Below are 54,582 nucleotides of genomic sequence, written 5' to 3'. Positions count from 1 at the left end.
GTCCTTGCCACCCTGCAGGGTGATCGGGCATAAGCCGCTGAGTATCAGTGGACGTTGATTTTTTTCCGGCAGCCTTCGACAGTCGGCGCAGCTGGGCTATAACTAATCTGCTTTTCGCAAGTCATGAGGTAGAACATGAGCGACGATGATCTGGAAAACGACGACCTCGAAGTAGGTGACGAAGACGAAACCGAAGAAGGTCTTGAAGCGGCCGCCGACGATGTGGCGGAAGACGACGGCAGTGATGTTCCTGCTCCGACCGCCAAAGGCAAGGCCAAGGCCGCCGTCTCGGTAGACGAGCTGCCGAGTGTCGAAGCCAAGAACAAGGAGCGTGATGCACTGGCGCGTGCCATGGAAGAGTTCCTGGCCCGTGGCGGCAAAGTGCAGGAAGTCGAGGCCAATGTGGTCGCCGATCCGCCCAAGAAGCCTGATAACAAGTACGGCAGCCGGCCTATCTGAGCCTTGTTACTTGCTTGCTGAAAAAGCCCGCCGTCGCTGCGGGCTTTTTCATGGGCGCGTGCCGGGTAAATGGCGCCGCGTGGCGGCGATCGCGAGCAAGCTCGCTCCTACAGAACGAGCCGCATCAGCTGCCGCTGTGCCAGCGACCCAGCAGTGCTGGCAGTTCTTTGAGGCTGCGAATCTCGGCATCAGGGGCGCGCTCGGCTTCCCAGGCCTTGCCCGCAGGATTGAACCAGATGGCCCGCAGGCCCGCCTGCTGGGCGCCGGCAATGTCGTCGCCCGGGTGATCGCCGATGTGCACGGCGGTTTCGGCCGTTGCGCCACCGCGCTGCAGGGCTTCATGGAACAGCCGGGCGTCCGGCTTGGCGACCCCGATGTCTTCGGCGCACAGGGCGAACTTGAAGTAGTCCGCCAGGCCCAGGCGACGTACGTCGGCATTGCCGTTGGTGACGACCCCTAGGGCGAAATGATTGGCCAGGGCCTCCAGGGTCGGCTGAACCTCGGGGAAGATGTCCAGCTGATGCCTGGCATGCAGGAACACTTCGAAGCTCTGGTCGGCCAGCTGGCTGGCTTGGCTGTGCTCATACCCGGCCTCTTCCAGGGCATGGAACAGCACCCGGCGGCGCAGGGCGCTGATCCGGTACTTGAGCGTCGGCTCGTCCTGCAGCACCCGTTCGCGAATGGCCCACAGATGCTCCACCGGCACGCCGCCGAGATTCGGTGCGTGCTCGGTCAACCACTGGCGCAGGGTGGCTTCGGCGCTGACGATCACCGGCGCGGTATCCCACAGGGTGTCGTCGAGGTCGAAGGTGATCAGCTTGATGGTCATTACTCACCGCCTTTGTTGCGTTTGGCCCGTGGATGGGCGCTGTCGTAGACCGCTGCCAGGTGCTGGAAGTCCAGGTGGGTATAGATCTGTGTGGTCTTGATGTCCGAATGCCCCAGCAACTCTTGCACGGCTCGCAGGTCCTGGGAGGACTCCAGCAAATGGCTGGCAAAGGAATGGCGCAGCATGTGCGGGTGCAGGTTCTGTCCCAGTTCCCGCTCGCCGGCGGCCTTGACCCGCAACTGAATGGCTCGTGGCCCCAGGCGGCGCCCCTTCTGGCTGACGAACAGGGCCCCGTCCGGCGGGTTGCTCAGGGCTCGCAGCGGCAGCCACAGCGTCAGGGCTTCCCGGGCCTTCTTGCCCACCGGCAGCACACGGGTCTTGCTGCCTTTGCCCAGCACCTGCACCAGGCCGTCGGCCAGATCCAGCTGTTCGAGGTTCAGGCTGGTCAGCTCGGAGAGACGCAAGCCGCAGGAGTAGAACAGTTCCAGGATCGCCTGGTCGCGATGGGCCAGGAAGTCGTCTTCTACCGCGCCGTCGAGCAGTTGCAGGGCGCGGTCGGTATCCAGGGTCTTGGGCAGGCGACGTTCGCCCTTTGGCGGTGCCAGGCCGTTGGCCGGGTCGTGATCGCACAGCCCTTCGCGGTTCAGGTAGTGATAGAGCCCGCGCACGGCGGACAGAAGGCGTGCCAGGCTGCGTGATGACTGACCTTGCTGGTGCAGGCGGGCAATCATGCTGCGCAAGCCCTGGATATCCAGGTCGGTCCAGCTGCGCACCTGCTGCTTTTCACAGAATCCCAACACCTTGTCGAGATCGCGCCGGTAGGCCAGCAGGGTATGGGGCGACACCTGGCGCTCACTGCGCAGGTGTGCGCAGTAGGCATCCAGTTGCTGCTGCATGGTCAGCGTACCGAGCGCAGCGAGTGGGTGAAGCGCGGCAGCACGCGGCCGGTGACTTCAGCAATGTAATTGAGGAACAGGGTGCCTACCGAGCTCTTGTAGTGCTGCGGGTCACGGCTGGCGATGGCCAGTACACCGTGCATGCCCTGGTGCGCCAGGGCGACTACCGCAGTGGAGCCGATCTGCTTGCGCTGTTCTTCGCCGAAGAGAAAGTCCAGTTCGTGCTCGCGCAGGCTGCCACTGACACTCTTGCCTTCTGAAAGCAGGCCACCGATGGCGCCCTGGGCTTCGGCGGCGGAGACCCAGCGGCCTACCGGCATGGGGCTGTCGCTGAACAGAATCAGGCTGACGAAGGGCACCTGGAAATCCTGGCGCAGGCTGTCTTCGACACTCATCACCACCTCTTCCAGGCTGGTGGCGTCCATCAGGGCCAGGATCAGGCGTCGGGTCTTGTCGAACAGCCGGTCGTTGTCCCGGGCCACGTCCATCAATTGCGACAGGCGATGGCGCATCTCGATGTTGCGCTCGCGCAGGATCTTCATCTGCCGCTCCACCAGCGATACGGTGTCGCCGCGCTGGTGCGGAATGCGCAAGGCCGGGAGCAACTCGTCGTGCTCGACGAAGAAGTCCGGATGGGCCTCCAGGTACGCGGCGACGGCGGCTGCGTCCAGGTCGGCAGAAGGCGTTGGGTCGGGCTTTGCGGCGGGAGCCTGCGGCTGATCAGTCATGGATTTCGCTCACTTAAAGACGCACCTGTCCTTCGTATACGCGCACTGCCGGACCGGTCATCATCACCGGTTGGCCAGGGCCTGCCCATTCAATGGACAGGCGCCCGCCCGGCAGGTCGATCAATAGGGGCGAATCCATCCACCCCTGGCTGATCGCGGCCACTGCGGCTGCGCAGGCGCCGGTACCGCAGGCCTGGGTTTCCCCAGCGCCACGTTCCCAGACCCGCAATTGCGCGCGTTGACGGTCCAGCACCTGGAGAAAGCCGACATTGACCCGCGCCGGGAAGCGCGGGTGATGCTCGATCTTCGGCCCCAGTTCGTGTACCGGCGCGCTGTTGATGTCATCCACCCGCAACACGGCGTGAGGGTTGCCCATGGACACGGCGGCCAGCTCGACCTGCAGGCCATCGACGTCCAGCGTATAGCTGTCGGCCTGGGCCGGGGCCTGGAACGGAATGTCCGCCGGCACCAGGCGCGGAGCCCCCATGTTGACGCTGATCTGTCCGTCGTTGCGTACATCCAGTTCGATGACGCCGCTCTTGGTCTCGACGCGGATCTGACGCTTGGTGGTCAGGCGCTTGTCCAGTACGAAACGGGCGAAGCAGCGGGCGCCGTTGCCGCACTGTTCCACTTCGGAGCCGTCGGAGTTGAAGATCCGGTAACGGAAGTCCACGTCCGGGTTGCTCGGGGCCTCGACGATCAGCAGTTGATCGAAGCCGATTCCGGTATGGCGATCACCCCATTGTTTGGCGTGCTTGGGCAGAATATGCGCGTGCTGGCTGACCAGGTCGAGAACCATGAAGTCATTGCCCAGGCCATGCATCTTGGTAAAACGCAGCAGCATGGTCTTACTCCGGCAGCAGGCTTTCGCCAGCGAATAACTCGGCTACCGTCTCGCGGCGACGCACTTCAACAGCCTGGTCACCATCGACCAGTACTTCAGCGGCACGGCCGCGGGTGTTGTAGTTCGAGCTCATGACGAAACCATAGGCACCAGCGGAATGCACCGCCAGCAGATCGCCCTCGGCCAGGGCCAGGTTGCGTTCCTTGGCGAGGAAGTCGCCGGTTTCGCAGATCGGTCCGACGATGTCATAGGTGCGGGGTTCGGCATCCCGCGGCTGGACGGCACTGACATCCATCCAGGCCTGGTACAGCGCTGGGCGGATCAGGTCGTTCATGGCGCCGTCGACGATGGCGAAATCCTTGTGTTCGGTGTGCTTGAGGTACTCGACACGGGTCAGCAGTACACCGGCGTTGGCCACGATGAAGCGGCCCGGTTCGAACACCAGGGCCAGGTCGCGGCCATCCAAGCGTTCACGCACGGCCTTGATGTAGTCGGCGGCCAGTGGCGGCTCTTCGTCGCGATAACGCACGCCCAGACCGCCACCCAGATCGATGTGGCGCAGGTAGATGCCGCATTCTCCAAGACGATCCACCAGATCCAGCAGGCGGTCGAGGGCGTCGATGAAAGGCGCCAGGGTGGTCAGTTGCGAGCCGATATGGCAGTCGACCCCGACGATATCCAGGTTTGGCAGCTGCGCGGCGCGGATGTACACGTCCTCGGCAGTCGCAATGTCGATGCCGAACTTGTTTTCCTTGAGCCCGGTGGAGATATACGGGTGAGTGCCGGCATCGACGTCGGGATTGACTCGCAGCGAGATTGGCGCGCGAACACCCAGTTCGGCGGCCACCAGCTGCAGGCGCTCAAGCTCTTCTGCGGACTCGACGTTGAAGCAATGGACGCCCACTTCCAGGGCTCGGCGCATGTCGTCACGGGTCTTGCCGACACCGGAAAAGACAATCTTGTCGGCTTGGCCGCCAGCCGCCAGGACGCGCTCCAGCTCGCCCCGGGAGACGATGTCGAAGCCTGCGCCCAAGCGCGCCAGGACATTCAGCACACCCAGGTTGGAGTTGGCTTTTACCGCGAAGCAGACCAGGTGCGGCATGCCGGCAAGCGCCTCGGCATAGGCCAGGTACTGGGCCTCGATGTGCGCTCGGGAGTAGACGTAGGTCGGCGTGCCGAAACGCTCGGCAATGGCGGACAGGGCTACGCCTTCCGCGAACAGCTCACCGTCGCGGTAGTTGAAAGCGTCCATGGTGAGCCCTTAGTAGGTGTCGTGCTTGTGCGACTTCGACTGCGATTTCGCCTGTTCTTCTGGGGATTTGCTGTCATCGGGCAGATACAGCGGGCCTTTCTGGCCGCAGGCGGTAACAAGGCAGGCAACCGCGACGAGCGCAGCAAGGGAAGAGATCAGGCGCTTCATGGCGAAATCCTTGAGAATGCGTAAATTGCGCCCGAGTATACCGGCCACCTGGCAGCTTGCCTATGCAGCGTAACTCCCGTCCAGCGGGCCTTTGCCAGGGGCTGCTCAGAGGCTTTGGTTGGCTTCCGACACAATGGGCGTCGCATTTATCCGCCTGTTCGGTATCCTTTGCATTCGCCGGGGAGCGTCCGTATCTTGCGGCGCTTGAGCGTGAGTAGACACTTTTTGAGGTTCCTGCAATGAGTTTGACCGAAGCCCGTTTTCACGACCTGGTGGACGCCACCCAGCAGACGCTGGAGGATATTTTCGATGAGAGCGACCTGGACATTGACCTGGAAAGCTCCGCCGGAGTGCTCACCGTCAAGTTCGACAACGGCAGCCAGGTGATCTTCAGCCGCCAGGAACCTTTGCGCCAGCTGTGGCTGGCCGCCCGCTCCGGTGGTTTCCACTTCGACTACGACGAGGAAAGCGAGCGCTGGATGTGCGACAAGAGTGAAGAGCAGTTGGGGGAGATGCTGGAGCGCATCGTTCTCGAACAGGCGGATATCAAACTCGATTTCGAAGGGCTCTGAGGTCGTGACTCAGCCTGCCGCAGCCCGACCGCCCAAGCCGCTCTACAGTAATGTCAGCCCGGCGGTCAGTTCGCCGTGCATCAGTCTGTGCCGTCTCGATGAGGAGAAGGTCTGCCGCGGCTGTTTCCGCCATGTGGAGGATATTCGCGAGTGGCGTTCGGCCGATGACGAGCGGCGGCGAGTGATCTGCGCACAAGCGCTGCAGCGCAAACAGAGCGGTACAGCCGGGGGACTTTAGGTTCGTACTGGTACGGTTTGTTTATTCAGTGTGCTGTGATAGTGTCCGACTTCGCCTCGCTACATCGAGGCCGGTGAGAACCCCGTCTTATTTGGCGGGGTTTTGCTTTTTTGTGCAGAAAAAATAGGAGTCAGCCAGGATCATGAGTACTGCACCATCCATCATCCTTACCCGCCTTGACGTGCAACGTCTGGAGCGCCTGATCGACAGCCTGGACGACTCGCTGCCAGGCGTCATTGCACTGCAAACCGAGTTGGATCGTGCCGAAACGCTGGTGGGTCACGATGAAGTACCGGCCGGTGTCGTAACCATGAACTCGCGTGTGCATTGCCGTGAGGAAAGCAGTGGCAAGGACTATCACCTGACCCTGGTTTATCCACAGGACGCCAACGCCGACGAAGGCAAGATTTCGATCCTTGCACCCGTGGGCAGCGCCTTGCTGGGCTTGCAGGTGGGTCAATACATCGACTGGCCGGCGCCGGGTGGCAAGACCCTGAAGCTGACTCTGCTGGAAGTGGAATACCAGCCGGAAGCCGCGGGCGACTACCACCTCTGATTTGCGGCTAGACCTGCTCGAGCGCGTCGTTCAGTGCGCGCTCCAGGCTGGCCTTGTAGCGCAGATACACAATGCTCGAACTTTGCATATCACCGAGCAGGCCGGACAGGTCCAGGTCGGTGATGTAGCAGCGATAGCGTTCCGGTTCACGGCGCTGTCCGACGATTTCCTGGGCCACCGCGCTGAATAGCTGGTTGCCATATTCCAGTTCGGAAAACTCCCGTTGATTGCAGTACAGCGAGACTTGCACCTGGCCAGGTGCAGCCTTGCCGATGATCGCCTGCACGTCATAAAAGGCCTTGTCCACAGGGGTCGCAGGTGCTGGTCGCGGCTCTACCCGGCGCGCCCGACCGGTGCCTGAGGGCAGTATCTGCAAGTAGAGTGTGTCCAAAGGTTTCTCGCCCTGGCTACTGTCCATCGACTGTAGCGCTTCACGGCGGTAGAGGATCGACTGCAGGAAGCGCTGCAGCGGCACCAGCAGGCTTTGTTCGTCGTGGTACGCCAGGGTCTGCTGCCACAGGGCGTTGTGCTCATCGAGGATATAGAGTTCGGCGTGCTGCTCGATGATCCGGTAGAACACCTGAATGCAGTCTGGCTGGCCCATGGGCAGGATCAGCGCCAGGTCGTGATCTTCCAGGGCCATGGGGTCGAGGTGCAGGGGGCTATAGCGGGCTTGCTCCTGGCCCAGGTATTCAAGCAGTGCGGCGGGTGTCGCCATGGCCCGATGCCGAACCTGGCCGGGTACCAGTTCGAGGACGTGAAAGTGCTGCTGGACCTGGATCAAGTAGCGGTAGTTGAGCTGACTGAGCAGGAGGTGGTGCGCGGTTTCGAACAGCTCCTCCACCCGCCGAGCGATGAACTGTGCGCGGTTGTGGCAGAAGCAGCGGACCCGCAACCGTGGTTGTGAGTCGGACGGCAGGTTATTGAGGTAGTCCCGCAGGCATTCGAGCAAGGCATGTTCAGCGTCATAGCGCCCGACCATGACCTCGTTCCAGCTATTGAGGGTGACCTGATCCAGGGTCAGCACCAGGTTTTCCCGCACCCCGGCGTAGCTCAGGGAGTCGGTGCGCTCGGTGGTCATGAGAATGTTCAGGTCGCGGTGATGCTTGAGTGGGTCGACTCCGACGTTCACCAGGATCAGCACTTCGCCGGGTACGCTGGCATGCAGCAGCTGTTCTTCGTCGACGGTGGCCAATGGCAGGGCCACCGTCTGTTGCAGGCTGCCGAGCAAGTTGAACAGCTCGAACTCGCTCAGGTCGCTGCTGCCAGGGTGCAGGGCCAGGCGCGTGCTGCTATCGATCACCCCATTGCGATGGCACCAGGTCAGCAGCTCAAGCAATTCACGACTGCGCTTGATAGGCGCGAAGTGCTCCCACTCCAGGGCGGTCAGATTGCCGTTGTACAGGCCCCAATAAGTCTGCCCTGGTTCTTTCTTGTTCGGCGATTGCACCAGGGTCAGGGTGTCTTCCGCGAGGTCCGGGGCGATACCGGGATTGATGAACTCGATTTTTCCCGCCTTGCGTTCGAATGCTGCGTACAGGCGTCGGCCCAGCACGTTCAAGTCGCGCTTATTGATCAGGCTGGCGGCCTGTTCGGTGCGGGCGAACTGGGTCAGGAAGCGGTAGCTGTAGTTGAGCTCGTTGACCAGCGCCCGGCGCTCGCTGCTGACCTGGCGCACTTTCCATTGGCTGCGACTGTCCAGCAGGGCCAGCTGGCGCTGATCCCAGCCCCATTCGCTGGCCAGGCGCTCAAGCAGTGCCCGCTGCCAGCTCGGACTGCGAGCGCCATTGCCGCTGGAAAGCTTGCGGTTGACCTTGAGGTACAGGCTGCGCCGTACCAGTTCCAGACGCTCGGGCTCGCCACGGGCCTTGAGGTATTCCTCGATGCGTCGGTAAACCACGATATAGGGGTCGAGCTCGTCCAGGTCCAGGCGGTTGGCGAACACCGCCTGCTTGAAGCGCAGGCTCAGGCACTGGACCCTGGGATGCTCACTGGCGTAGACCTCGATCAGCAGCAGCTTGAGTACTGATTTGTAGGGGGACTCGATGCCCTTGAACAACTGCCAGAGTCCGGCTCCGATGAACTCGCCGGGCGGAATGCGTGCCATATGGCCCAGGTCCAGGTTCTCTTCGGCGGGTACGAAGCGCTTGGAGAGCAGGGTGTGGATGTAGCGCTCGTAGCGGGACTCCTCGTACACCGGCACCAGCCACCACAACGGCGTGCGTCCGGCCAACCAGATGGCGGTGCGGTAGAACTCGTCGAGCAGCAGGTAGTGCTGGGTGGTGCCGCAATCATCCGAACTCAACTGTGTATCCCGCTCGCCGCGGACAAAACGGCTGGGGTCGATCAGGAAAAAGTGCGCCTCGGCGCCCTGGCCCGCGGCCCAGGCTTCCAGCAACTGGCATTTCTTCTGCAGTTCGGCCAGCTCGGTTTCGCTCAGGTCCGGCGCATGGCACACCCAGACATCCATGTCGCTCTGGTCCGCCTGGGCCAGGGTGCCCAGGCTGCCCATGAGAAACAGGCCGTGGATAGGTCGAGGTGGATTGCCATGACGAGGCTTGTAGGAAAAGGAGCGGGTCAGGCGCTGGGCTTCAGCCAGGGCTTGCGGGTCGGGCTCGTAGTTGGACAACCCCGCCGGGGTAGCGCCGGAAACGTAGCCGGGCAGCAGTGGATGATTGACGTGAAAGAACAGTGGCAGCAGGTTGAGGACCAGCTGCTGGCGTGCCGACAACCCTTCCATTGCCCGAGCCATGCGTCCGGCATTGAGGGTGAGAAAACGCGCGCGCAGTTGACTGAGAACCTTGCGATCGATTCCTTCATCCAGATCGGGACGGATTTCATGGGTATGGGGCATTTCAAGCTGAGCTCGAACGTGGCGGTTTGAGGACGGCAGCAGTTTATCGTCAGACAAGACCGAGCCTTAAGCTGATTTTGTTTTTTGACGCCAGATTTCTAGCGTATTGGCGGGAGGGTGCCTACGGAATCCGACAGACGGGAACCCCGCAGGCCGAGGAACGGTGTTCAGGCGGTTTCTTTGACGCTCAGGATGGTCAGCAGGCCTTGGGCATGTTCAGCAGCATCCCGGCCAAGGCTGGTCAGGTAGCCCCCATCGGGCTGGGTAATCAGTTCTTTGTCAAACAGGCGTTGGGCGGCGGCGATGGCAGAAGGGGCGGCAGTCTGATGGATTTTCAGGCCTTCCTGGGAGTTGTCCAGGTTGAAGAGTGCAAGGATTTCCAGTTCGGCAACCAACTCAGGGGTATACGACATAAGGACTCCAGACTTTCTAGGAATGAGAGGTCAGCGTTCTTAAGGTGACCGCAGAACGGCGGCGTGTCCAGCATTCGCTGAGGACTTTTGTACCTGGGGGCAGCGGTCTTTGGCCGCAGGGTGCCTGCAGTGTAGTCAGGTCGGGAGTGGCGTGCCGGAGCGTTGCTGCGGGCAGCGCTCCGGTGGTAGCGGCTTACTGCTTCTCTGGAGGCAATTCCGGCAGGGCGCGCAGCGCGGCTTCGTACCATTGGGTATCGAAGGCGCGGTCTTCCTCGAGGATCGCATCGATCTCGACAGCCAGGACGTGGGCCATCAGGTTGAGGATTTCTTCCCGCTCGTAACCCACCAGAGTCAGCTTATTGAAGGTGGCCTTGGCTGCTGGCGGATTGTCGCTTTCGATCTGGTTCTCGATCGCTTCGATCAGGGTGTTTTCGGCGAACTCTTCTTCGTCGTTGTCGATATCGGTTGGCTCGCTCATGGCAGGCTCCTCAAGGAAAGGTCGCCAGTTTACTCGTATTCAGAGGCTGGATGCTGCTGGTCAGAAGTGGATTAACCTTCTATAAAAAGTCCTGCCGACCCCCTGCACGGCCTGGAGGCTATGGGATGTTCAAGCTTTATGGCTTCGCCATCAGCAACTACTACAACATGGTCAAACTGGCCCTGCTGGAAAAGGGCCTGCCCTTCGAGGAGGTATTGTTCTACGCCGGCCAGAGCCCCGAGGCGCTGGCCATCAGTCCCCGGGGCAAGGTTCCGGTGCTGGAAGTGGAGCAGGGCTTTATCAGTGAAACCAGCGTGATTCTCGATTACCTGGAGCAGGTCCATCCCGAGCCGGCGCTGCTCCCGGGAGATGCCTTCGAGAGGGCACAGGTGCTGGCACTGGCCAAGGAGATCGAACTCTATATCGAGCTGCCGGCCCGAGCCTGTTTCCCCGAAGTGTTCTTCGGTGCAACGCTGCCCGAGGCCATCAAGGAAAAGGCTGGAGTCGAATTGCTGCAGGGGTTTGCCGCATTGCGCCGGCATGCTCGGTTCGCGCCTTATGTGGCGGGTACCAGCCTGAGCGTGGCGGACCTGTATTTCCAGTACAGCGTGAACCTGGCCCTGGTAGTCGGGGACAAGCTGTTCGGGATCGATTTTCTGGCCGATATGCCAGAGGCCAGGGCCCTGTTGGAGCGCCTGGAACAGACGCCCAACGCCAGGCGGATTGCCGCTGACAAGGCTGCGCTCATTACCGCCAGGCGATCGGGTCGCTAGCGCCGGGCAGCCAGCTTGCAAGGACCGGCAGAGGGTTGCCGGCCCCTGCGGGCAGGGTGCTTAGCGGCTGGCCAGCAACGCCTGACCGCGAGCCACAGCAGCCCGGACCTGAGCTGGAGCGGTGCCGCCGATGTGGTTACGGGCATTTACCGAACCTTCCAGGGTCAGCACGGCAAACACATCCTGCTCGATCTGGTCGCTGAATTTGCGCAGTTCTTCCAGGCTCATTTCTGCCAGGTCCTTGCCAGTCTCCACACCGTACTTCACGGCATGGCCGACGATTTCGTGGCAGTCACGGAACGGCAGGCCACGGCGCACCAGATAGTCCGCCAGGTCGGTAGCGGTGGAGAAGCCACGCAGGGCCGCTTCACGCATGATGGCGTGCTTGGGCTTGATGGCCGGGATCATGTCAGCGAAGGCTCGCAGTGAGTCGCGCAGAGTGTCGGCAGCGTCGAACAGCGGTTCCTTGTCTTCCTGGTTGTCTTTGTTGTACGCCAGGGGCTGGCCCTTCATCAGGGTCAGCAGGCCCATCAGTGCGCCAAACACTCGGCCGCTCTTGCCCCGCACCAGCTCTGGTACGTCGGGGTTTTTCTTTTGCGGCATGATCGAGCTACCGGTGCAGAAGCGGTCCGGCAGATCGATGAACTGGAACTGCGCGCTGGTCCACAGCACCAGCTCTTCGGAGAAGCGCGACAGGTGCATCATTGCCACGCTGGCGGCGGCGCAGAATTCGATGGCGAAGTCACGGTCGGAGACGCTGTCCAGGGAGTTGCCGCCCACAGCTTCGAAGCCCAGCAGCTGGCAGGTCAGCTCGCGGTCGATGGGGTATGTGGTGCCGGCCAGCGCAGCGCTGCCCAGGGGCATGCGGTTGGTGCGCTTGCGGCAGTCCACCAGGCGCTCGTAGTCGCGGCTGAGCATTTCGAACCAGGCCAGCATGTGGTGCCCGAAGGTCACGGGCTGGGCGGTCTGCAGGTGAGTGAAGCCCGGCATGATGCTTTCGGCTTCGCGCTCGGCCAGTTCCAGCAGGCCTTTTTGCAGGCGGGTGATCTCGGCCAGGATCAGGTCGATTTCGTCCCGCAGCCACAGGCGGATGTCGGTGGCCACCTGATCATTGCGGCTGCGTCCGGTGTGCAGCTTCTTGCCGGTGATGCCGATGCGGTCGGTCAGGCGCGCTTCGATGTTCATGTGCACGTCTTCAAGGTCCACGCGCCAGTCGAAGCTGCCGGCCTCGATCTCGCCCTGGATGGTCTTCAGGCCGTCGATGATGCTGTCACGCTCGGCGTCAGTGAGCACGCCAACCTTGGCCAGCATGGTGGCATGAGCGATGGAGCCCATGATGTCGTGGCGATACAGGCGCTGGTCGAAAGTGACAGAGGCGGTGAAGCGGGCGACGAAGGCGTCGACGGGTTCACTGAAGCGGCCGCCCCAGGACTGATTGGTCTTGTCAGTGCTCATGAATTCGCTCGTGATCTGCTGAAGGAAGATGGCGTAAAAAACAGGCGCCGATAATAACAGGGTTGCCTGGGCTGTCGCTGGCACTGGTCGGCAGCTTTTTTCTCCGGGCCTGTGCTGCGTGGCTTGTCGCCGGTCCCGAGGGCGCAGAGACTGAGGTCGGCACAATCCGGAGTGGATCCGGACAGGGGGGCTTGAGTGCGGAAGGTGATATCGATCAAACGATATTTATCGATTGAGCAATATCGTCTTGGCAACCGTCTACAGTTGGACAGGAGGACCGGCACAATTGCGTAACACCCCTCGCGTGTTCGCAGTGAGTCTGTCCATCGAGTTCACTCCGCGCAGGTCCATGCAACTCGCCCACGAAACGAGGCGGGTGCGGCCAGGGTGGACACCGACCACAGTAACGAGGGGGGCTTTGTGTTGAATACCAGCATTCCCTGCAACGCCGTCGCGCATCCACCGACCTTGGGCGGTATCGGGCAGGTCCGGGTAAATATTGGTGCCCGACTTGCGGCACTTTTTGGCCTTCGCACTAGTCTTATCGTGGATCGCCGTGACGGACGTCACTCCACCTGTCTACGCTATCCTTGTGCGAGACTCACGCAGGAATCCAGCGCAATATGAATGTCCTGATCGTTGATGACGAACCCCTAGCCCGCGAGCGCCTGAGCCGGATGGTCAGTGAGCTTGAGGGATACAGTGTCCTGGAGCCCAGCGCCACCAATGGCGAAGAGGCACTGAGCCTGATCGACAGCCTGAAGCCGGATATCGTCTTGCTCGATGTCCGCATGCCGGGTCTGGACGGTCTGCAGGTCGCCGGAAAATTGTGCGAACGCGAGACGCCTCCGGCGCTGGTGTTTTGCGCGGCCCCGGACGAATTCGCCTTAGAGGCCTTCGATGCCAGCGGGGTCGGGCACCTGGTCAAGCCCGTGCGCCCAGAACTGCTGCTGGAGGCGCTGAAAAAGGCCGAGAAGCCCAATCGTGTGCAGTTGGCGGCCCTGACCCGGCCGGCGGCGGAAAGCGGCAATGGCCCGCGTAGTCACATCAGCGCCCGCACCCGTAAGGGTATCGAGCTGATTCCTCTGGCTCAGGTGGTTTATTTCATTGCTGACCACAAGTATGTGACCTTGCGCCACGAAAGCGGCGAGGTGCTTCTGGATGAGCCATTGAAGGCATTGGAAGACGAATTTGGTGAGCGCTTTGTGCGTATTCACCGCAATGCGCTGGTGGCCCGAGAGCGGATCGAACGACTGCAGCGTACGCCCCTGGGACATTTCCAGCTGTACCTCAAGGGGCTCAATGGTGATGCCCTGATCGTTAGCCGACGCCATGTGGCGGGTGTGCGCAAGATGATGCAGCAGCTCTAGACCGCGACTCAAGGCCCACAAAAAGGCAAGCCTGGCGTCGGGAGGGCGCTGCGTTTCTGATACAAGTCAAAGCTGCTTTGGCTGAGCTGTTATTATCTGCCGTATCTATTCAGTACGGATTGATCCATGTCCTCTCGCGAAATCCGCATCGCTACCCGCAAAAGTGCACTGGCCTTGTGGCAGGCCGAATACGTCAAAGCCCGTCTGCAAGAGGCCCATCCGGGCCTCGTCGTGACCCTGGTGCCCATGGTCAGTCGCGGTGACAAACTGCTGGACTCGCCCCTGTCGAAAATCGGCGGCAAGGGCCTGTTCGTCAAAGAGCTGGAAACCGCACTGCTGGAAAACCAGGCCGACATCGCTGTGCATTCGATGAAAGATGTGCCCATGGACTTTCCCGAAGGCCTGGGGTTGTTCTGCATCTGCGAGCGTGAAGATCCACGTGACGCCTTTGTATCCAATACTTACGCCAGCCTTGAGCAATTGCCGGAAGGCAGCGTGGTGGGTACCTCCAGCCTGCGCCGCCAGGCTCAACTGCTGACCCGTCGGCCTGATCTGCAGATTCGTTTTCTGCGGGGCAACGTCAATACTCGGCTGGCCAAGTTGGATGCCGGTGAGTACGACGCCATTATCCTGGCCGCCGCCGGCCTGATCCGTCTGGGCTTCGAAGACCGCATCAGTTCGTCCATCAGTGTCGATGAGAGTCTGCCCGCCGGTGGCCAAGGCGCAGTCGGCATCGAGTGCCGTAGTGCCGATACTGAAATTCACGCGTTGCTGGCGCCTCTGCATCATGCCGACACAGCCAGCCGGGTGACTGCCGAGCGAGCGCTGAACAAGCATTTGAACGGTGGTTGCCAGGTTCCGATTGCCTGCTACGCGGTGCTCGAAGGCGATCAGATCTGGCTGCGTGGCCTGGTCGGCGAGCCTAGCGGTGGCCTGTTGTTGAGCGCGCAAGCGCGTGGCCCGCGAGCGTCGGCCGCTGAACTGGGGGTGAAGGTGGCAGACGACCTGCTGGCCCAGGGCGCCGATGACATCCTGCGCGCGGTCTACGGCGAGGCGGGCGAAGAGTGATCGGGTGGCGCCTGCTGCTGACTCGGCCGAGGGAAGATAGCGCTGCGTTGGCAGCGACCCTGGCCGAGGTCGGTGTCTTCAGCAGCAGCCTGCCGCTACTGGAGATTCAAGCCTTGCCTGTCAGCGATTCGCAGCGGGCGATCCTGCTGGAACTGGATCGTTACTGTGCGCTGATCGTGGTCAGCAAGCCTGCCGCGCACCTTGGCCTTGGCTTGCTGCGAGCCTATTGGCCTCAGCCTCCCGCTCAAAGCTGGTTCAGTGTCGGTGCCGGTACCGGGCAGATCCTTGCGGATGCCGGTCTGCAAGTTTTCTACCCTCAAACAGGTGATGACAGCGAAGCCTTGCTTGAACTTCCCCAATTGCGCGAGGCTATCCGGCGGCCTGAGCCACGGGTGCTGATCGTCCGTGGAGAGGGCGGTCGCGAGCTGCTCTCTGAGCGCTTGCGTGACCTAGGTGCTAGTGTCGATTATCTGGAACTCTACCGCCGGTGCCTGCCGCATTACGCCAAGGATGCGCTGCTTGAGCGGATTCAGGGGGAACGCTTGAACGGCCTGGTGGTCAGCAGTGGACAGGGTTTCAGCCACTTGCAGCAGTTGGCTGGCCCAGCCTGGTCGCAGTTGGCGAAGATGCCGTTGTTTGTTCCAAGCCCCCGGGTCGCCGAAATGGCACGTGCCGCCGGGGCGGAAAAAGTTGTGGATTGTCGCGGCGCCAGTGCCGCGGCTTTGCTAACGGCGTTACGGGAGCAACCCGTGCCCGTTCTCTAAACGCAAAGGATGGATACGTGAGCGAAACAGCCTTGCCTAAAGATGAAGTGCGGCCGGTGCCTGAAGCACCTGCCGAGCCCACGACCCCAACCGTTGAGCGTCGTGGCAACGGGTTGGCGATACTGGCCCTGCTGCTGGGGGCGGCGGGTGTCGCCGCTGGCGGCTGGGGGATCTGGCAGGTGCGCAGCCTGCAAGCCAACAACCAGCAGCAACTGAGCCAGCTGCAGGCCCTGGGGGATCAGGCGCAGAGTTTCAAACTCAGTGAACAGCGCCTGAGTGCACGCCTGGAACAACTGCCGGCAGCCGATGAGCTGGAGGACCGGCGGCGGCTGGTGGCCCAGTTGCAAGGTGATCAGCAGCGCTTGAGTCAGCGCTTGGAAACTGTGCTCGGCGCCAGCCGCAAGGACTGGCGCCTGGCCGAGGCCGAGCATCTGCTGCGTCTGGCCAGTCTGCGTCTGTCTGCACTGCAAGACATCAGCAGTGCTCAGGCACTGGTCCAGGGCGCAGACGATATCCTGCGGGAGCAGAACGACCCGGGCTCTTTCGCTGCACGCGAGCAATTGGCCAAAAGCCTGGCGGCTCTGCGCAGTACCGAGCAACCAGATCGCACCGGCCTGTTCCTGCAACTGGGAGCCCTGCGTGATCAGGTCCTTGAGCTCAGCGCCGTGGCTCCGGAGTACAAGGACCGCGGCGAGTCACTGCTGGGGCTGACCGCCGACGGTGACGGCGCGAGCCGCTGGGCGCAGTGGTGGGATCAGATCTCCCGCTATTTCCGCATCGATTTCAATGCCGACAAGAACATCCGTCCGTTGCTGGCCGGCCAGGGGCTGACTCAGGTACGCCTGGCCCTGAGCCTGACGTTGGAGCAGGCACAGTGGGCTGCCTTGAATGGTCAGGCGGCGGTCTATACCCAGGCACTGACCGAGGCACGTGATGTACTGACCAGCAACTTCAATCAGGACAATCCGCAAAGCAAGATCATGCTTGAGCGCTTGTCCGAATTGAGCAAGCAGCCCGTGACCGTTGTCACCCCGGATCTGGCCAAGACCCTGAGCACGGTCCAGGCCTATCTCGAGCGGCGCAATCTGAACGCTGAAGATTCAGTCAAGCCTCTGGCCAAACCTGCGGCGAACACCGTCCAGGAGGCGAGCCCATGAAGCGCGTCTATGTGATCGTTCTACTGCTCATTGCAGCCATTGGCCTGTTGGGGTTGGCCATTGCCGAGCATCCCGGGTACGTGCTGATCGCCTACAGCAACTTCCGCTATGAATCGAGCCTGTGGGCAACCCTGGCCCTGGTGGCGCTGATCTGGTTGGTGATCTGGGGCATCAAGCTGCTGATCGAATTGGTGATGGTCTCTGGTGGTGTGGTCAATCCCTGGTCGCGGCGCAATCGGAGTCGCCGGGTACAAATCGCCATCGAGCAGGGCCAGATGGACCTTGCCGAAGGTCGTTGGGCCAGCGCGCAAAAACACCTGCACCGTGCTGCAGAGGCCGAACGTCAACCACTGTTGTATTACCTCGGTGCGGCCCGCGCCGCCAACGAGCAAGGCCACTATGAGGAGTGCGACCAGTTGTTGGAGCGGGCACTGACTCGCCAGCCCCAGGCCGAGTTGGCGGTGGCCTTGAGTCATGCCCAGTTGCAGACCGACCGCGGTGATACCGAAGGTGCCCTGAGCACCCTGCAAGCGATGCATGAGCGCCATCCCCATAGCGTTCAGGTCCTGCGCCAGTTGCAGCGCCTGCATCAACAGCGTGGTGACTGGTCGGCGCTGATCCGTTTGCTGCCCGAGTTGCGCAAGGACAAGGCCCTGCCGGCCAGCGAGTTGCAGGAGCTGGAGCGTCGCGCCTGGGGTGAGAACCTGACCTTGGCGGCACGGCGCGAAGAGGATCAGGTGGCAGCCCTGCAGTCTCTCAATCGAGCCTGGCAGCAACTGACTTCGGCCCAACGCCAGGAGCCACAGCTGGTGCTGGCCTACGCCGAACAACTGCGTCAGCTGGGGGCGGGAGCCGAGGCTGAAGAGGCCCTGCGCACAGCCCTCAAGCGCAAATATGAAAGCCACCTGGCTCGGCTTTACGGATTGGTGCGCGGCAGCGATCCATCGCGCCAGTTGCAGACTGCCGAGCACTGGTTGAAGGAGCATGCGGACGACCCGAGTTTGCTGCTGACCCTGGGCCGTCTGTGTCTGCAGAACAGTCTGTGGGGCAAGGCCCGGGACTACCTGGAAAGCAGCCTGCGACTGCAGCGCAATCCTGAAGCCTGTGCCGAGCTGGCTCGTTTGCTGGCGCAACTGGGTGATACCGAGCGCAGCAACCAGCTGTTCCAGGAAGGCCTGGGAATGCTCGACGAGCGCCTGCTGGCGTCACCGTTGCCGGTTCCGGTACGGATCTGAAGCGTCTTCAGGGCCGGTTGCCGGTTGCAGGCAACCGGCCTGTTTTTATTTGGGGTTGGCGGCTCATTCACGGTTGATTGTCGATCCGCTGCGGCATAGCGCTTCTTGAAAGGAGCGAGCGCTTTCTCTACCGTGGCTGCCTGTTTCTCTCCGTTACGGATATCTCATGTCGCTGGCCGGCTCTCGCTTGCTGTTCTCCCTGGTGTTCCTGGTGGGGGCTTTTGCCTCGTGGGCGGCGTTCAACCTGCAATCCGGTGGTGGCCTGGAATCCTGCACCTTGTGGGGCGTGCAACGCTTGCTGCTGATGATGTTCGCTGGCGTCAATCTACTGGCTGTGGTGCAGGGGCCGGGGCGCATGGGACGAGCTGTCTACTGGGCGCTCAACCTGATACTGGGCCTGTTCGGGGTGATCACTGCCGGGCGTCATGTGTTGCTGCAGAACATTCCTTCCGAGCAACTCCTGGCCTGCCTGCCGGACATGCCGTTCATGTTGCGCAACCTGTCCTGGTGGCAGGCACTGCAATTGACCTTCGTGGGGACATCGGACTGCGCGGAGGTCACCTGGACCCTGCTCGACATGAGTCTGCCGGAGTGGAGCCTGCTGTTTTTCGTGATCATGCTGATCTTCAGCGGCTACCGTCTGCTGCGCCTGTTTCGAGCCACTCGCAAGGCTGCAGCGTTGCCCTGAGTCATGGTTTGGTGGGAGGGCGCGGATTAAACGCTTGTATGAACTTTATCTCCTGCGTACCTTGATGCTGTTGTCGAGCGGGCATAATCTGGCCCGCACGCGTCACTGGAATTATGTTGCTCGATGCTGTTGCGCCTGACCGGATCCAGAGTCTCCAGAAGGGGGGCGGCGGGCAAGCGGCATGACCCATAAGGGAAGAGAGATCACCATGCTCGAAAGTTGTCAGAATGCTCAGGAACGCTGGGGTGGAGTGCATCTGCTGATCGACCGCTGGTTGCAGGAGCGTCACGAACTGGTTCGAGCCTATGATGCGTTGGGTGCCGAGCCCGAAGCCCTGAGCGAGAGCAAGAAATCGCTGCAGGAATTCTGCGGGATTCTGGTGGACTACGTTTCCGCCGGTCATTTTGAAATCTACGAGCAGCTCACCAGCGAGGCCAAGGCCTTTGGCGACAAGCGCGGGCTTGAGCTGGCCGATACCCTCTATCCGCGTATTGATGTGATCACTGAAAAGCTCCTGGCGTTCAACGACCTGTGTGATGCGGGTCAGTGTGTGGCGCAGAAGTTCAAGGAGCTGGGCGGCCTGTTGCACGAACGCTTCGAACTGGAAGATTGCCTGATCGAAGTGCTGCATAACGCCCACAAGCAGGACGCGGTGGCCCAGGCCTGAAAACAGGGCGGAGCAATACAGGAACGGCACGCCTTGGCGTGCCGTTTTTCGTTCCTGTGCCTTAGTCAGCAACGCCCAGCAATTCGATCTCGAATACCAGGGGGGTGTAAGGCGCGATCAGGTCGCCTGCGCCTTCGGTGCCGTAGGCCTGATTCGAAGGAATCACCAGTCGCCATTTGGCGCCGGTGGGCATCTGCGACAAGGCGCTGCGCCAGCCTTCGATCACGCTGTCCAGGCGAAACCACTGCGGTTGCTGGGTCTGGTCGAACACGGTGCCATCGGGCAGGCGTCCGGTGTAGCGCACCTGGACTGAACCGTTGGGGCTGGCCTTGTTGCCACTGCCAGGTGCCAGCTCGGTCAGGAGAATGCCATCGGCCAGTTGGCGCACGCCGGGCTTGGCCTTTTCCTGGTCGAGAAAACGTCGTTCGTTTTCCAGGGCCGCTTCAGTTTTCGACTTGCTCGACTGCTCGCTGATCCGTGCATCGTGCTGAGCCAGGATCTGTTCGATGCGTTCGGTTTTTAGGGCCAGTGGCTTGCCTTGATAAGCGGCTTTCAAACCCTCGACCAATGCCTGGATCTGCAGATCGGGCACTTCGTCACGCAGTCGTTCACCGAGGCTTGCGCCCAGGCTGTAGGCAAGGTCGTGAGCGTCATTGGGCGGCGCTTCGGCAGCAGCCTGAGCCAGTGGCAAGAACAGGCTCAGGGATAAAAACAGGTAACGCGACATGGGCACTCTCCGGCCTGAGTAGCGGTGGATTATGCCAGCGACAAAGCACGGGTTGGTGAGCAACTTCGATGACGGCGAAGAACATTTTCAATCCGCTGCAACGCCGGGCTTTCGATACTGTCAACATGCCCTAGCGGCGGTAGCAGCAGAGGTCTAGTATGAGCCGCAACTCACGTCAGCCAGGAGGTAAACCATGTCGGCCAATAAGAAGCCTGTAAATACTCCGTTGCATTTGCTCCAACAGCTGTCGGGCAGCCTGCTCGAACATTTGGAAAACGCTTGTTCCCAAGCCTTGGCTGATGCTGAAAAACTGCTCGCCAAGCTGGAAAAACAACGGGGTAAAGCGCAGGAAAAACTGCACAAATCGCGCACCAAATTGCAGGACGCTGCGGCGGCCGGCAAGGCCAAGGCACAAGCCAAGGCCAAGACCGCGGTGAAAGAACTCGAAGACTTGCTGGACGCATTGAAAGAGCGCCAGGCACAAACCCGCAGCTACATTCTGCAACTCAAGCGTGATGCCCAGGAAAGCCTGAAACTGGCTCAAGGCGTTGGCCGTGTGAAGGAAGCAGTAGCCAAGGCATTGAGCACTCGTGATGCCAAGCCGGTAGCTGTCGCGGCGAAGAAACCAGCGGCCAAGCCTGCAGCTAAAGCACCAGCCAAATCTGCCGCCAAACCAGTGGCGAAAAAAGCGGCTGCCAGCGCAGCTAAACCCGCGGCGAGCAAACCCGCAGCGGCTAAGCCTGCCGCCAAGCCTGCGCCTGCCAAACCTGTTGCCGCCAAGACCGCTGCCGCCAAGCCAGCAGCCAAAGCCGCCGCAGCCAAGCCAGTGGCCAAACCTGCCGCCAAATCTGTAGCAGCCAAACCTGCCGCTAAACCAGCAGCCAAGCCTGCGGCCAAACCCGCAGCGGCTAAAACAGCTGCCGCTAAACCTGTCGCAGCCAAACCCGCAGCCAAACCTGCCGCCGCAAAAGCGCCGGCCAAACCTGCTGCCAAACCCGCCAGCAAACCTGCAGTAGCTGCCAAGCCAGCAGCATCGTCGGCTGCTAAACCAGCAGCCAAGCCGGCCGCCAAGCCTGCGGCCAAACCGGCTGCGAAAAAGCCGGCGGCCAAGCCTGCAGCAGCCAAACCTGCTGTGGCCAAACCCGCCACCCCGGCAGCCAAGCCAGCGGCTCCAGCACCGGCTGCGGCCAAGCCAGCTGCACCCGCGCCAGCAGCCTCGCCAGCAGCGGCTGCGAGCACAGCTCCTGCCGCTCCCGCTCCGGTAACTGCCGGTACTCCTTCCAGCGCTTCTTAAGCGCCGGTCGCCGCGACGCGCAGCACCTGCAGCGCGTCGCGGTTGCGTTCGGCGGCTCCGGCCGCCAATCCTTCAAGCCAGTCTTCCAGGCTCTTCGCTTGAACCTCCGGCCATTCCCGTACCCGTTCCTGCAAACGCAACAGCAATTGCCGTTCGGCTTCCAGTTCCAGGGTCTTGACCTGTTCGCGCAAGGCACTCAACTCAAGGTCTTCGCGGGCCGCATCGCGCCAGCCAATGCGCAAGTCGCGCAAAGGTTGAACCACGTCCCGGTGCCAAGGCGCCGCGAGCTCTTTCAACTGCTCCAGGCGCTGGCTATCGCAGCGGACGCCTCGCTGGCCAAGCCAGGCTCCACAGAGCAGTAGGCAGACATTGGCACCTTCGTCCTGTAGTTGCAGGCAGGCTTCCTGCACGCCGGGAAGGGCATAAATGGTCAGGGAAAAATTCCACAGGTCAGAGGACATAGTGCTACTCGCGCCAGTTGCGAGCGAAGCTGGTAGACTCCGCCGCCATTATGATTCGACTTCAGAACCTGACTTTACAGCGTGGCCCGCAACGTCTGCTAGAAGACGCCGAGCTGACCCTGCACGCCGGCCAGAAAGCCGGCCTGATCGGTGCCAACGGTGCCGGCAAATCCAGCCTGTTCGCCTTGCTGCGCGGCGAGCTGCATCCGGATTCGGGTGACTGCTTCCTGCCCGCCGATTGGCGCATTGCCCACATGCGTCAGGAGGTCGACACCCTCGAGCGCCTGGCCGTGGACTATGTGCTCGACGGCGACCTGCGTCTGCGCCAGGTGCAGCGTGAACTGGCCGCCGCCGAAGCGGCCCATGACGGTGGCGCGCAAGCGCGCCTGCACGCCGAGCTGGACAGCGCCGACGGCTACACCGCTGACGCGAGGGCGCGCAAGCTGCTGGCCGGACTGGGCTTCACCAACGAACAGATGGACCGCCAGGTCGGCGACTTCTCCGGGGGCTGGCGGATGCGCCTGAACCTGGCCCAGGCGCTGATGTGCCCGTCGGACCTCTTGTTGCTCGACGAACCCACCAACCACTTGGATCTCGATGCCATCATCTGGCTCGAAGACTGGCTCAAGGGTTATCCCGGCACCTTGCTGTTGATCTCCCACGATCGGGATTTCCTCGATGCCGTGGTGGATCACGTGGCTCACGTCGACCAGCGCAAGATCACCCTCTATCGCGGTGGCTACAGCGCCTTCGAGCGGGCCCGTGCCGAGCGCCTGGCCCAGCAACAGCAGGCCTACGAGAAGCAGCAGGCGCAACGGGCGCACATGGAAAGCTACATTGCCCGCTTCAAGGCCCAGGCCACCAAGGCTCGCCAGGCCCAGAGCCGGATCAAGGCCCTGGAACGGATGGAAGAGCTGTCGGCGGCCCACGTCGACTCGCCCTTCGACTTCACCTTCCGCGAGTCGACGAAGATTTCCAGCCCGCTGATCGATCTCTCCGATGCGCGCCTAGGGTATGGCGAGCGCACGATCCTGGAGAAGGTCAAGCTGCAACTGACGCCGGGCGCACGGATCGGCCTGCTGGGCCCTAACGGCGCCGGCAAGTCGACCCTGATCAAGAACCTCTCCGGTGAGCTGCAGCCGCTGTCCGGGCGCCTGACCCGGGGCGAGAACACCGTGGTGGGCTACTTTGCCCAGCATCAATTGGACTCCCTGGATTCCAAGGCCAGCCCCTTGCTGCACCTGCAGCGGCTGGCGCCCACCGAGCGCGAGCAGACCCTGCGCGACTTCCTCGGCGGTTTCGACTTCCGCGGCGCGCGGATCGACGAGCCGGTGCTGAATTTCTCCGGCGGTGAAAAGGCTCGCTTGGCCCTGGCCCTGATCGCCTGGGAGCGGCCGAACCTGTTGCTGCTCGACGAACCCACCAACCACCTGGACCTGGAGATGCGCCTGGCCCTGACCATGGCCCTGCAAGAGTTCAGCGGCGCGGTATTGGTGGTCTCCCACGATCGCCATCTGCTCAAGAGCACCACGGACAACTTCTTCCTGGTGGCCGACGGCAAGGTCGAGGAGTTCGACGGCGACCTGGATGACTACACCCGTTGGCTGGTGGACTACCGCCAGCGCAATGCCCCGGTCAGCAACACGCCGGTCAACCCGGACAAGACCGACAAGAAAGCCCAGCGCCAGGCCGCGGCTGCTTTGCGTCAGCAGTTGGCACCGCACAAGCGCGAGGCCGACAAGTTGGAAGCCGAACTGGGCAAGGTCCATGAGCGCCTGGCCAAGATCGAGACCAGCCTGGGCGACAGCGGTCTTTACGAAGCGGCGCGCAAGGACGAGCTGCGGGACCTGTTGGCTGAGCAAGCCAAGCTCAAGACTCGCGAGTCCGAACTGGAAGAGGCCTGGATGGAAGCCCTGGAGTTGCTGGAAAGCATGCAGGCAGAACTCGAGGCACTGTCCTGATGGAAGCGTTGCAACTGCCATTGCCGGCGCAGTGGGTCGCTCCGTTGTGGGTGGGCGTGCAGATCCTGCTGATTCTCCTGGCGGGCTATCTGGCCCAGCGTTTTGTCGCCCGTTGCCTGACCCGTCTGGGCGAGCGTTACCCGTTCCCGCCGCAGTTGCTGATGCCCCTGCGGGGCGGTCTGCGCTGGCTGATCATGGGCAGCGCGGTGATCTTCGTCCTGGAGCGCCTGGGGGTTTCCGCCACGGTGTTGTGGACCGCCCTGTCCGGCTTTGTTGCCGTGGCGGCGGTGGCCTTCTTCGCCATGTGGAGTGTGCTCTCCAACCTGCTGTGCGCGATCCTGATCTTCACCGTTGGCCCCTTCCGCCTGGGTGACGTGGTGGAGTTGGTGGACACCGTCGACAAGCCTGGCGTCAAGGGCCGGGTCGTGGCGATCAACCTGCTGTACACCACCCTGATCGAGTCCGAAGAAGCCGGCACCGGCAGCGCCATGGTCCAGGTGCCCAACAGCCTGTTCTTCCAGCGCTCGGTGCGTCGCTGGCGCGGCAGCGATGTGCTGCCGGTAGGAACTGGCGAAAAGTAATCCCTTCCTCTGTAGCCGCTGCCGCAGCCTGCGGCAGCGACTACAGGGCCGTGCATCACCTTTGGGCGAAAAAAATATAGTCAGCCGCGGGTCGGAGGATTAGCTTAGGCAGTCACGACCAATCCGATCCGAGGTGTGCGATGGTGCTTGAAACATGGCTGGCGTTCTTTGCCGCCAGTTGGGTAATCAGTCTTTCTCCGGGAGCCGGCGCTATTGCGTCGATGTCCTGTGGCTTGCAATACGGTTTCTGGCGCGGTTACTGGAACGCCCTGGGCCTGCAACTGGGCCTGGCCTTGCAGATTGCCATTGTCGCCGCCGGTGTTGGCGCCATCCTTGCCGCATCTGCCACCGCCTTCTATGCAATCAAGTGGTTCGGTGTGGCCTACCTGGTGTACCTGGCGGTCAAGCAATGGCGCGCGCTGCCCAGCGATCTCAGCGATGACGCGGCCATCCGTCCCCTTGGCAAGCCTCTGGCCCTGGTGTTTCGCGGCTTCCTGGTGAACATCAGCAACCCCAAGGCCTTGGTGTTCATGCTGGCAGTACTGCCGCAGTTCATCGACCCCCATGCGCCGCTGGTCCAGCAGTACCTGATTCTCGGCGCCACCATGATCGTGGTCGACCTGATCGTCATGGCCGGCTACACCGGGCTTGCGTCCAGGGTCCTGCGCTTGTTGCGTACCCCGGTCCAGCAGCGGCGGTTGAACCGTACCTTCGCCGGTTTGTTCCTCGGCGCGGCGGGCTTCCTGGCGACCATTCGCAAAGCCGCGGCCTAGGTTTTCCAGAGACAAAAAAAGGCGACCCCACGGGTCGCCTTTTTCGTTTGCGTACGGCTTAGCGCAGGATTACCGGCGCTGTGTCCGGCGGCAGGTTGTTGCGCATCGGCGCTTGCCCCTGTTGCTCGTAGCCACCGCGACCCAGCTGCTCGGCCATCTGCCGGGTAACGTCTTCGCCCAGGGCCTTGGAGACTTCGCGTACCACCCGTGGCCGGTTCAGCGAGACACGGATGTCGCGGCTGTTCACCAGCTTGGTGTCCTGGCCTTCGCCCATGGCGGTGAACGCCGAGGTGATCTCGAAGGTGCGGGTGTTGATCAGGCTGAAGTCCGCCACCAGGGTCAGGCCCAGTACCGCCGAGTAGCTGTTGGTATTGGCCAGCTCGTTGATGTCCTGGGTGAAGTCGATGTCCGACACCGTGCCGAACAGCACGTAGTCGGCACCCTTGAAGTTGCCCGCCTTGATGCGCTTGATGATGTCGTAGACGTTGGTCTTGGACGCGTCGGTGTGGGGCGAACCCTGCACCAGCTGGAACATCCCGGACTTGAGAATCCCGCCCTTGATATCACCGGTGAACTTGCGCAGTTCGCCTTCTTCGATGTAGCTGGTGCTGGCTTCCAGTTCGTTGTAGCTGGCCGAACCGCTGGAGCTGTAGTAGCCCTCGCGGTAGTTCTGCTGGGCCGAAACCACGTGAATGTATTCCTGCACACGTTCCTGGTAGGCCAGGTCCATGACTGCAACTTTCGGGGCCGCCTGGGCGCTGAACGCACAGGCCAGGGCCAGGATGCCAATCCATGCACGCATTGTTTAGCGCTCCGTGGTCTTGCGGATCTCTTTCTCGTCCATCCACTCGGCCAGACCGCTCTCGACGTCGATCAGTTGCAGGCTGAATTTGTAGAAGACGTCCTTGTAGTCGCTGCTGCGCTTGACGATGGAGCTGATGGAGCCTTCAAGACGGTATTTGGCGGCGACCATGTTGCCAGTCTTGGCCACGGTGGATTTCTTGTACAGGCCGCTCTGGTTCTGCAGCTTGAGCTGGTCGACCTGGCTCTGCATGGCGGTGTTGTCGCTGGCGAAGCGGGCGGTGCCGGACTTCATCAGCTGGGTCTTGATCGAGGTGGTGATCTCGCGGGTGTCGATGTACTCGCTGGTCTTGTTCTTCACATCGTAGACCTGCACCACCGGGCGACCCTGGAGGATGCCGGACTGGGCCAGGGAGCGGGTCATGGATTCGGCGATCATCTGCAGGTCGGTGGAACCGAACTCGTTGGTCACCAGTTCCACGGCCTTGCTGTCGCCGTAGCTGATGTTCTTGCCGCCCAGGACCGGGGAGTTATTGGCGCAGCCGCTGGCCAGCAGGGCGACCACGGCGAGGAAGGAAAAGCGTGCAAACATGGAAGTGCTCTCTTGATCGGGTTCAGGAACGGCTTATTGGGTTTTGACTTCCAGGCGGAAGTCAGTGGCCTTGGGCACCGGCGCGATGGCCGGCAAGAAGGTGGCCTGGGCCGCGTACAGGTTGAAGACTTTCCAGCTTTCTTCATCGGCAACCGGGAAACCGTCGTCACCCAGCCAGACAAAGCGGTAGTACATGGTCATGTTGGTGTGGCTGGTGTTGTTCAGTGCCACCTTGACCGTCAGGAAGCCGTTTTCACGGGCGACCCGCATCGCGCCGATGGCGATGTTGTTGAACTTGTTCATCACCACCACCTTGCTCGCGGCGCTGCCGGGAGCAGGAGGTGGCGGGGTGGCGCAACCGGCCAGAAGGGCCAGTGCGGCAACAGCGAGGAGTTTCAGGCGCATGGAGGGCTCCGCTTAAGGACGTTGGTTGCTGGCCATGTTCTGGCCGGCGTTGTTCGGGATGACATGAGCGGCCAGGCCGCTGCTGAACACCTGGTTGCCCACCACGCGCAGGGCGATCACCTGATAGCGCTGATCAACCTTGACCTGCACTTGAGTGCCGCCCTGGGCGTTAGGCAGGCTGAGGCTGTGCTCGCCCTGCTTGAGACGCAGGCGGGCGACCTGGGTGTTGTCCGGCAGGGTGCGCCAGGTGCGGGTATCGGCTCCTTCGGTCACCGCCGAAGCCAGGCCCACGGCCAAGCCGGCCAGGGGATTGACCTCGTTGAGGTTCTTTTGCGCCACGCCACGGGTCACTGCACGCACGGTGGTGCGCAGGATGATCCCTGGCATGTCGTCACGCAGGGCGCGGCGGGACATGGCGGTGGTGCTGTTGAGCAGGGTCAGGTTCTGCTGCTGACCATCGATGCCGATCTGGGTGAAGGTCTGGGTCGAGGTATCGGCCTTGATCACCGGGAACGACAGTGGGGTGATGACCAGGTTGCCGTTGATCGGCAGCGGCAGGGGAATGCGCACCGAGTCCCGTGCTGGGGCCAGGCCGCTTTGCACCACGATCAGCACGTCGCTCTCATCGGCCGCCAGGGCCGCTACCACGGGAGCCTTGACCGGAGCCTTGGCTGCCGTCTTGCGTTTGGACTTGGCCGAGGATTTGCCCGGGGCTTCGACTTTCACCGGTTCCACGGGGGCGTCCAGGTTCAGCAGGGCCTGTTCCAGCAAGGGCGTGTTGGGACGCAGTTCCGCAGCCTTGCGGTAGCCGGGAGCCGCCAGGTCCTTTTCGCCCAGGGCTTCATAGACGAAGCCGGCCAGGTAGTGGCTGAACGCACTCTGGTAGCTGTTCTTCAGGTTGACCACATCGGGAGCATCGAGGGCTTCCACGGGATAGCCCTTGAGGTCCTTGTACTCGGTTTTAACCCCTTGCTTCTCGGCTTCGTCCTCGCGCTTGAGGTATTCCTTGTCCCGCAGTTCGGCGATCACCGCTTCGCGTTCGTGGGTCTTCTTGATCGCCATGCGGGCGCCGTCGAAGTCGTTGCTGGCCAGCAGGTTCATGGCCATCTGGGTCGTCAGCATGACCTTTTCGTAGTCATAGCCTTCGTAGCGACGGACTTTGTCGTTGACCAGGAAACTGCCGAACTGGGCCAGGTACTTGTCGGTGTCGAGCTTGACCGAGTCTTCCCAGTTGCCCACGACCTGATCGGCATGGCCCCAGGCGGCCTGGCTGCCATTGAGGTCGCCCTTGGCCCGCAGCAACTCGCCCTTTTCGAAGTAATAGAGCAGGTCCTTGTCTTCACCCTTGTTGTTTTTTTCCAGCAGGGTCAGGGCGGCATCGAGGTTGCCGGCACGCAGTTGCTGGTTGGTTTCCTGAAGCTCGTTGTCGTAGCTGCGAAAGGCCGAACAGCCTGCGAGCAGGGTGACTGCGCCGAGCGCAATCGAGGTGAGGACGCGGGATGTCATGGGTACTTCTTCTTCCCTGAATGAGACAGCCTGGCGTGCGGGTCGGGCTGGACGAACCCATTGGCAGGAACTGCGGCTACGCTGCCAATTCCTCATAAAAAGAGGAGCTTAAATGCCGTCTCGCTATAAAGAGGGCGCGGCATTATAAACGTGGATTCTGGCGCTGTAATGGCTTTTTAACTTCAATTTGATTGGTGTTTGCCACTATGTGAGCGGCTGCTCATTGGTGGTCGAACCAGGCCGCTAGCGGGTTCTTTTCCAGGGGCGCGGGGGCGATGACGAACAGCTGATCGCCCACGCGCCGCAGGCTGATGACCTGGTAGCGCTGGTCCAGCTTGAAGCGCAGCTCGCCGGTCTTGCCCAGGGTCAATCGGTGTTGGCCTTTTTTCAGGCGCAGGCGGGTCACCTGGGTGGTGTCGGACAGGCACTGGTCGGCGCAAGTGTTGCAACAGGCGGATAAGCCTTGAGTGAAACTCATTGGGAGTGAACAATATGTTACTTCGTATTTCCATTTGAGATTCGTTCATGACTGGCCCTTCCCGTTTACTGGCATTGCTGGTGCTGCCGCTGCTCGCGCTCTGCAGCTTCAACCTGCTGGCCGATACCGTCGATGGCGCGCCCAAGGCCCTGCATCTGCTGGATTACATTGGCGCCGATTACCCGCCCACGGTTGAAGCCGGCAAGGTCATCGACGAGTCCGAATACCGCGAGCAGGTGGAGTTTCTCGGGGTCCTGCAGGGGCTGATCGCCGACCTGCCGGCCAAGCCGGAGAAAGCCGAGCTGGAGCAGGGCATCGTCAGCTTGCGCAAGGCGGTGGACGATCGCGTCGAGGGCAGCCAAGTGGCACGTCTGGCGCGGCAGATGGGGGCCAAGCTCGCGGTGGCCTATGAGGTCAGCCAGGCGCCGGTCATCACCCCGGACCCTGCTCGCGGTGCGCCGCTGTATGCCCAGCATTGCTCGGTCTGCCATGGGGAGAAAGGCGCAGGCGATGGTCCGGCAGGTGTGGGCATGACCCCGCCGCCGGCCAATCTGCGGGATGCCGAGCGCCTTGATCGCCTGAGCCTGTACGCGGTCTACAACACCCTGGGGCTTGGGGTCGAAGGCACCGACATGCCGGCCTTCGCTGATCAGTTGGATGACCGGCAGCGCTGGGATCTGGCCACCTACATCGCCGGGTTCAGCGCCGATCCTGCGGCGGCCAAGGGCGAGCAGAGCTTCAATCTGGCCGACCTGGCCCGGCAGACGCCTGCTGAAGTGCTGGCTGCTCAGGGGCCGCAGGCAGCGGCCACTTTCCGTGCCCAGCGGGCCCAGCCGCCTCAGGTCAAGCGTGGCCCGGCGCAGTTGCTGGACTACACCGCTTCGACCCTGGACAAGAGTCTCGCGGCCTATCGCAACGGCGAGCATGAGCAAGCCTACGATCTTTCGGTAGCGGCTTACCTGGAAGGTTTCGAACTGGTGGAAAGCTCCCTGGACAACGTCGATGCCACGGTGCGCAAGGACACGGAGAAGGCCCTGATGGCCTACCGGCAGTCGTTGCAGGACGGATTGCCGGTGGCCCAGGCCGAACAGCGCCTGGACGCCGCCAAGGCCAAGCTCAAGGCGTCCGCCGAGTTGTTGGGGGGCGACAGCCTGAGCTGGTCCCTGAGTTTTATCTCCGGTTTGCTGATCCTCCTGCGCGAAGGCCTGGAAGCCATTCTGGTGCTGGCGGCGATCCTTGCGTTCCTGCGTAATACCGGCCAGCAATCGGCGGTGCGCAGTGTCAACGTCGGCTGGGGCCTGGCGCTGTTGGCCGGCCTGGCCACCTGGGCCCTGGCGGCTTATGTGATCGACGTCAGCGGTTCCCAGCGGGAGCTGCTGGAGGGTGCCACGGCGTTGTTCGCCAGTGTCATGGTGCTGTGGCTCGGGGTATGGATGCACGATCGTCGGCATGCGGCGGCCTGGCAGGATTACATCAAGAGCAGCCTGGTGGGCGGCGGCGGGCGTTTCGGTTTTGCCGTGCTGGCGTTCTTCTCGGTGTACCGCGAGCTGTTCGAGGTGATCCTGTTCTACGAGACCCTGTGGCTGCAGGCAGGCCCAGCCGGGCATAACGCGGTCATGGCTGGTGGTGCCACCGCTCTGGTGTTGCTGGTGGGCCTGGCGTGGGTGATCCTGCGGGGCTCGGCCAAGCTGCCTCTGGCGCTGTTCTTCGGCATCAACGCGGCGCTGCTGTGTGCCTTGTCGGTGGTATTTGCCGGGCACGGGGTCAAGGCGTTGCAGGAAGCGGGCATCTTCGGCACCCGGCCAGTAGCCTTCTTCGATTTCGACTGGCTGGGCATTCATGCCGATGCCTACTCGCTGGGGGCTCAGGCTGTGGCGATCCTGGCGATCGTGGTGCTGTACAGTCGCAGCCGCATGAGTGAGAAGCAGCGACTGCGCGCGTCTTGAGTCGACAGCGTCGCTGATCGCGGGCGAGCCCGCTCCTGCGGGGGCTGGCTTGCCCGTTTTGCATTTTGTGAGGAGAACATCAATGCGTGTCTGGATCGATGCCGACGCTTGCCCCAAGGCGGCCAAGGATCAGGTGGTGCGCTTTGCCTTGAAGCGCCAGTTCGAGGTGGTGCTGGTGGCCGGGCAAGCGCAGATCAAGCCGGCTTTCGCCTGCGTCAAACTGATTGTGGTGCCCAGTGGCCCGGATGCTGCCGACGATTATCTGGTGGAGCATGCCGTGCCCGGTGAGCTGGTGATCTGCAGTGATGTGCCCTTGGCCGACCGCTTGGTGAAAAAGGGGGTGTCGGCCCTGGACCCGCGTGGCAAGGAGTTCGATGCGCAGAACATGGGGGAGCGCCTGGCGGTGCGTAATCTGTTCACCGATCTGCGGGAGCAGGGGCAGGTCAGTGGCGGACAGGCGCCTTATGGCGAGCGGGAGAAGCAGGCCTTCGCCAATGCTCTGGACCGGATTCTGACCCGGCTGGCGCGTCAGGCCTGAAGGAGGAACCAGCGGCTCCTCCTGAAGCGGGGTGTCAGGGAGTCACTGCTCGCCTTCGTGGGTCAGTTCCAGCACCCGGTCTACCAGCTTGTTGATCCCGGAGGCGGCTTCGCTGATGGATTGCGCCAGCATATAGGCCGGGGTGCTCACCAGTTTGCGCGCTTTGTCTTCGACGATGTCGCCTACTGCGCATTCGGTGTGGCTGGCGCCCATCTTGCCCAGGGCCGCTGCGGTATCAGCATCGTTGCCGATGGTGCAGGTCACGCCAGGACCGTAGATCTTCGCCGCCAGGGCCGGAGCGATGCACATCAGGCCCACCGGTTTGCCCGCTTCGGCAAAGGCTTCGGCCAGAGCCAGGACGTCCGCCTGGACTGTGCAGGCCGCGCCTTCGGTGGCAAAGCTGGAGAGGTTCTTGGCTGCCCCGAAACCGCCTGGCACGATCAGCGCGTCGAAGTCTTCGACATTGGCCTCGCGCAGGTCCTTGACCTGGCCACGAGCAATGCGCGCGGATTCCACCAGCACGTTGCGGGTCTCGGGCATGGCTTCGCCGGTCAGGTGGTTGAGCACATGCATCTGCGGGATGTTCGGGGCAAAGCACTGCACCTGGGCGCCGCGCTGGTCGAGGCGCAGCAGGGTCATCACGCTTTCGTGGATCTCGGCACCGTCGAACACGCCGCAACCGGAAAGGATCACTGCAACTTTTTTGCTCATGGTTTTTCTCCTGGTTCAGGGTGCTGACAGCATGCCAATGACCGGCGAGTTACTCCACTGATGTCGTCGAAGCCTTGGCCTTGGCCTGTTCGGCGGCTTGTTCGGCGTCATAGATCTGCTTGGCCAGACGGGCGTTCTTGAAGCGTCGGCGCAGCCACAGGCCGAAACCCAGTACCAGCAACGCGCCCAGCACCCACAGCTCGTACTTCTTGATGCTGCCGAGCATGCCTTCCATGACCGCGCCGAAATGGTAGGCGGCCTGGGCCAGGGCCACGGCCCAGACGGCCGCGCCGATGCCATTGAGCAGCAGGTAGCGGCCCGGCGGATAGCCTGACAGACCAATGGCCACTGGCATCACGGTGCGCAGGCCATAGACGAAGCGGAAGCTCAGCACCCAGATATCCGGATGCTTGCGGATATGCTCCAGCGCCCGATCGCCCATCATTTGCCAGCGCGGTTTGCGCGCCAGCAACTTGCGGCCATGCTTGCGCCCCAGGAAGTACCACAGCTGGTCACCGGCGTAGCTGCCGAAGAAGGCAACCACCATCACCAAGTTGATATCCATGTATCCGCGGAACGCTAGAAACCCGGCTAGAACCAGAATGGTTTCGCCTTCGAAAAACGTACCGAGAAAGAGGGCGAAATAGCCGAAATCCTGAAGAAATTGTTGGAGCATTGTCTGGATGCTGGCGAAATGAACGCGCAGCCTACCCCTTCGACGACGTTGGGGAAAGTATCGAAATGTGTCTCGACGTGAACTATTGGGCCAATGACAATGAGTGTTGCTGTCGGTCAACAGCTTGAGCACAACTGTCATCTGTTCGTCATAATGCCCGCTTATAACTGTCACGCTCGCCCGCCAGCGCGGGCCCTGGAGTCCGCCGTGAGCTTTACCCCTGCCAGCCGCCTGTTCCCTGCCACTCGTCTGCGGCGTAACCGCCGTGATGATTTCTCGCGCCGTCTGGTTCGTGAAAACCGGCTGAGCGTGGATGACCTGATCCTGCCGGTGTTTGTGCTCGACGGTGAGAATCGCCGTGAGGCGGTGGCTTCGATGCCGGGCGTGGAGCGCTTGACCATCGACCTGTTGCTGGAAGAGGCGGCGCATTGGGTCGAGCTGGGGATTCCGGCCCTGGCGCTGTTCCCGGTGACGCCGGCCGGGCTCAAGTCCCTGGATGCGGCCGAGGCCTGGAACCCTGAAGGGATTGCCCAGCGTGCCACCCGCGCCTTGCGCGAGCGCTTCCCGGCGCTGGGCGTCATCACCGATGTGGCCCTGGACCCGTTCACCACCCATGGCCAGGACGGCATCCTCGACGAACAAGGTTATGTACAGAACGACATCACCGTCGATGCCCTGGTGCGTCAGGCCCTGTCCCACGCCGAGGCCGGCGCCCAGGTGGTGGCGCCGTCGGACATGATGGACGGGCGGGTCCAGGCGATCCGCGAAGCCCTGGAGCTGGCGGGGCACGTCAACGTGCGGATCATGGCCTACTCGGCCAAGTACGCCAGCGCCTATTACGGCCCCTTCCGCGATGCGGTGGGTTCGGCGCTGAACCTGGGCAAGGCCGACAAGGCCTCGTACCAGATGGACCCGGCCAATGGTGACGAAGCCCTGCATGAAGTGGCGGCGGACCTGGCGGAAGGGGCGGACATGGTCATGGTCAAGCCGGGCATGCCGTACCTGGATATCCTTTTTCGGGTCAAGGATGAATTCAAGGTGCCGACCTTTGTCTATCAGGTCAGCGGCGAATACGCCATGCACATGGCGGCGATCCAGAATGGCTGGTTGGGTGAAGGGGTTATTCTTGAATCCCTGACCGCTTTTAAACGTGCAGGTGCTGATGGCATCCTGACTTACTTTGCCGTTCGTGCTGCTCAATTGTTACGAGAGCAAAAATAGCCCTCCCAGGAACACGCGATGAATACTGAAGGACTCTCAGAAGTTGCCGTAAAAGACGCTCAGCCGGTGGTCGAGCCAGTGGTTGAAACCTCGCCGGAGCTCGAGCCCGTGCCCGTAGTGGCCGAGGCGCAACCGACGCCGGCCATTGTCATCCCCAACCTGGATGACAGCAGCCTGTACATTCACCGCGAACTCTCGCAACTGCAGTTCAATATCCGCGTGCTAGAACAGGCGCTGGACGAATCCTACCCGCTGCTGGAACGCCTGAAGTTCCTGCTGATCTTCTCCAGCAACCTGGACGAGTTCTTCGAGATCCGTGTCGCGGGTCTGAAGAAACAGATCACCTTTGCCCGGGAACAGGCCGGTGCCGACGGCCTGCAACCGCACCAGGCCCTGGCCCGCATCAGCGAGCTGGTGCATGGTCATGTCGATCGCCAGTACGCGATCCTCAACGACATTCTGCTGCCGGAACTGGAGAAGCATCAGATTCGCTTCATCCGTCGCCGTCACTGGACCACCAAGCTCAAGACCTGGGTCCGGCGCTTCTTCCGCGACGAGATCGCGCCAATCATCACCCCCATCGGCCTCGACCCGACGCACCCGTTCCCGCTGCTGGTGAACAAGAGCCTGAACTTCATCGTCGAGCTGGAAGGCATCGATGCCTTCGGCCGCGATTCGGGCCTTGCGATCATTCCGGCGCCGCGTCTGTTGCCGCGCATCATCAAGGTTCCGGAAGAAGTCGGCGGCCCTGGCGACAACTATGTGTTCCTTTCGTCGATGATCCACGCCCACGCCGATGACCTGTTCCAGGGCATGAAGGTCAAAGGCTGCTATCAATTCCGCCTGACCCGTAACGCCGACCTGGCGGTGGACACCGAGGACGTCGAAGACCTGGCCCGCGCTCTGCGCGGCGAGTTGTTCTCCCGTCGCTACGGTGACGCGGTGCGTCTGGAAGTGGCCGACACCTGTCCGAAACATCTGTCGGACTACCTGCTCAAGCAGTTCAACCTGCACGAGACCGAGCTCTATCAGGTCAACGGTCCGGTGAACCTGACGCGGCTGTTCAGCATCACCGGCCTGGACAGTCATCCGGAGCTGCAATACACCCCGTTCACCCCGCAGATCCCCAAGCTGCTGCAGAACAGCGAGAACATCTTCAGCGTCATCAGCAAGCAGGACATCCTGCTGCTGCACCCGTTTGAGTCCTTCACCCCGGTGGTCGACCTGCTGCGCCAGGCCGCCAAGGACCCGCATGTGCTGGCGGTGCGCCAGACCCTGTACCGCAGTGGCGCCAACTCGGAGATCGTCGACGCCCTGGTGGACGCGGCGCGCAACGGCAAGGAAGTCACCGCGGTGATCGAACTGCGTGCGCGGTTTGACGAAGAGTCCAACCTGCAGATGGCCAGCCGCTTGCAAGCGGCCGGCGCGGTGGTGATCTACGGCGTGGTGGGCTTCAAGACCCACGCCAAGATGATGCTGATCCTGCGTCGCGAGGCCGGTGAGATCGTGCGCTATGCGCATTTGGGCACTGGTAACTACCACGCGGCCAACGCCCGCCTGTACACCGACTACAGCCTGCTGACCTCCGACGACGCCTTGTGCGAAGACGTCGGTAAGCTGTTCAGTCAGCTGATCGGCATGGGCAAGACCCTGCGTATGAAGAAACTGCTGCATGCGCCGTTCACCCTGAAAAAGGGCATGCTCGACATGATCGCCCGGGAGACCCAGTTCGCCCTGGACGGCAAGCCGGCGCACATCATCGCCAAGTTCAACTCGCTGACCGATCCGAAAATCATCCGCGCGCTGTACAAGGCCAGTCAGTCCGGCGTGCGCATCGATCTGGTGGTGCGCGGCATGTGCTGCCTGCGTCCGGGGATTGCCGGGGTGTCGCACAACATCCATGTGCGCTCCATCATCGGCCGCTTCCTGGAGCACACTCGGGTGTTCTACTTCCTCAACGGCGGCGAGGAGCAGATGTTCCTTTCCAGTGCCGACTGGATGGAGCGCAACCTCGACAAGCGGGTCGAGACTTGCTTCCCGGTGGAAGGCAAGAAGCTGATCCTGCGGGTCAAGAAAGAGCTGGAGAGTTATCTCACCGACAACACCCACAGCTGGAGCCTGCAGTCCGACGGCCGTTACATCCGCAACACGCCGACCGGCAACCAGAACCCGCGCAGTGCCCAGGCGACCTTGCTGGAGCGTCTTGGCAGCCCGGTGTTGCCGGTGCGCTAAGCGCGACAGGCGTCAATGAAAAAGGCCAGCCCGATCACCGGGCTGGCCTTTTTTGTGCGGTTTGCAAGAGCTGTAGGAGCTGGCTTGCCAGCGAAGGCGTCCCCGAGAGCGATGCAAGGTTTCGCGGCCTCTTCGCCGGCAAGCCGGCTCCTACAGGTCCGTGGCAGGTCAGCGAACGTTGAGCACGATGCCGACCCGGGTCAGCCATTCGGCTTCCAGGGCGAAGTCGGCCTGGGTCAGCTGGTTTTCATCCAGCCAGTTTTCCGGGAACTCCACATCCAGATGGTCGCCTTCGGCGCTCAGGCTCACCTGAGGCATCTGCTGGGTGCCACGGATGTGATGGAACAGGATGGCGAAGCGCAGCAGCACGCACAGGCGGATCAGCTTGATGCCGTCATCGCCGAACTCGGCGAATTTCTCCTTGGGAATGTTGCGGCGGTGGCCGCGCACCAGCAGCGCCAGCATCTGCTGGTCTTCTCGGGAGAAGCCGGCCAGGTCCGAGTGCTCGATCAGGTAGGCGCCATGCTTGTGGTAGTGGTAGTGAGCGATATCCAGCCCCACTTCGTGGACCTTGGCGGCCCAGCCCAGCAGCTCGCGCCAGACACCGTCCTCCAGGTCCCAGTCCGCCGCCACCTGGTCGAAGGCGCGCAGGGCCTTGCCTTCGACTCGCGAGGCTTGCTCCAGGTCCACGTGGTAGCGCTCCATCAGCGAGCTGAGGGTACGTTCACGGACGTCTTCGTGATGATGGCGGCCCAGCAGGTCATAGAGCACGCCTTCACGCAGGGCGCCTTCGCAGTGGTCCATGCGCTGCAGTTCCAGGGCGTCGAAGATGGCTTCGAGAATCGCCAGGCCCGCCGGGAAGATCGCCCGCCGATCAGGCTTGATGCCTTCGAAGTCGATTTTCTCGGCATCCCCCAGCTTGAACAGCTTGCGCTTGAGCCAGGCCAGGCCTTCGGCGTTGACCTCGCCACTGCCCTGGCCGCCGGCCTTGAGGGCCAGACCGATGGCGCGGATGGTTCCGGAAGAGCCGATGGCTTCGTCCCAGGTCAGGCGATGCAGGGCATGTTCGATGCTCATGATCTCCAGCCGCGCGGCGGTGTAGGCCTGGGCGTAGCGGGCCGGGGTGATCTTGCCATCGCGGAAATAGCGCTGGGTGAAGCTGACACAGCCCATCTGCAGGCTTTCCCGCAGCAGGGGCTCGAAGCGCTGACCGATGATGAACTCGGTACTGCCGCCACCGATGTCGGCCACCAGGCGCTTGCCCGGGGTGTCGGCGAGGGTGTGGGACACCCCAAGGTAGATCAGTCGGGCCTCTTCACGGCCGGAGATGACCTCCACCGGGTGGCCGAGGATCTCCTCGGCGCGGCGAATGAACTCGCCACGGTTGCGGGCTTCACGCAGGGCGTTGGTGCCGACGATGCGTACGGTGCCCGGCGGCATGCCGTTGATCAGTTGGGCGAAGCGCTTGAGGCAGTCGAGCCCGCGCTGCATGGATTCTTCGTTGAGCTGGCGTTCTTCGTTGATTCCGGCGGCCAGTTGAACCTTTTCACCGAGCCGCTCGAGAATGCGGATTTCACCGTTCCGGGCCTTGGCCACGACCATGTGAAAGCTGTTGGAGCCCAGATCGATCGCGGCGATCAGGGACAGATTCTTGGCTTGGGATTGGGGCATGGTTGGGGGTCTCGGTCGATAACCTCGCCATCCTGCCACGATCAACGGCTCGCGCCAACGCGCAGTGTCCAATGCGTTGATTCAACGCATAAAACCCTCGGCAGGCTGTGCTGTCGCTGTGCGCCGGCCAGCCGGCTCCTACGACACTGGAGCCTCAAGCCTGCTCGGTGCTGCCAATGAAGTTCGCCAGCTCGGCGGTCTGCGGATGAGCGAACAGCTGCTTGGGATCTCCCACTTCATGCACCTTGCCCTGGTGCATGAACACCAGCTTGTCGCCCACTTCCCGGGCAAAACGCATCTCATGGGTGACCATGATCAGGGTCATGCCGTCCCGGGCCAGCTGGCGCACCACGCTGAGCACTTCATTGACCAGTTCCGGGTCCAGGGCCGAGGTGATCTCATCGCACAACAGCACCTTGGGCGACATCGCCAGGGCTCGGGCAATGGCGACCCGCTGCTGCTGGCCGCCGGACAGTCGATCCGGAAACGCATCGAACTTCTCCGCCAGGCCAACCCGGGCCAGCATCTGTCGCGCCAGTTCGGCAGCCCGGGCCTTGGGCACCTTCTGCACCACTTGCGGGGCCAGCATCACGTTCTCGCCCACGGTCAGGTGAGGGAACAGGTTGAACTGCTGGAACACCATGCCGACCTTCTGTCGCAGGCTGCGCAGATCGGCGCGGGCAGCGTCCAGGTACTCGCCGTCGACCTCGATCACCCCGTCGTTGATCGACTCCAGGCCGTTGAGGGTGCGCAGCAGGGTGCTCTTGCCCGAGCCACTGCGACCGATGATTGCCACTACCTGGCCCTCCTCGATGCTGAGGTCGATGCCTTTGAGCACATGGTGCTCGCCGTAATATTTATGCAGGGCGGAGATTCTAAGCAGAGGCATGCAGTTTCCTTTCCAGGTAGCGCGCGCTGAGGGACAGGGGGTAGCAGAGCAGGAAGTAGCCGAGGGCCACCAGGCCGTAGACCATGAAGGGCTCGAAGGTGGCATTGGCCAACATGCCGCCGGTCTTGGTCAGCTCGGTGAAACCGATGATCGAGGTCACCGCGGTGCCTTTGACCACTTGCACCGAAAAACCCACGGTGGGCGCCACGGCGATACGCAGCGCTTGCGGCAGGATCACGTAGCGCAGCTGTTCATAGGGATTGAGCGCCAGGCTCGACGAGGCTTCCCACTGCCCGTGGGGGATCGACTCGACGCAACCGCGCCAGATCTCCGCCAGGTAGGCGCTGGTGAACAGGGTCAGGGCGATAGCGGCCGCCAGCCAGGGCGAGATATCCACACCCAGCAAGGCAATACCGAAGAACACTAGGAACAACTGCATCAACAGCGGTGTGCCCTGGAACAGTTCTATATAGGTGCGGGCGAAGGCGCGGGCAAAGGTCTTGTCGGAGATCCTCAGGGTCATGACCAGCAGGCCGATCAGGCCGCCACCGACAAAGGCCACCAGGGACAGCAACAGGGTCCACTGCAGGCCGCTGAGCAGGTTGCGCAGGATGTCCCAGAAGGTGAAGTCGCTCATCGGCCGCTCCTCAGGATGTAGCGTTGGCCGAACCAGTTCAGTAGTTGGCGGATCAGCAGGGCCATGCACAGGTAGATCAGTGTGGTCAGGGCGTAGGTTTCAAAAGCGCGGAAGTTGCGCGACTGGATGAAGTTGGCGGCGAAGCTCAGCTCCTCGGTGGCGATCTGCGAGCACACCGCCGAGCCCAGCATGACGATGATGATCTGGCTGCACAGGGCCGGCCAGACCTTGCCCAGGGCCGGCAGCAGCACCACGTGCCGAAAGGCTTCGAAGCGGCTCATGGCCAGGGCTGCGGCGGCTTCCAGCTGGCCCTTGGGAATGGCCTGGATACCGGCGCGGATGATTTCCGTGGAGTAGGCGCCGAGGTTGATCACCATCGCCAGCACCGCCGCCTGCCACTCGGAGATCTGCAGGCCCAGGGATGGCAGGCCGAAGAAGATGAAAAACAACTGCACCAGGAACGGCGTGTTGCGGATCAGCTCGACGTAGACGCCGAAGATCGCCGCCAGGGGCTGGATCTTCCAGGCCCGTACCAGGGCTCCGGCTATCCCCAGGCTGACCCCCAGCAGGGTGCCTATGGCGGTCAACTCCAGGGTGAACAGGGCGCCGCGTAGCAGCAGGCCGGTATTTTCCAGCACCGGCAGGAAGTCGAACTGATAAGCCATGCTCAAGCTCCGGGGCGCCGATCAGAGGTCAGCCGGCAGCGGCTCTTTGAGCCACAACTGGGAATTCTTCTCCAGGGCGCCGTCAGCCTTGGCGGCACTGAGGATCTGGTTGACCTTGTCCAGCAACTCCGGCTGGTTTTTGTTGACGCCGACGTAGACTGGGGAGTCCTTGAGCTTGATCTTCATCGCCGGGATGCGTTTCGGGTTGCGCTGGCTGATGGCGACCATCACCACGTTACCGCTGGCGATCAGGTCGACCTGGCCGGCGAGGTAGGCGGCGATGGTGGAGTTGTTGTCCTCGAAACGCTTGATGGTCGCGCCTTGTGGGGCCACGGCGCTCAGCTCGATGTCCTCGATGGCGCCTCGGGTGACGCTGATGGTCTTGCCCTTGAGGTCGTCAAGGCCGGCGATGGCCGCCTCGGGCGGGCCGAAGACGGCGAGGTAGAAGGGTGCGTAGGCCTTGGAGAAGTCGATGACCTTTTCCCGTTCCGGGTTCTTGCCGAGGCTGGAGATCACCAGATCCACCTTGCCGGTGGTGAGGAACGGAATGCGGTTGGTGCTGTTGACTGGGGTCAGCTCCAGCTTGACCTTGAGCTGCTCGGCCAGCAGGCGCGCGGTGTCGATATCCAGGCCACGGGGCTGCATGTCCGGGCCTACCGAGCCGAAGGGCGGGAAGTCCTGAGGCACGGCGACCTTGAGGGTGCCGCGGGCCACCACGTCGTCCAGGGCATTGGCCTGGGCTGGGGCCTGGGCCAGCAGCAGGCTGGCAAACAGGGCAGAGAGCAGGGCGCTACAGCGTTTGGTCATGGCGAATCTCCGCAAATCGTGGGAAGTGGTTTCTGTGTGGCGACAGAGCACAGGCCATGCCAACACGCGGAAAAGGCCCTGGAAATATGGGTTTTACTGGCTTTGGTCGGTCTTACTGGTCTGAACAGTTGTGTGTTTTTTCGCACTCGGATCGGGCATGGGGTCGTACCCTCGAACCCCCTTGGGGCACGACTTGCCGGGCTCGGCGAATAGCTTTACAAGGGAGCTTTTCCTGCACCGGCCAGCCTCAAGCCCATGAATTCGATTACCCGTGCCGTACCCGAAGTGGCGCTGCAAGCCATTCGCCAGTTGATCAGCGAGCAGGGCTTCGGCCCCGGTGATGCGCTGCCTTCGCAGCGGGATCTGGCGCTGCAGTTGGGGGTCAGTCGGGCGTCGCTGCGTGAGGCGCTGTCATCCTTGAGCGCGCTTGGGGTGATCAGTGTGCAGCCGGGCAAGGGGGTGTTCGTTCAGGCTCCCGAGGCAGCGGCAGCCGGTGCCGGCTTGAGTTGGCCGTTCGCCGCTCAGGCTTCGCCTGTGGATATCTTTCAGTTGCGCTATGCCCTGGAGGGGTTTGCCGCGGGGTTGGCGGCGGTGACCCTGACCGCCGATGAGCTGGATGCCCTGGAAGACAATGTCGAGGCCATGCGTCGCCAATTGCGTGTCGGGGATTTCGAGGCAGCGGCGCGGCTGGATTTCGAGTTCCACCAGAAGATCCTCCTGGCCAGTGGCAACCAGGCGATGTTGAGCATCCTCAGCACCAGCGCCGAGATCTTCCTGGAAAGTCAGAAACTACCGTTCATCCGACCCGAGCGGGCCATGGAGACGTGGCAGGAGCACCGCAAGATCCTCCGCGCCCTGGCCCGGCACGCTTCGGGGGCGGCACAAAAGGCCATGCAGGAGCATGTGCGCAATGCCGCTCTGCGCACTGGAATCGCCTTTGTCACCCCCACATCTTCGTGAGCTGAGCTATACCCAAACTCATGGGGCACCATAGTTATAGTTAATCATCTCCGGCTTCCTGAACGCGGGAAGGGCGGATATGATGGGCCACGTTTTTTTGCTTACAACCTGGAGAATTCCATGAGCAGCGATCTTATCAAACACGTCAGCGATGCCAGCTTCGAGGCCGACGTACTCAGAGCCGAAGGCGCTGTACTGGTCGACTACTGGGCTGAGTGGTGCGGCCCATGCAAAATGATCGCTCCGGTTCTGGACGAAATTGCTGAAACCTACAAGGGCAAACTGACCGTTGCCAAGCTGAACATCGACGAAAACTCGGAAACCCCGGCCAAGCATGGCGTGCGTGGTATCCCGACCCTGATGCTGTTCAAGAACGGCAACGTCGAAGCCACCAAGGTCGGCGCACTGTCCAAGTCGCAGTTGGCAGCGTTCCTCGACGCTAACATCTAAGCGTCGATTTTCAGTGTCCTGGAAAGGCCCCGCAAAACGCGGGGCTTTTTCGTAATTGAGGGCTAGACGCTCCGAAACTCAGGTGTTACATTCGGCCCCGCATTGGTTTCTCCAGTGCCCCCTGCAAGCCGTCGCCGACGCTCTCCTTTTCGAATAAGTACGCGATCCTGTCGCCTTCTCTGCGGCGCGGCCTCATTAAGCCAAAAGCTTAATTTCCCCCCTCTATAAATGATTACGTCATTCCTATATGAATCTGACTGAACTCAAGCAAAAGCCGATTACCGAACTGCTCGAATTGGCCGAACAGATGGGCATAGAAAATATGGCCCGTTCGCGCAAGCAGGACGTGATTTTCTCCCTGCTGAAAAAGCACGCGAAAAGCGGTGAGGAAATCTCCGGTGATGGCGTGCTGGAGATCCTCCAGGACGGCTTCGGCTTCCTCCGCTCCTCCGACGCCTCCTACCTGGCCGGTCCGGACGATATCTACGTCTCGCCAAGCCAGATCCGTCGCTTCAACTTGCGTACCGGTGACACCATCGTTGGCAAGATCCGCCCTCCGAAGGAAGGCGAGCGGTACTTCGCGCTGCTCAAGGTCGATACCATCAACTACGACCGTCCCGAGAACGCCAAGAACAAGATTCTGTTCGAGAACCTGACGCCGCTGTTCCCGACCGTGCGCATGAAGATGGAAGCCGGCAACGGTTCCACCGAAGACCTGACCGGTCGTGTCATCGACCTGTGCGCTCCGATCGGTAAAGGCCAGCGTGGTCTGATCGTTGCTCCGCCAAAGGCGGGCAAGACCATCATGCTGCAGAACATTGCTGCGAACATCACCCGCAACAACCCTGAAGTTCATCTGATCGTGTTGCTGATCGACGAGCGTCCGGAAGAAGTGACCGAGATGCAGCGCACTGTGCGCGGCGAAGTGGTTGCCTCCACCTTCGACGAGCCGCCAACCCGTCACGTGCAAGTGGCCGAGATGGTGATCGAGAAGGCCAAGCGCCTGGTCGAACACAAGAAGGATGTTGTGATCCTGCTGGACTCCATCACCCGTCTGGCCCGTGCCTACAACACCGTGATCCCGAGCTCCGGCAAGGTCCTGACCGGTGGTGTGGATGCCCACGCCCTGGAGAAACCGAAGCGTTTCTTCGGCGCCGCGCGGAACATCGAAGAAGGCGGCTCGTTGACCATCATCGCCACCGCGCTGGTTGAAACCGGCTCGAAGATGGACGAAGTGATCTACGAAGAGTTCAAGGGTACCGGCAACATGGAACTGCCCCTGGATCGCAAGATCGCTGAAAAGCGCGTCTTCCCGGCGATCAACATCAACCGCTCCGGCACCCGCCGTGAAGAGTTGCTGACGGCCGACGACGAGCTGCAGCGCATGTGGATCCTGCGCAAGCTTCTGCATCCTATGGATGAAGTCGCTGCCATCGAGTTCCTGGTCGACAAGCTGAAACAGACCAAGACCAACGATGAGTTCTTCCTGTCGATGAAGCGCAAGTAAATCGATCAGGCCAGCAAGAGCCGGGGAAACCCGGCTTTTTGCTATCTGACATTCTCTATTCTGAACCTGTGGGTTCGGCGCTAAACTGCCTGCCCCGAATGCCACGGCGAAAACGAGGCTCACGCATGCAGTATCGCGACTTGCGCGACTTTATCAGCGGCCTGGAACAGCGCTCCGAACTCAAGCGCATCCAGGTTCCGGTGTCCCCAGTGCTGGAAATGACCGAGGTCTGCGATCGCACCTTGCGTGCCAAAGGCCCGGCCCTGTTGTTTGAAAACCCCACCGGTTATGACATCCCCGTGCTCGGAAACCTGTTCGGCACGCCCGAGCGCGTGGCCCTGGGCATGGGCGCCGAAGCCGTTAGCGAGCTGCGCGAGATCGGCAAGCTGCTGGCCTTCCTCAAGGAGCCGGAGCCGCCCAAGGGCTTGAAGGATGCCTGGTCCAAGCTGCCGATCTTCCGCAAGATCATTTCCATGGCGCCCAAGGTGGTCAAGGATGCGGTCTGCCAGGAAGTGGTGATCGAAGGCGACGACGTCGACCTCGGCATGCTGCCGGTGCAGACCTGCTGGCCAGGCGACGTCGGTCCGCTGATCACTTGGGGCCTGACGGTGACCAAGGGGCCGAACAAGGACCGGCAAAACCTGGGCATCTATCGTCAGCAGGTAATCGGCCGCAACAAGGTGATCATGCGCTGGTTGAGCCATCGTGGCGGCGCCCTGGATTACCGCGAGTGGTGCGAGAAGCACCCGGGCCAGCCGTTCCCGGTGTCCGTGGCCCTGGGCGCGGACCCGGCAACTATCTTGGGCGCCGTGACCCCGGTGCCGGACAGCCTCTCCGAATACGCTTTCGCCGGCCTGCTGCGGGGCAACCGCACCGAACTGGTGAAGTGCCGTGGCAACGACCTGCAAGTCCCGGCCACCGCCGAAATCATCCTTGAAGGGGTGATCCATCCCGGCGAGATGGCCGACGAAGGCCCGTACGGCGACCACACGGGCTACTACAACGAAGTCGACAGCTTCCCGGTGTTCACCGTGGAGCGCATCACCCATCGCATCAAGCCGATCTATCACAGCACCTACACCGGCCGGCCGCCGGATGAGCCAGCGATTCTCGGCGTGGCGCTGAACGAAGTCTTCGTGCCGATCCTGCAGAAGCAGTTCCCGGAAATCACCGACTTCTACCTGCCGCCAGAAGGCTGCTCGTACCGCATGGCGGTGGTGACCATGAAGAAGCAGTACCCGGGCCACGCCAAGCGGGTAATGCTGGGTGTCTGGTCGTTTTTGCGACAGTTCATGTACACCAAGTTCGTTATCGTCACCGACGACGATATCAATGCCCGGGACTGGAACGACGTGATCTGGGCCATCACCACGCGCATGGACCCCAAGCGCGACACGGTGATGATCGACAACACCCCGATCGACTACCTCGACTTCGCCTCGCCGGTGTCCGGCCTGGGCTCGAAGATGGGGCTCGATGCCACCCACAAGTGGCCCGGAGAAACCACCCGAGAGTGGGGCCGGGTCATCGTCAAGGATGAGGCGGTCACCCGCCGGATCGATGCCATCTGGAATCAGTTAGGAATAGATTGATGCGTGTAACCTTGCAGCCCTCCGGAGCGGTGCTTGAGACGCTGCCCGGCGAGCGGATTCTCGATGCGGCGCGGCGCCTGGGATATGAATGCCCGCAGAGCTGCCGCAATGGCAACTGTCACGTGTGCGCGGCCCTGCTGGTGGAGGGCAGTGTGCAGCAAGCCGGCGATGTGCGTGATCATGGTGAGTTCTACACTTGCATTGCAGAGCCGCTGGAAGACTGCATTGTGCTGTGGGATGGCGTCCTTGCGCTGGGAGAGTTGCCGGTGCGCAGCTTGTCGTGTCAGCTCACTGAGTGCCTTGAAGTCGGCGGCGATGTCTGGCGGGTCAGGCTGCGAGCGCCGGCCGGCAAGCCACCCCGCTATCATGCGGGCCAGTACCTGATGCTGGAGCGGGATAACGGCGAGAAGTCGGCCTTCTCCCTGGCTTCAGCGCCCCATTGCGGGCGTGATCTGGAGCTGCATGTGCTGGTGCGCGAAAACAGTGCGCAGAGCTTGATGGAGCAGTTGCAGCGCAACCGCATGGCTCGGGTCGAATTGCCTTTCGGCGACACTCACCTGGCCGAGTTGCCGCAGGGCCCGCTGGTGCTGATCGCTGCCGGTACCGGTATGGCGCAGATGCACAGCCTGATCGAGCACTGCCGGGCCAAAGGCTTCAAGTATCCGGTGCACCTGTATTGGGGCGTACGCCGGCCGGAAGATTTCTATCAGTTGGAACACTGGGATGAGTGGCAGCAACTGCCCAATCTCTATCTGCACAAGGTGGTCAGCGACCTGTGCGGTTGGGAGGGGCGCTGCGGCATGCTGCATGAGGCGGTTTGCGAGGACATCACCGACCTGTCGTCGGTGCATGTCTACGCCAGCGGCTCGCCAGCCATGATCTACGCCACCCTGGACGCTCTGGTGAATGCCGGGATGGATGCCCATCAGATGCGTGCGGACGTGTTCGCCTACGCCCCGCGGCCCTGACTGCATCGGGTCCGTGCCCTTCGTTATAACTCTGTATATAGCCCATCGGTATTTATCTAATTAAATAAATGCCGGTAGGTTATATATAAGCCTTCAACTTGAGTGCTGCTCTAGTGGCACTTAACTTGCCTTGAAACTTATGTGTCTTGTAGTTACTGCCAAGCGTTCTATTAAGTAACTTCTTTTACGCGGGGAGCCGAACGCTATTCGCCATGACAGCCCTTGAATCCAGTTATCTGAATCTGGCTTACCCTCCGCGGCTCGATCTGGGGCCGCAGCTGACCCACGAACAACTTCTCAGCTCCATGCAGTCCACCATGGCCCGGCACAAGGGCGGCCCGGTCTGGCTGTTCGCCTACGGTTCATTGATCTGGCGCCCGGAGTGTTCGGCGGTCGAGCGCATGCGTGGCCGGGTGCATGGTTATCATCGCGGTCTGTACCTGTGGTCCCACGAACATCGCGGCACGCCTGAACTGCCGGGGCTGGTGTTTGGCCTGGATCGTGGCGGTTCCTGCAGCGGCTTCGCCTACCGGCTGCCGGAGGAGCATCTGGATGCCTCGTTGTATGCCCTGTGGCAGCGTGAAATGCCTTATCCCTCTTACCGTCCGCACTGGCTCAACTGCCGTCTCGAGGATGGCAGTCAGGTCCAGGCCTTGGGTTTTGTGCTGGAGCGGCACCTGCCCAGCTATGCCGGCAATCTGCCGGATCATGTACTGAGCCAGGTGTTCGAAAGCGCTTGCGGGCGTTATGGCACCACCCGCGATTATGTTGAACAGACCATTCAAGCCCTGCGCAGCCACGCCATGCCGGATCGCAACCTGGAGGCACGGCTCAAGCGCTGCAAGGGTGTTGTGGCCTATTGACGGAAGCTGGCCTCAGCGGACCTGCACCACGACTTTGCCCACCGCTTTGCGCTGACCCAGATCATCGATGGCCCGGGCGACTGCCGTCAGAGGATAAACCTGGGACACCAGCGGCTTGAGCTTGCCCGCGGCGAACCATTCGAACAACTGCTGGAAATTGGCCGCGTTGTCCTGAGGCTGGCGCTGAGCGAAGGAACCCCAGAACACCCCCACCACCGCCGCGCCCTTGAGCAGCGCCAGGTTCACCGGCAATTCGGGAATGCGTCCGCTGGCAAAGCCCACCACCAGCAAGCGGCCATTCCAGGCAATGGAGCGGATGGCCTGGTCGAACAGATCACCGCCCACCGGATCGTAGATCACGTCGGCGCCGTTGCCATCGGTCAGGCGCTTGATCTCGTCCTTCAGGTTGCTTTCGCTGTAGTTGATCAGCTCATCGGCACCGGCGGCCTTGGCCACGGCGAGCTTTTCTGCGCTGCTGGCGGCGGCGATCACCCGGGCGCCCATGGCCTTGCCGATTTCCACCGCCGCCAGCCCGACCCCGCCCGAGGCACCGAGCACCAGCAGGGTCTCACCGGGCTGCAGGTTGCCCCGTTGCTTGAGGGCGTGCATCGAGGTGCCGTAGGTCATGCTGAAGGCGGCAGCGGTGTTGAAGTCCATGGCGGCGGGAATCGGCAATACGTTGTAGCCCGGCACCGCCACCTGTTCGGCAAAACTGCCCCAGCCGGTCAGGGCCATGACCCGATCGCCGACCTTGAGATGGCTGACTTTCTCGCCCACTGCGCTGACCACGCCGGCCGCTTCGCCGCCCGGGGAGAAGGGGAAGGGTGGCTTGAACTGGTATTTGCCCTCGATGATCAGGGTGTCCGGAAAATTCACCCCTGCGGCATGCACGTCCAGCAGGACCTCGTTCTTCTTCGGCACGGGACTTGCGACCTCTTCCAGCACCAGCGTTTCGGCGGGGCCGAAGGCTTTGCACAGCACGGCTTTCATCAGGGCTATTCCTTTGGGAGTGGTGGCCGATAAGTGTAGGAGTGTGAATCAGGCGGTCAACGAGCATGCCCGGCCCTGATGGGCAGCCATAAGCTTGTGCTTGGGCTCAGGCGGGCGGGCCTTTATGCTAGGCCGCAAACCGGATTAAGGAGCGAATTGTGAAAGCGTGGATCATGTTGCTGCTGGCCCTCTCCCTGCCGATGGCAGCCGGGGCTGAAGAGGCTAAAGAAGGCGAAGCACCGAAAGTCAGTTACATCAGCCTGAGCCCGCCCTTTGTCGGTAACTACGGCCTGGATGGCGGCCCCAAGCTCAAGGTCTACAAGGCTGACGTGGCCCTGCGGGTGACCGGCGACGCTTCGGCCCAGGCGGTCAAGGCCAATGAGCCGCTGATCCGCAATCAGTTGGTGGCGCTGTTTGCCCAGCAGACCGTCGACACCATGAACAACGTCGAGGCCAAGGAAAAGCTGCGCCAGGAAGCCCTCAAGCAGGTGCAGCAAGTCATGAATGACGAAACCGGCAAGCCGGTGGTGGAAGACCTGTTGTTCAACAACCTGATCATCCAGTAACGCTCAGCTGTTGGAGCTGGCTGGCCAGCGAAGGCGCCCGAGAGGGCGACGTGGGGCTTGAGGGCCCTTTCGCCGGCCAGTCGGCTCCTACAGCGTGTGGCTCATGAGGCGAGGCTTTTGCGAAAGCGCGCCAGGGCAATGGCGAAGAACAGCAGACCGATCGTCGCCAGGGCAAGCAGGTCGGGCCAGACCACACTGACGCCCGCATCACGAAACAGGATCGCTGCGCTGAGGCTGACGAAGTGCGTTGATGGCGAGCCCTGCATCACCCATTGCAGCCATTGCGGCATGCTGTCCAGCGGTGTGCTGCCACCGGACAGTAGCAGCATCGGAATGATCACCGGGATCGCCAGCAGGCCGAACTGCGGGGTGGAGCGGGCCAGGGTGGCAAGGAAGATCCCCAGTGCGGTGCTGGCGAACAGATACAACGCGGTGACCATCAGGAACAGCCCCATCGAGCCCGCCAGCGGCACGCCCAGCACGCCTTTGACTATCACCTCCAGCGATATCCAGGTGCACAGCACCACCACCAGCATATTGCTCCAGATTTTCGCCAGCATGATCTCCAGGGCCGTCAGCGGCAGTACCAGCAAGTGGTCGAGGGTACCGTGCTCGCGCTCGCGCAGCAGCGCGGTTCCGGTGAGCACGATGGCCAGGATGGTGATGTTGTTGACGATCTGGATCACCGCCAGAAACCAGCCTCCCTCCAGGTTGGTATTGAACAGCGCGCGGGTGGTCAGCAGGGCCGGGGCCTTGCTCGCGGCATCCGCCTGGTTGGCATAGTTGAGCAACTCGCGCTGGAAGATTCGGCTAATGTAGCCGGCGCCCATGAACGCCTGGCTCATGGCGGTGGCGTCGACGTTGACCTGCACCGCCGGCTGACGGCCGGCCAGCAGGTCGCTCTGGAAGTTGGCAGGGATGTTGATCACGAAGGTGTACTGGCCGCTGTCCATCACCTTGTCCAGTTGGTCGTAGGGCAGGGCGACCGGGTTCTGGAACTCCGGCGGTTGCAGGGCCTCTGCCAATTGTCGTGACAGTGTGCTGTGGTCTTCATCCACCAGGGCCACGCTAGCGTTGTGTACGCCAATGACCGAGCCGGCTGCCGGCAGGTAGATGGCCACGGTGAAGGCGTAGAACAGGAACAACAGCAAGACACTGTCGTGACGCAGGCTGGTGAGCTCCTTCAGACCTAGGCGCAGGATATGGGCGAGCCTGTTCATCAGACCTCCTGCTTTTTCAACATGACCAGGCTAAGCCCGGTGAAACCGAGGAAGAACCCGATCAGTGCCAGGCACTGAGGCCACAGCTCCCGCAGGTCCAGGGCCTTGGTGAAGGTGCCGACGGCGATGTCGAGGAAGTGCCCGGCGGGGAACAACTGCCCCATGATCGCCGCCGAGCCTTCCAGGGACGAGCGCGGCACGATCAACCCGGAGAACTGGATGGTCGGCAGGCTGGTGATGATCATGGTGCCGAGGATCGCCGCGATCTGGGTGCGGGTGAAGGCCGAGATCAGCAGGCCCATGCTGGTGGTGGCCAGCACGTAGAGGACGCCGCCCAGGGCCAGGGTCAGGCCGCTGCCCTTGAAGGGTACGCCGAACAGCCAGCGGTTCATGGCCACCAGCAATCCCAGGTTGATCAGGCTCACGGCCAGGTAGGGCGCCTGCTTGCCCAGGAGGAACTCCAGGCGGGTCAGGGGCGTGGCATAGAAGTTGGTGATCGAGCCCAGTTCCTTCTCGCGAACGATGCCCAGGGCGGTGAGCATGGCCGGAATGAACGCCAGGATCAGCGCCATGACCCCGGGCCCGATGGCGTTGACGCTGACCACGTCCTGGTTGTAGCGAAAGCGTGTTTCCAGCTTGGCGGCGGATCTTGTGTTCAGTGCCGGGCTGCTGTGTTCGGCCAGGAGTTCGAGGTTGGCCTGGTGTACCGCCTCGACATAGTTGCGGCTGGTTTCCGCGCGAAACGGCATGCCGCCGTCCAGCCAGGCGGCCACTGTCGGCTGGCGCCCGGCATACAGGTCGCGGCCGAAGCCGGGCGGGATTTCCAGGGCCAGCTTGATCTCCGAGCGCTGCAGGCGCCGATGCAGTTCGGCGGAGCTGCGGATGGTGGGTTTTTCCTCGAAGTAGCGTGAGCTGCGAAAAGCCTCCAGATAGGCGCGGCTTTGCGGCGTCTGATCCTGGTCGTAGACGGCGAAGGCGAGCTTTTCCACATCCAGGGAAATGCCGTAGCCAAAGATCACCATCATGAAGATCGCCCCCAGCAGGGCAAAGCCCAAGCGCACCTTGTCCCGCAATAGCTCCTTGCCTTCCCGGGTGGCCACCGCCAGCAGCCGGGCCAGGCTCAGGCCCGAGCGCGGAGGCGCGATGGCGTGGCTGGCGGCAGCCGCCGGAGGAGGTGGCGCTGCATCCGCGGCTCCTTGGGCTTCTTCCAGGCAGCGGACGAAGGCGGCTTCCAGGGTGTCGCCGGAAAACTGCTGTTGCAGCGCCGCTGGTGTGTCACAGGCCAGTACCTTGCCGGCGTGCATCAACGAAATGCGGTCGCAGCGCTGGGCTTCGTTCATGAAATGAGTGGACAGGAAGATGGTCACGCCCTGTTCCCGGGACAGTTCGATCAGCAGTCGCCAGAAATCGTCACGGGCTGCCGGATCAACCCCTGAGGTGGGTTCGTCGAGGATCAGCACTTCCGGGCGGTGCAGCACCGCCACGGCCAGGGACAGGCGCTGGCGCAGACCCAGGGGCAGGGCGCCGGATTGCTGCTCGGCGATTGCGCCCAGGTCGAAGCGCTGGATCAGTTCCTCGATGCGTGGGCCGCTCTCGGCTTTCGGCAGGTCGAACAGGCGGGCATGCAGCTCCAGGTTCTGGCGCACGCTGAGTTCGCCGTACAGGGAAAAGCTCTGGGACATGAAGCCGACCCGTTTGCGGGTGGCCAGGTCCTTGGCGTCCACCGGATTGCCCAGCAGCTTGGCGCTGCCTTCAGTGGCGGGCATCAGCCCGGTGAGGACTTTCATGGTGGTGGTCTTGCCGCAGCCGTTGGAGCCGAGGAAGCCGAAGATTTCCCCGCGACCGATGGCGAAGCTGACTTTGTTGACGGCGGTGAAGTCGCCGAAGCGCAGGGTCAGCTCGTGGGCCTCGATGGCGATGTCCTGATTACTGCCAGAACGTGGCGGGATCACCAGTGGCTGATTGTCATGGCCGCTGTCGCCCTGGTAGTGAGTGAAGGCATCGTCCAGCTTGCCGCTGCCCGTTACCTGCGCCAGCTCCCGGCTCAGGCCCTGGGCGATCAACTTGCCCTGGTCGAGCATCAGGCAATGCTCGAACTGTTCGGCTTCTTCCATGTAGGCGGTGGCCACCAACAGGGTCAGTTGTGGTCGTTGCTGGCGTACATCCTCCACCAGTTCCCAGAAGCGTCGGCGGGAAAGCGGGTCGACCCCGGTGGTGGGTTCGTCAAGGATCAACAGATCCGGTTCGTGGATCAGCGCGCAGCACAGGCCGAGTTTCTGCTTCATCCCACCGGACAGCTTGCCCGCCGGGCGTTCGGCAAAGCGCAGCAGGTCGGTGGCCAGCAACAGACTGTGCATGCGCTGGTCGCATTCGTCACGTGGCAGGCCGAACAGGGTGGCGAAGAAGCGGATGTTCTCGCTAATGGACAGGTCGGGATACAGGTTGCCCCCCAGGCCCTGAGGCATGAAGGCGATGCGCGGGTATAGGCTTCTGCGGTGGCGGCGCTGGGAGATGGCTCCGCCGAGTACCTCGAGCTCGCCTTGCTGAAGCTTCTTGACCCCGGCAATCAGCCCGAGAAGGCTCGACTTGCCGGCACCGTCAGGACCGATCAGGCCGCAGCGTGTGCCTGCCGGCAGGCTGAAACTGATGTCGATCAGAGCCTGCTGGGCACCGTAGCGATGGCTGATGCCGGTGGCGTGCAGCGCCAGGGCATTCATTGCAGGTTAGCCGGCCAGTCCACGGTGGCTGTGCGCACATAACCGGCACCGGGCATCCCCGGTTTGGCCTGGGGCACGGCGGCGGGTTGAGTCAGGCGCACCTTGACCCGGAATACCAGTTTCTGGCGTTCGTCACGGGTTTCCACTTCTTTGGGGGTGAATTGCGACTTGGCCGCGACGAAGCTGATCTTTGCCGGCAGTGGCTGGTTGGGCAGGGCGTCGAGAACAATCCGCGATTCATCGCCCACCGTCAGGCGCCCGGTGACCGAGGCTGGCAAGTAGAGGTTCATGTATTGGTCATTGGGATCGATCAGCAGCAGTACTCGGCCGCCGGCACCCAGGACTTCGCCAGGCTCGGCCAGACGCAGTTGGATGATGCCGTCGATGGGGGCTCGCAGGCTGCTGTCGTCGATTTCGCTGGTGAGCTGCGCAACCTGGGCCAGGGCGGCGCCGATAGCGGCCTTGACCGCCGCAACCTGGGCCTGGGCCGCCAGCACGGCGGCATTGCCGGTGTTCAGCCGTGCCTGTTGCTGATCGATGATCTGCTGGCTGGCGAAGCCGCGCCTGAACAGTTCCTGGGAACGCTTGAGTTCCTGATTGGCCAGGAGCAATTCGCTCTGGCGCAGTTGCACGTTGGCTTCTGCGGCGGAGAGGTTTTCCCGGGCGCGCAGCACTTCGGCTTCGGCCTGGCTGCGCTGGGCTTCCAGGGTGCGGGTATCCATCCGGGCCAGCAGTTGGCCCTGGAGCACTTTGTCGCCTTCATTGACCCGCACTTCCGCCAGGCGTCCGGGAATCTTGCTGGCGATCTGCACCTCAGTGGCTTCGAGACGGCCATTGCCCATGCTCAGCCCTTCCGGCAGACGATCCTGGAGGGATTTCCAGTAACCGAAGCCACCAGCGGCGAGCAACAGAATCAAGAGGGAGACAGCGAAAAGGCGGGAAGAACGGTGGTTCGTCGACATGTGTTCTGCGTCCTGCGGCTATAGCGTCCTAGTCTGACGTATCAAGGCTTTTACCCGCTTGATGCTCGTCAAATGAAAGGGCCAAGCCTAAACCTATTGTTCGCAGGCTGCATGGCGATCGGGGCAAAAAAAGCTGGCGCCAGTGCCGTTGCGCTTGCCAGGCCACGGCACACCGGGGCGGGTTGCTCAACGTAGAGAGAGCACTGCCGCCCATTGCTCTGCGGTCACTGGCATGACTGACAGGCGACTGCCTTTTTGCACCAGGGGCATTTCAGCGAGGGCAGTCTGCTGCTTGAGATAGTCCAGGCGCAGGACCTTGCTGAAGGTTTCCACGTGGGCTACGTCGATTGCGCTCCAGGCATTTTTCTCGGCGCTGGACTTGGGGTCGAAGTAGACGCTGTCCGGTTCCAGGGCGGTGGGGTCCGGGTAGGCCGCCTTGATGATTTGGCCTATGCCGGCGATGCCTGGCTCCGGACAACTGGAGTGGTAGAAGAAGAACTCATCGCCGACGGCCATGGCGCGCAGGAAGTTGCGTGCCTGGTAGTTGCGCACACCGTCCCAACGGGCCTTTCCAAGCTTGTTCAGGTCCTGGATCGAGAGTTCGTCTGGCTCGGATTTCATCAGCCAATAGGCCATGTTTCTTACCCTCCAAAGGGTGGTTGGGCAGGTTGTCGGAGGATTTTATGACAAACCGACAGTCGGTTGACGCCAGCATTTGCGTGTCGGTTCACGTTATCGCAGAATGCCGGGA

58 protein-coding genes (2 of these 58 only partly in view) are annotated in these 54,582 nt (G+C 62.2%); 29 read left to right on the top strand and 29 right to left on the bottom strand.

Annotated features, from left to right (window positions below; translation table 11 throughout):
• Both PQT43_RS18610 and sutA read left to right on the top strand, forming a co-directional pair.
• Window positions 1-33, top strand: partial view of a secondary thiamine-phosphate synthase enzyme YjbQ gene (locus PQT43_RS18610; protein ID WP_102862235.1) — the 3' portion only. Its footprint begins 393 nt before the window's first position; only the last 33 of its 426 coding nucleotides appear in the window; its start codon lies off the left edge, out of view; the stop codon is at window positions 31-33.
• Window positions 34-135: 102 nt separating this feature from the next.
• The gene (gene sutA, locus PQT43_RS18605; protein ID WP_007926654.1) at window positions 136-459 is read left to right on the top strand and encodes a transcriptional regulator SutA; all 324 of its coding nucleotides are present in this window, start codon (window positions 136-138) and stop codon (window positions 457-459) included.
• 124 nt (window positions 460-583) lie between these two features.
• On the opposite strand, the gene PQT43_RS18600 is transcribed toward sutA, so the two are convergent.
• From PQT43_RS18600 to lptM, 6 genes are read right to left on the bottom strand one after another with little or no spacing between them, the layout of a single operon-like run.
• Entirely contained in the window at window positions 584-1,288 is a 705-nt protein-coding gene (locus tag PQT43_RS18600) for an HAD family hydrolase (protein WP_102881267.1), read from the bottom strand.
• Window positions 1,288-2,184, bottom strand: coding sequence for a tyrosine recombinase XerC (gene xerC, locus PQT43_RS18595; protein ID WP_110594241.1), 897 nt, complete (start codon window positions 2,182-2,184; stop codon window positions 1,288-1,290). The genes PQT43_RS18600 and xerC overlap by 1 nt, the downstream gene beginning before the upstream one ends.
• Window positions 2,185-2,186: 2 nt before the next feature.
• Window positions 2,187-2,912, bottom strand: coding sequence for a DUF484 family protein (locus PQT43_RS18590; RefSeq protein ID WP_102881265.1), 726 nt, complete (start codon window positions 2,910-2,912; stop codon window positions 2,187-2,189).
• 13 nt (window positions 2,913-2,925) lie between these two features.
• Window positions 2,926-3,756, bottom strand: coding sequence for a diaminopimelate epimerase (gene dapF / locus PQT43_RS18585; RefSeq protein WP_102862231.1), 831 nt, complete (start codon window positions 3,754-3,756; stop codon window positions 2,926-2,928).
• A 4-nt stretch (window positions 3,757-3,760) separates the two neighbouring features.
• Entirely contained in the window at window positions 3,761-5,008 is a 1,248-nt protein-coding gene (lysA, locus tag PQT43_RS18580) for a diaminopimelate decarboxylase (protein WP_102862230.1), read from the bottom strand.
• A 9-nt stretch (window positions 5,009-5,017) separates the two neighbouring features.
• Window positions 5,018-5,176 carry an LPS translocon maturation chaperone LptM gene (gene lptM / locus PQT43_RS18575; protein WP_082729310.1) on the bottom strand — a complete coding sequence of 53 codons (159 nt, stop codon included), beginning with the start codon at window positions 5,174-5,176 and terminating at the stop codon, window positions 5,018-5,020.
• Between the two features lie 239 nt (window positions 5,177-5,415).
• On the opposite strand from lptM, the gene cyaY reads away from it, so the two are divergent.
• The 3 genes from cyaY to rnk all read left to right on the top strand — a co-directional run bounded on the left by cyaY (window position 5,416) and on the right by rnk (window position 6,542).
• Window positions 5,416-5,748 (top strand): iron donor protein CyaY, encoded by a 333-nt coding sequence (cyaY, locus tag PQT43_RS18570; protein WP_102862229.1) that lies wholly within the window; start codon window positions 5,416-5,418, stop codon window positions 5,746-5,748.
• A gap of 4 nt (window positions 5,749-5,752) precedes the next feature.
• Window positions 5,753-5,986 carry a DUF1289 domain-containing protein gene (locus PQT43_RS18565; RefSeq protein WP_102862228.1) on the top strand — a complete coding sequence of 78 codons (234 nt, stop codon included), beginning with the start codon at window positions 5,753-5,755 and terminating at the stop codon, window positions 5,984-5,986.
• Window positions 5,987-6,128: 142 nt separating this feature from the next.
• Complete coding sequence (gene rnk / locus PQT43_RS18560; RefSeq protein ID WP_011064182.1) at window positions 6,129-6,542, top strand: nucleoside diphosphate kinase regulator; 414 nt, start codon at window positions 6,129-6,131, stop codon at window positions 6,540-6,542.
• A gap of 7 nt (window positions 6,543-6,549) precedes the next feature.
• Here the strand turns inward: rnk and PQT43_RS18555 are convergent, their stop codons facing one another.
• The 3 genes from PQT43_RS18555 to PQT43_RS18545 all read right to left on the bottom strand — a co-directional run bounded on the left by PQT43_RS18555 (window position 6,550) and on the right by PQT43_RS18545 (window position 10,287).
• Complete coding sequence (locus tag PQT43_RS18555) at window positions 6,550-9,396, bottom strand: class I adenylate cyclase (RefSeq protein ID WP_272754413.1); 2,847 nt, start codon at window positions 9,394-9,396, stop codon at window positions 6,550-6,552.
• 167 nt (window positions 9,397-9,563) lie between these two features.
• A complete protein-coding gene (locus PQT43_RS18550; RefSeq protein WP_025130885.1) occupies window positions 9,564-9,809 on the bottom strand; it encodes a TIGR02647 family protein in 246 nt (81 codons plus the stop codon).
• A 193-nt stretch (window positions 9,810-10,002) separates the two neighbouring features.
• Window positions 10,003-10,287, bottom strand: coding sequence for a hypothetical protein (locus PQT43_RS18545; RefSeq protein ID WP_102862226.1), 285 nt, complete (start codon window positions 10,285-10,287; stop codon window positions 10,003-10,005).
• Window positions 10,288-10,412: 125 nt separating this feature from the next.
• Between PQT43_RS18545 and PQT43_RS18540 the strand changes: the two genes are divergently transcribed.
• Entirely contained in the window at window positions 10,413-11,060 is a 648-nt protein-coding gene (locus PQT43_RS18540) for a glutathione S-transferase family protein (RefSeq protein ID WP_102862225.1), read from the top strand.
• 60 nt (window positions 11,061-11,120) lie between these two features.
• On the opposite strand, the gene argH is transcribed toward PQT43_RS18540, so the two are convergent.
• Window positions 11,121-12,515: an argininosuccinate lyase gene (gene argH, locus PQT43_RS18535; RefSeq protein WP_102862224.1), complete on the bottom strand. Its 1,395-nt coding sequence runs from the start codon at window positions 12,513-12,515 to the stop codon at window positions 11,121-11,123.
• A 623-nt stretch (window positions 12,516-13,138) separates the two neighbouring features.
• On the opposite strand from argH, the gene PQT43_RS18530 reads away from it, so the two are divergent.
• The 7 genes from PQT43_RS18530 (at window position 13,139) to rsd (ending at window position 19,464) form a co-directional block, all read left to right on the top strand.
• Entirely contained in the window at window positions 13,139-13,885 is a 747-nt protein-coding gene (locus PQT43_RS18530) for a LytR/AlgR family response regulator transcription factor (RefSeq protein ID WP_102862223.1), read from the top strand.
• Between the two features lie 126 nt (window positions 13,886-14,011).
• Complete coding sequence (gene hemC, locus PQT43_RS18525) at window positions 14,012-14,953, top strand: hydroxymethylbilane synthase (protein WP_102881262.1); 942 nt, start codon at window positions 14,012-14,014, stop codon at window positions 14,951-14,953.
• Window positions 14,950-15,717 carry a uroporphyrinogen-III synthase gene (locus PQT43_RS18520; protein ID WP_102881261.1) on the top strand — a complete coding sequence of 256 codons (768 nt, stop codon included), beginning with the start codon at window positions 14,950-14,952 and terminating at the stop codon, window positions 15,715-15,717. Before hemC ends, PQT43_RS18520 begins: the two co-directional genes overlap by 4 nt.
• Window positions 15,718-15,734: 17 nt before the next feature.
• On the top strand, window positions 15,735-16,874 hold the full coding sequence (locus PQT43_RS18515; protein ID WP_102881260.1) for a uroporphyrinogen-III C-methyltransferase: 1,140 nt from the start codon (window positions 15,735-15,737) through the stop codon (window positions 16,872-16,874).
• Window positions 16,871-18,109, top strand: a complete 1,239-nt coding sequence (locus PQT43_RS18510) for a heme biosynthesis protein HemY (protein WP_110652920.1) — start codon at window positions 16,871-16,873, stop codon at window positions 18,107-18,109. Before PQT43_RS18515 ends, PQT43_RS18510 begins: the two co-directional genes overlap by 4 nt.
• 166 nt (window positions 18,110-18,275) lie before the next feature.
• Entirely contained in the window at window positions 18,276-18,797 is a 522-nt protein-coding gene (locus PQT43_RS18505) for a disulfide bond formation protein B (protein ID WP_102881258.1), read from the top strand.
• A gap of 208 nt (window positions 18,798-19,005) precedes the next feature.
• A complete protein-coding gene (rsd, locus tag PQT43_RS18500; protein WP_102862217.1) occupies window positions 19,006-19,464 on the top strand; it encodes a sigma D regulator in 459 nt (152 codons plus the stop codon).
• Between the two features lie 61 nt (window positions 19,465-19,525).
• Here rsd and PQT43_RS18495 read toward each other — a convergent pair whose 3' ends face one another.
• Complete coding sequence (locus tag PQT43_RS18495; protein WP_170002951.1) at window positions 19,526-20,191, bottom strand: FKBP-type peptidyl-prolyl cis-trans isomerase; 666 nt, start codon at window positions 20,189-20,191, stop codon at window positions 19,526-19,528.
• Window positions 20,192-20,384: 193 nt separating this feature from the next.
• On the opposite strand from PQT43_RS18495, the gene PQT43_RS18490 reads away from it, so the two are divergent.
• Window positions 20,385-21,485, top strand: coding sequence for an AlgP family protein (locus tag PQT43_RS18490; protein WP_272754411.1), 1,101 nt, complete (start codon window positions 20,385-20,387; stop codon window positions 21,483-21,485).
• On the opposite strand, the gene PQT43_RS18485 is transcribed toward PQT43_RS18490, so the two are convergent.
• A complete protein-coding gene (locus tag PQT43_RS18485; protein ID WP_102881255.1) occupies window positions 21,482-21,946 on the bottom strand; it encodes a TIGR02444 family protein in 465 nt (154 codons plus the stop codon). The two genes, PQT43_RS18490 and PQT43_RS18485, sit on opposite strands and share 4 nt — an antisense overlap.
• Before the next feature lie 50 nt (window positions 21,947-21,996).
• Here PQT43_RS18485 and PQT43_RS18480 point away from each other — a divergent pair, with 50 nt between their 5' ends.
• The 3 genes from PQT43_RS18480 (at window position 21,997) to PQT43_RS18470 (ending at window position 25,261) form a co-directional block, all read left to right on the top strand.
• On the top strand, window positions 21,997-23,907 hold the full coding sequence (locus PQT43_RS18480) for an ATP-binding cassette domain-containing protein (protein ID WP_110594248.1): 1,911 nt from the start codon (window positions 21,997-21,999) through the stop codon (window positions 23,905-23,907).
• On the top strand, window positions 23,907-24,488 hold the full coding sequence (locus tag PQT43_RS18475; RefSeq protein ID WP_102881254.1) for a mechanosensitive ion channel family protein: 582 nt from the start codon (window positions 23,907-23,909) through the stop codon (window positions 24,486-24,488). The genes PQT43_RS18480 and PQT43_RS18475 overlap by 1 nt, the downstream gene beginning before the upstream one ends.
• Before the next feature lie 140 nt (window positions 24,489-24,628).
• Window positions 24,629-25,261 carry a LysE family transporter gene (locus PQT43_RS18470; RefSeq protein WP_272754410.1) on the top strand — a complete coding sequence of 211 codons (633 nt, stop codon included), beginning with the start codon at window positions 24,629-24,631 and terminating at the stop codon, window positions 25,259-25,261.
• A gap of 58 nt (window positions 25,262-25,319) precedes the next feature.
• Here PQT43_RS18470 and PQT43_RS18465 read toward each other — a convergent pair whose 3' ends face one another.
• The 5 genes from PQT43_RS18465 to PQT43_RS18445 form a co-directional block, all read right to left on the bottom strand.
• Window positions 25,320-26,063 carry a penicillin-binding protein activator LpoB gene (locus PQT43_RS18465; RefSeq protein WP_110594249.1) on the bottom strand — a complete coding sequence of 248 codons (744 nt, stop codon included), beginning with the start codon at window positions 26,061-26,063 and terminating at the stop codon, window positions 25,320-25,322.
• A gap of 3 nt (window positions 26,064-26,066) precedes the next feature.
• On the bottom strand, window positions 26,067-26,654 hold the full coding sequence (lpoB, locus tag PQT43_RS18460) for a penicillin-binding protein activator LpoB (RefSeq protein WP_060841666.1): 588 nt from the start codon (window positions 26,652-26,654) through the stop codon (window positions 26,067-26,069).
• Window positions 26,655-26,687: 33 nt separating this feature from the next.
• Window positions 26,688-27,059, bottom strand: coding sequence for a YcfL family protein (locus PQT43_RS18455; RefSeq protein WP_060841665.1), 372 nt, complete (start codon window positions 27,057-27,059; stop codon window positions 26,688-26,690).
• Window positions 27,060-27,071: 12 nt separating this feature from the next.
• The gene (locus PQT43_RS18450; protein WP_272754409.1) at window positions 27,072-28,565 is read right to left on the bottom strand and encodes a COG3014 family protein; all 1,494 of its coding nucleotides are present in this window, start codon (window positions 28,563-28,565) and stop codon (window positions 27,072-27,074) included.
• 220 nt (window positions 28,566-28,785) lie between these two features.
• On the bottom strand, window positions 28,786-29,043 hold the full coding sequence (locus PQT43_RS18445; RefSeq protein ID WP_272754408.1) for a hypothetical protein: 258 nt from the start codon (window positions 29,041-29,043) through the stop codon (window positions 28,786-28,788).
• A gap of 47 nt (window positions 29,044-29,090) precedes the next feature.
• Here PQT43_RS18445 and PQT43_RS18440 point away from each other — a divergent pair, with 47 nt between their 5' ends.
• Together PQT43_RS18440 and PQT43_RS18435 are read left to right on the top strand one after the other, a co-directional pair.
• On the top strand, window positions 29,091-30,989 hold the full coding sequence (locus PQT43_RS18440) for a cytochrome c/FTR1 family iron permease (RefSeq protein ID WP_110652925.1): 1,899 nt from the start codon (window positions 29,091-29,093) through the stop codon (window positions 30,987-30,989).
• An 82-nt stretch (window positions 30,990-31,071) separates the two neighbouring features.
• Complete coding sequence (locus tag PQT43_RS18435; protein WP_102881247.1) at window positions 31,072-31,527, top strand: YaiI/YqxD family protein; 456 nt, start codon at window positions 31,072-31,074, stop codon at window positions 31,525-31,527.
• Between the two features lie 42 nt (window positions 31,528-31,569).
• Here the strand turns inward: PQT43_RS18435 and elbB are convergent, their stop codons facing one another.
• Window positions 31,570-32,238, bottom strand: a complete 669-nt coding sequence (elbB, locus tag PQT43_RS18430) for an isoprenoid biosynthesis glyoxalase ElbB (protein WP_102862205.1) — start codon at window positions 32,236-32,238, stop codon at window positions 31,570-31,572.
• A 49-nt stretch (window positions 32,239-32,287) separates the two neighbouring features.
• Window positions 32,288-32,914, bottom strand: a complete 627-nt coding sequence (locus PQT43_RS18425; protein ID WP_102862204.1) for a DedA family protein — start codon at window positions 32,912-32,914, stop codon at window positions 32,288-32,290.
• A gap of 207 nt (window positions 32,915-33,121) precedes the next feature.
• On the opposite strand from PQT43_RS18425, the gene hemB reads away from it, so the two are divergent.
• A complete protein-coding gene (hemB, locus tag PQT43_RS18420) occupies window positions 33,122-34,135 on the top strand; it encodes a porphobilinogen synthase (RefSeq protein WP_060841658.1) in 1,014 nt (337 codons plus the stop codon).
• Between the two features lie 18 nt (window positions 34,136-34,153).
• Complete coding sequence (gene ppk1 / locus PQT43_RS18415; RefSeq protein WP_102881246.1) at window positions 34,154-36,367, top strand: polyphosphate kinase 1; 2,214 nt, start codon at window positions 34,154-34,156, stop codon at window positions 36,365-36,367.
• A 168-nt stretch (window positions 36,368-36,535) separates the two neighbouring features.
• On the opposite strand, the gene ppx is transcribed toward ppk1, so the two are convergent.
• The 5 genes from ppx to PQT43_RS18390 all read right to left on the bottom strand — a co-directional run bounded on the left by ppx (window position 36,536) and on the right by PQT43_RS18390 (window position 41,036).
• Window positions 36,536-38,038: an exopolyphosphatase gene (ppx, locus tag PQT43_RS18410; protein ID WP_102881245.1), complete on the bottom strand. Its 1,503-nt coding sequence runs from the start codon at window positions 38,036-38,038 to the stop codon at window positions 36,536-36,538.
• Between the two features lie 154 nt (window positions 38,039-38,192).
• A complete protein-coding gene (locus PQT43_RS18405; protein ID WP_102862201.1) occupies window positions 38,193-38,927 on the bottom strand; it encodes an amino acid ABC transporter ATP-binding protein in 735 nt (244 codons plus the stop codon).
• The gene (locus tag PQT43_RS18400) at window positions 38,914-39,564 is read right to left on the bottom strand and encodes an amino acid ABC transporter permease (protein WP_102881244.1); all 651 of its coding nucleotides are present in this window, start codon (window positions 39,562-39,564) and stop codon (window positions 38,914-38,916) included. The genes PQT43_RS18405 and PQT43_RS18400 overlap by 14 nt, the downstream gene beginning before the upstream one ends.
• Window positions 39,561-40,229: an amino acid ABC transporter permease gene (locus tag PQT43_RS18395; protein WP_110594253.1), complete on the bottom strand. Its 669-nt coding sequence runs from the start codon at window positions 40,227-40,229 to the stop codon at window positions 39,561-39,563. Before PQT43_RS18395 ends, PQT43_RS18400 begins: the two co-directional genes overlap by 4 nt.
• A gap of 21 nt (window positions 40,230-40,250) precedes the next feature.
• Window positions 40,251-41,036: a transporter substrate-binding domain-containing protein gene (locus PQT43_RS18390; protein WP_102862198.1), complete on the bottom strand. Its 786-nt coding sequence runs from the start codon at window positions 41,034-41,036 to the stop codon at window positions 40,251-40,253.
• A gap of 255 nt (window positions 41,037-41,291) precedes the next feature.
• On the opposite strand from PQT43_RS18390, the gene PQT43_RS18385 reads away from it, so the two are divergent.
• From PQT43_RS18385 to PQT43_RS18360, 6 genes are all read left to right on the top strand, one after another.
• Complete coding sequence (locus PQT43_RS18385; protein WP_110652930.1) at window positions 41,292-41,996, top strand: FadR/GntR family transcriptional regulator; 705 nt, start codon at window positions 41,292-41,294, stop codon at window positions 41,994-41,996.
• Window positions 41,997-42,116: 120 nt separating this feature from the next.
• The gene (gene trxA, locus PQT43_RS18380; protein ID WP_102881241.1) at window positions 42,117-42,446 is read left to right on the top strand and encodes a thioredoxin TrxA; all 330 of its coding nucleotides are present in this window, start codon (window positions 42,117-42,119) and stop codon (window positions 42,444-42,446) included.
• A gap of 247 nt (window positions 42,447-42,693) precedes the next feature.
• Window positions 42,694-43,953 (top strand): transcription termination factor Rho, encoded by a 1,260-nt coding sequence (gene rho / locus PQT43_RS18375; RefSeq protein WP_017125454.1) that lies wholly within the window; start codon window positions 42,694-42,696, stop codon window positions 43,951-43,953.
• A 125-nt stretch (window positions 43,954-44,078) separates the two neighbouring features.
• Complete coding sequence (gene ubiD, locus PQT43_RS18370; RefSeq protein ID WP_011064155.1) at window positions 44,079-45,545, top strand: 4-hydroxy-3-polyprenylbenzoate decarboxylase; 1,467 nt, start codon at window positions 44,079-44,081, stop codon at window positions 45,543-45,545.
• On the top strand, window positions 45,545-46,513 hold the full coding sequence (locus tag PQT43_RS18365) for a CDP-6-deoxy-delta-3,4-glucoseen reductase (protein WP_102862196.1): 969 nt from the start codon (window positions 45,545-45,547) through the stop codon (window positions 46,511-46,513). The genes ubiD and PQT43_RS18365 overlap by 1 nt, the downstream gene beginning before the upstream one ends.
• A gap of 212 nt (window positions 46,514-46,725) precedes the next feature.
• The gene (locus tag PQT43_RS18360) at window positions 46,726-47,376 is read left to right on the top strand and encodes a gamma-glutamylcyclotransferase (protein ID WP_102881240.1); all 651 of its coding nucleotides are present in this window, start codon (window positions 46,726-46,728) and stop codon (window positions 47,374-47,376) included.
• A gap of 12 nt (window positions 47,377-47,388) precedes the next feature.
• Here PQT43_RS18360 and PQT43_RS18355 read toward each other — a convergent pair whose 3' ends face one another.
• The gene (locus tag PQT43_RS18355; RefSeq protein WP_272754405.1) at window positions 47,389-48,366 is read right to left on the bottom strand and encodes an NADPH:quinone oxidoreductase family protein; all 978 of its coding nucleotides are present in this window, start codon (window positions 48,364-48,366) and stop codon (window positions 47,389-47,391) included.
• Window positions 48,367-48,524: 158 nt separating this feature from the next.
• On the opposite strand from PQT43_RS18355, the gene PQT43_RS18350 reads away from it, so the two are divergent.
• Complete coding sequence (locus PQT43_RS18350; protein WP_102862193.1) at window positions 48,525-48,932, top strand: flagellar basal body-associated protein FliL; 408 nt, start codon at window positions 48,525-48,527, stop codon at window positions 48,930-48,932.
• 101 nt (window positions 48,933-49,033) lie between these two features.
• Here PQT43_RS18350 and PQT43_RS18345 read toward each other — a convergent pair whose 3' ends face one another.
• The 4 genes from PQT43_RS18345 to PQT43_RS18330 form a co-directional block, all read right to left on the bottom strand.
• Window positions 49,034-50,152 carry an ABC transporter permease gene (locus PQT43_RS18345; RefSeq protein ID WP_272754404.1) on the bottom strand — a complete coding sequence of 373 codons (1,119 nt, stop codon included), beginning with the start codon at window positions 50,150-50,152 and terminating at the stop codon, window positions 49,034-49,036.
• A complete protein-coding gene (gene rbbA / locus PQT43_RS18340) occupies window positions 50,152-52,869 on the bottom strand; it encodes a ribosome-associated ATPase/putative transporter RbbA (protein WP_123390014.1) in 2,718 nt (905 codons plus the stop codon). Before rbbA ends, PQT43_RS18345 begins: the two co-directional genes overlap by 1 nt.
• Complete coding sequence (locus PQT43_RS18335) at window positions 52,866-53,831, bottom strand: HlyD family secretion protein (RefSeq protein WP_102862190.1); 966 nt, start codon at window positions 53,829-53,831, stop codon at window positions 52,866-52,868. Before PQT43_RS18335 ends, rbbA begins: the two co-directional genes overlap by 4 nt.
• Before the next feature lie 186 nt (window positions 53,832-54,017).
• On the bottom strand, window positions 54,018-54,467 hold the full coding sequence (locus tag PQT43_RS18330) for an EVE domain-containing protein (RefSeq protein ID WP_102881236.1): 450 nt from the start codon (window positions 54,465-54,467) through the stop codon (window positions 54,018-54,020).
• A 47-nt stretch (window positions 54,468-54,514) separates the two neighbouring features.
• Here PQT43_RS18330 and PQT43_RS18325 point away from each other — a divergent pair, with 47 nt between their 5' ends.
• Window positions 54,515-54,582 carry the start of a hypothetical protein gene (locus PQT43_RS18325; RefSeq protein WP_102862188.1) on the top strand. 229 nt of this gene lie beyond the right edge of the window, so 68 of the gene's 297 nt are visible here — the first part of the coding sequence; its start codon is at window positions 54,515-54,517; the stop codon falls past the right edge of the window.

The sequence above is a fragment of the Pseudomonas sp. BLCC-B112 genome, from assembly GCF_028550695.1.
Classification (GTDB): Bacteria; Pseudomonadota; Gammaproteobacteria; order Pseudomonadales; family Pseudomonadaceae; genus Aquipseudomonas; species Aquipseudomonas danubii.
This window is presented reverse-complemented; position numbering and strand designations above follow the sequence as displayed.

Coding starts and splice junctions, on each gene's coding strand:
- trxA (WP_102881241.1), top strand. CDS start 42,117: ATGAGCAGCGATCTTATCAAACACGTCAGCGATGCCAGCTTCGAGGCC.
- hemC (WP_102881262.1), top strand. CDS start 14,012: ATGTCCTCTCGCGAAATCCGCATCGCTACCCGCAAAAGTGCACTGGCC.
- PQT43_RS18425 (WP_102862204.1), bottom strand. CDS start 32,914: ATGCTCCAACAATTTCTTCAGGATTTCGGCTATTTCGCCCTCTTTCTC.
- PQT43_RS18440 (WP_110652925.1), top strand. CDS start 29,091: ATGACTGGCCCTTCCCGTTTACTGGCATTGCTGGTGCTGCCGCTGCTC.
- rsd (WP_102862217.1), top strand. CDS start 19,006: ATGCTCGAAAGTTGTCAGAATGCTCAGGAACGCTGGGGTGGAGTGCAT.
- PQT43_RS18550 (WP_025130885.1), bottom strand. CDS start 9,809: ATGTCGTATACCCCTGAGTTGGTTGCCGAACTGGAAATCCTTGCACTC.
- sutA (WP_007926654.1), top strand. CDS start 136: ATGAGCGACGATGATCTGGAAAACGACGACCTCGAAGTAGGTGACGAA.
- PQT43_RS18455 (WP_060841665.1), bottom strand. CDS start 27,059: ATGCGCCTGAAACTCCTCGCTGTTGCCGCACTGGCCCTTCTGGCCGGT.
- PQT43_RS18505 (WP_102881258.1), top strand. CDS start 18,276: ATGTCGCTGGCCGGCTCTCGCTTGCTGTTCTCCCTGGTGTTCCTGGTG.
- PQT43_RS18405 (WP_102862201.1), bottom strand. CDS start 38,927: ATGCCTCTGCTTAGAATCTCCGCCCTGCATAAATATTACGGCGAGCAC.
- PQT43_RS18330 (WP_102881236.1), bottom strand. CDS start 54,467: ATGGCCTATTGGCTGATGAAATCCGAGCCAGACGAACTCTCGATCCAG.
- PQT43_RS18600 (WP_102881267.1), bottom strand. CDS start 1,288: ATGACCATCAAGCTGATCACCTTCGACCTCGACGACACCCTGTGGGAT.
- dapF (WP_102862231.1), bottom strand. CDS start 3,756: ATGCTGCTGCGTTTTACCAAGATGCATGGCCTGGGCAATGACTTCATG.
- PQT43_RS18470 (WP_272754410.1), top strand. CDS start 24,629: ATGGTGCTTGAAACATGGCTGGCGTTCTTTGCCGCCAGTTGGGTAATC.
- elbB (WP_102862205.1), bottom strand. CDS start 32,238: ATGAGCAAAAAAGTTGCAGTGATCCTTTCCGGTTGCGGCGTGTTCGAC.
- lysA (WP_102862230.1), bottom strand. CDS start 5,008: ATGGACGCTTTCAACTACCGCGACGGTGAGCTGTTCGCGGAAGGCGTA.
- PQT43_RS18590 (WP_102881265.1), bottom strand. CDS start 2,912: ATGACTGATCAGCCGCAGGCTCCCGCCGCAAAGCCCGACCCAACGCCT.
- PQT43_RS18510 (WP_110652920.1), top strand. CDS start 16,871: ATGAAGCGCGTCTATGTGATCGTTCTACTGCTCATTGCAGCCATTGGC.
- PQT43_RS18495 (WP_170002951.1), bottom strand. CDS start 20,191: ATGTCGCGTTACCTGTTTTTATCCCTGAGCCTGTTCTTGCCACTGGCT.
- PQT43_RS18360 (WP_102881240.1), top strand. CDS start 46,726: ATGACAGCCCTTGAATCCAGTTATCTGAATCTGGCTTACCCTCCGCGG.
- ppx (WP_102881245.1), bottom strand. CDS start 38,038: ATGCCCCAATCCCAAGCCAAGAATCTGTCCCTGATCGCCGCGATCGAT.
- PQT43_RS18540 (WP_102862225.1), top strand. CDS start 10,413: ATGTTCAAGCTTTATGGCTTCGCCATCAGCAACTACTACAACATGGTC.
- PQT43_RS18530 (WP_102862223.1), top strand. CDS start 13,139: ATGAATGTCCTGATCGTTGATGACGAACCCCTAGCCCGCGAGCGCCTG.
- ppk1 (WP_102881246.1), top strand. CDS start 34,154: ATGAATACTGAAGGACTCTCAGAAGTTGCCGTAAAAGACGCTCAGCCG.
- PQT43_RS18450 (WP_272754409.1), bottom strand. CDS start 28,565: ATGACATCCCGCGTCCTCACCTCGATTGCGCTCGGCGCAGTCACCCTG.
- argH (WP_102862224.1), bottom strand. CDS start 12,515: ATGAGCACTGACAAGACCAATCAGTCCTGGGGCGGCCGCTTCAGTGAA.
- lpoB (WP_060841666.1), bottom strand. CDS start 26,654: ATGTTTGCACGCTTTTCCTTCCTCGCCGTGGTCGCCCTGCTGGCCAGC.
- PQT43_RS18490 (WP_272754411.1), top strand. CDS start 20,385: ATGTCGGCCAATAAGAAGCCTGTAAATACTCCGTTGCATTTGCTCCAA.
- PQT43_RS18465 (WP_110594249.1), bottom strand. CDS start 26,063: ATGCGTGCATGGATTGGCATCCTGGCCCTGGCCTGTGCGTTCAGCGCC.
- PQT43_RS18385 (WP_110652930.1), top strand. CDS start 41,292: ATGAATTCGATTACCCGTGCCGTACCCGAAGTGGCGCTGCAAGCCATT.
- PQT43_RS18485 (WP_102881255.1), bottom strand. CDS start 21,946: ATGTCCTCTGACCTGTGGAATTTTTCCCTGACCATTTATGCCCTTCCC.
- PQT43_RS18545 (WP_102862226.1), bottom strand. CDS start 10,287: ATGAGCGAGCCAACCGATATCGACAACGACGAAGAAGAGTTCGCCGAA.
- rbbA (WP_123390014.1), bottom strand. CDS start 52,869: ATGAATGCCCTGGCGCTGCACGCCACCGGCATCAGCCATCGCTACGGT.
- PQT43_RS18365 (WP_102862196.1), top strand. CDS start 45,545: ATGCGTGTAACCTTGCAGCCCTCCGGAGCGGTGCTTGAGACGCTGCCC.
- PQT43_RS18400 (WP_102881244.1), bottom strand. CDS start 39,564: ATGAGCGACTTCACCTTCTGGGACATCCTGCGCAACCTGCTCAGCGGC.
- PQT43_RS18355 (WP_272754405.1), bottom strand. CDS start 48,366: ATGAAAGCCGTGCTGTGCAAAGCCTTCGGCCCCGCCGAAACGCTGGTG.
- PQT43_RS18480 (WP_110594248.1), top strand. CDS start 21,997: ATGATTCGACTTCAGAACCTGACTTTACAGCGTGGCCCGCAACGTCTG.
- PQT43_RS18475 (WP_102881254.1), top strand. CDS start 23,907: ATGGAAGCGTTGCAACTGCCATTGCCGGCGCAGTGGGTCGCTCCGTTG.
- PQT43_RS18445 (WP_272754408.1), bottom strand. CDS start 29,043: ATGAGTTTCACTCAAGGCTTATCCGCCTGTTGCAACACTTGCGCCGAC.
- PQT43_RS18435 (WP_102881247.1), top strand. CDS start 31,072: ATGCGTGTCTGGATCGATGCCGACGCTTGCCCCAAGGCGGCCAAGGAT.
- PQT43_RS18345 (WP_272754404.1), bottom strand. CDS start 50,152: ATGAACAGGCTCGCCCATATCCTGCGCCTAGGTCTGAAGGAGCTCACC.
- PQT43_RS18555 (WP_272754413.1), bottom strand. CDS start 9,396: ATGCCCCATACCCATGAAATCCGTCCCGATCTGGATGAAGGAATCGAT.
- cyaY (WP_102862229.1), top strand. CDS start 5,416: ATGAGTTTGACCGAAGCCCGTTTTCACGACCTGGTGGACGCCACCCAG.
- PQT43_RS18395 (WP_110594253.1), bottom strand. CDS start 40,229: ATGGCTTATCAGTTCGACTTCCTGCCGGTGCTGGAAAATACCGGCCTG.
- PQT43_RS18335 (WP_102862190.1), bottom strand. CDS start 53,831: ATGTCGACGAACCACCGTTCTTCCCGCCTTTTCGCTGTCTCCCTCTTG.
- rho (WP_017125454.1), top strand. CDS start 42,694: ATGAATCTGACTGAACTCAAGCAAAAGCCGATTACCGAACTGCTCGAA.
- xerC (WP_110594241.1), bottom strand. CDS start 2,184: ATGCAGCAGCAACTGGATGCCTACTGCGCACACCTGCGCAGTGAGCGC.
- rnk (WP_011064182.1), top strand. CDS start 6,129: ATGAGTACTGCACCATCCATCATCCTTACCCGCCTTGACGTGCAACGT.
- ubiD (WP_011064155.1), top strand. CDS start 44,079: ATGCAGTATCGCGACTTGCGCGACTTTATCAGCGGCCTGGAACAGCGC.
- PQT43_RS18390 (WP_102862198.1), bottom strand. CDS start 41,036: ATGACCAAACGCTGTAGCGCCCTGCTCTCTGCCCTGTTTGCCAGCCTG.
- lptM (WP_082729310.1), bottom strand. CDS start 5,176: ATGAAGCGCCTGATCTCTTCCCTTGCTGCGCTCGTCGCGGTTGCCTGC.